Below are 54,613 nucleotides of genomic sequence, written 5' to 3'. Positions count from 1 at the left end.
GCTCACCGCGCGCCGGCCCGCGGCCGCGGGGCGGGGCCGCCCCCCCCCCCCCCCCCCTTCGTTTTTTTTGGGGGGGGGGGGGGGGCCCCCCCCCCCCGCCCCCCCCCCCCCACTATAGGGCCGGAGAGGGAGCGCCCGATGAGCGACATCCACCAGCAACGCCAGGTAGCGGAGTCCTTCGGCGCCGACGCGGAGCGCTACGACCGCACCCGGCCGGGCTACCCTGACGAGGTGATCAAGCGAATCGTCGAGGCCGCTCCCGGCCCCGCCTTCCTCGATGTCGGCACCGGCACCGGCATCGCCGCGCGCCAGCTCCAGGCGGCCGGCGCGACCGTCCTCGGCCTCGACGTCGACGACCGCATGGCCGACCGGGCCCGCCGGCGGGGCCTCGAGGTCGAGGTCGCGAAGTTCGAGGACTGGGATCCCCGTGGCCGCACCTTCGACGGCGTCGTGGCCGCAACGACCTGGCATTGGATCGATCCGGTGAAAGGGGCCGCCAAAGCGGCAGAAATTCTGAAAAAGGGGGCGTCGCTCGCGCTGCTCTGGAACGTCTTCGAACCCGACCCCGACCTCAAGCGAGCCTTCGCCGAGATCAACGCGCGGATCCTCCCCGAAATCCCCAACCCCTACGCCAGCTCCGTCCCGATGGTCCAGGCCTACCAGGCCATCCCCGACAAGGCGATCGCCGGCCTCGACGCCAACGCCTTCCGGCAGCCCGAGCAATGGCGAACCGACTGGGATCTTGTCTACACGCGGGACGACTGGCTCAGCGTGATGCAGACCCACGGCGGCCTGGCCGCCCACATCACCCCGGAGAAGCTGGCCGAGCTCCTGGCCGCCACCGGCGAGGCCATCGACATCCACGGCGGCGCCGTGACGATGCACTACAGCACCCTGACCGTGAAGGCCGAGCGGGCATAACGCAAAGCGCCCCGGCAAAAAGCCGGGGCGCAAAAGCGGAAAACCTCAGGCAGCTGCGTTCTTCAGGTCTTGAGCGCGGTCGGTGTTCTCCCACAGCAGCTCCGGCACCTCACGCCCGAAGTGCCCGTAGGCGGCGGTCTGCTGGTAGATCGGCCGCAGCAGGTCGAGGTCGCGGATGATCGCGGCCGGACGCAGGTCGAACACCTCGCCGATGGCCTTCTCGATCCGCTCGACCGGCACGTTCTCGGTGCCGAACGTCTCGACGAACAACGAGACCGGGTGCGCCTTGCCGATCGCGTACGCGACCTGCGCCTCGCACCGCTCGGCCAGGCCGGCCGCCACGACGTTCTTGGCGACCCAGCGCATCGCGTACGCCGCCGAGCGGTCCACCTTGGACGGGTCCTTGCCGGAGAACGCGCCGCCGCCGTGGCGCGCGTACCCGCCGTACGTGTCAACAATGATCTTGCGGCCGGTGAGGCCGGCGTCGCCCATCGGGCCGCCGATCTCGAAGCGGCCGGTCGGGTTGACCAGCAGGCGGTAGCCCTCGGTGTCGATGCCGAGGCCTTCCAGCTCGGGCGCGATCACGTGCTCGCGGATGTCGGGCGTGAGCAGCGACTCGAGCGAGATGTCGGCCGCGTGCTGCGACGAGACGACCACCGTGTCGAGGCGGACCGGCTTGAGGCCGTCGTACTCGATGGTGACCTGGGTCTTGCCGTCGGGACGCAGGTAGGGGATCGTGCCGTCCTTGCGCGCCGTGGACAGGCGGCGGGCCAGGCGGTGGGCGAGCGCGATCGGCAGCGGCATCAGCTCGGGGGTCTCCGAGCAGGCGAAGCCGAACATCATGCCCTGGTCGCCGGCGCCCTGCGAGTCGAGGACGTGCTCGGAGTCACCCTCACGCAGCTCGAGAGCGCTGTCGACACCCTGGGCGATGTCGGGCGACTGCGCGCCGATGGAGACGCTCACGCCGCAGGAAGCGCCGTCGAACCCCTTCTTCGACGAGTCGTACCCGATGCGCAGGATGGTCTCGCGCACGATGCTCGGGATGTCGGCGTACGCCTGGGTGGTGACCTCGCCGGCCACGTGGACCTGGCCGGTGGTGATGAGCGTTTCCACCGCCACGCGGCTGCGCGGGTCCTGGGCCAGCAGGGCGTCGAGAATGCCGTCGCTGATCTGGTCAGCGATCTTGTCCGGGTGGCCTTCCGTGACCGACTCGGAGGTGAACAGGCGGCGTGCCACGGTGCTCCTCAGCTATTCGAAGTTCAAACGTATCGCGAGAGTGTAGTCACCACGCACGACAGAAGTCGCCGGGGTGCTGTGCCGTCTCACTGCCGCCGACCTGCTGTTTCCAGGAGCGCGGCAGCGCGGTCCAAAATCCTATCGGCCACATCTTCTTTGCGGAGTTCACCGAGAGTGGCGGTAGATCCGTCCGAACCGAGGATAGTCACGTCATTGTGGTCGGCTCCGAAGACCCGATCCACACCGACCTCGTTCACCACGATCAGATCGGCGCGCTTCTTGGTCAACTTAGCCCTGGCGTGCTCCAACGCGTCGTGGGTCTCGGCCGCGAACGCGACGAGCACCTGCCCCGGCCGCTTCGCCGCGCCGAGTTCGGCGGCGATGTCGGGGTTTGTCACGAGGACGATTGCCTCAGGCGTACCCGAATCGTCCTTTTTGATTTTCTGTGCCGCAATCGTGGCCGGCCGGAAGTCGGCGGGCGCGGCGGACATGACCACGATGTCGGCGTCGGCGGCGGCCTTCACGGTCGCCACCCGCAGCTCCTCGGTGGTACCCACGCGGGTGATCTCGGCGCCCGCCGGGTCGGGCAACGTGACGTTCGCCGCGATCAGCGTGACCCGCGCGCCTCGCGCCGCGGCGGCCTTCGCGAGCGCATATCCCTGCTTTCCGGACGACCGATTTCCGAGGAATCGCACCGGATCGAGCGGTTCGCGCGTCCCACCCGCCGTCACCACGACATGCCGTCCGGCAAGATCAAGATCAAGCCCGCGATTTCGTACGCGGAGAGCAAGCTCAAAGATCGTCTCGGGGTCGGGCAACCGACCCTTGCCCGTGTCCGCACCGGTGAGCCGCCCCACGGCCGGCTCGATCACGATCGCCCCACGCTCACGCAAGGTAGCCACGTTCGCACGCGTCGCGGCGTTCTCCCACATCTCGGTGTGCATGGCCGGCGCGTAGACGATCGGACAGGTCGCCGTGAGCAGGGTATTCGTCAGAAGATCGTCGGCGATCCCGTGCGCCGCCTTGGCCAGCAGGTCGGCCGTGGCCGGCGCGACGACCACCAAGCCGGCGTTGCGGCCGATCCGCACGTGCGGCACCTCGTGTGCGTCGTCCCACACCTCGGTGGCGACGGGCTTGCCGGAGAGCGCGGCCCAGGTGGGCGCCCCCACGAACCTCAGCGCCGAGGCGGTCGGCACCACCCGCACGCTGTGCCCCGACTCGGTGAAGAGCCGCAACAGCTCACACGCCTTGTAGGCGGCGATCCCGCCGCAGACCCCCAGGACGACCTCAGTCATAAACGCAATGATCCCGCGCCCCTCAGAGGGACGCGGGATCACCCACAACACTTGTGACGCGGCTGCCCCAAATGTGGGGCGTCCGGGGGCTCGGCCCCCGGAGCAGGCATCAATTCGTAGTGCCTTCGGTTCGCGCTTTTCGCGAACAGAATGCACCCGATCACCTACGGATTGTCCGTAGCCTCGGCGGTCAGGAGGCCGGCGTTGATCTCACGCATGGCGATCGAGAGCGGCTTCTCCTGCGGCGTGGTCTCGACGAGCGGGCCCACGTACTCGAGGAGGCCCTCACCGAGCTGGCTGTAGTAGGCGTTGATCTGGCGGGCGCGCTTGGCCGCGAAGATCACCAGCGAGTACTTCGACGAGGTCTTGTCGAGCAGCTCGTCGATCGGCGGGTTGGTGATGCCTTCGGGGTTGGCTACGGTTCCCACAGTTCAGAGATCCTTACTTAGGAATTTGGCCTTAACGCTCTGGAGCTTGCGCGGGCGTCAGAAACGATGAACCGAGCAATCCTACCAGCTCGTCCGCGGCCCGTTCGACGAAGTCGTTGACCACCGTTCGGTCGAATTCCTTCTCGGCGGCCAGTTCCTCGTCGGCGTGGGCCAGGCGACGGCGGATCGTCTCCTCGTCGTCCGTGCCTCGTCCGATCAGGCGGCGCTTGAGCTCCTCGACGCTCGGCGGCGCGAGGAACACCAGCTGCGCCTCGGGCATCGCGGCCCGCACCTGGCGGGCGCCCTGGAGATCGATCTTGAGCAGGACCGGCTGGCCCTGGCTCAACCAGCCCTCGACCTGCGCCCGGGGCGTGCCGTAGAGGTTGCCGGCGAACTCGGCCCACTCGAGCAGCTGACCGCCGTCGATCAGCCGCTGGAACTCACTCCTGGTCACGAAGTGGTAGTGCTCGCCGTCGGTCTCGTAGTCGCGCTTCTTCCGGGTCGTGACCGACACGGACAGCTTGATCCAAGGCGAGCGCGCCCGGATCAGCTCGATCACACTGTCTTTCCCGACCCCGGAAGGGCCGGAGAGGACGGTGAGGCGGGCTGCCGGGCGCGCGTCGTCATCCATGCTCACAGGCTCATTCAACACGAGCCCATGAGTCAGTTGGCAGCGAACTCCCCCAGGAGGGCCTTGCGCTGCTGGTCGCCGAGACCGCGCAGCCGGCGGCTGTCAGCGATCTTCAGCTTCTCCATGATCTGGGTCGCGCGGATCTTGCCGATGCCCGGCAGCGCCTGAAGCACGGCCGAGACCTTCAGCTTGCCGACGACTTCGTCGCCTTCCGCGCGGTCAAGCACAGCGGCGAGGGTGGTCTTGCCGGACTTGAGCTGTTCCTTCAGCTCAGCCCGAGCCTTGCGAACTTCCGCGGCCTTCTCCAGCGCTGCAGCGCGCTGCTCGGGGCTCAGTGACGGGAGCGGCACCAGTTCTCCTCAGGTCCCTATCGCGGCGGTAGTCGAATACCGGCGCTTCTGTGAAACGTGGTGTGCCAGGGAACCAAAGGGGCATGTGGTTCCCGGCGCGGGGAAAACTAGCGGTCAACGGCGCTTTCGGCAACGTGGGGGTACCCCCGACCCGGGTGTCCCCCGGCCTGATAAGCAGGCCCGTTTCACCCGAGAGCGGCGCGGCATTCGGCGACGGCACGCTCCGCGGCGTCTCTCAGCGCGGATACGGAAGGTCCCGCGTTGAGAACTTCCCGTGAGTACGACGGCAGCACGTTGCGCAGGCTTTCGCCGAAGACGGAGCGCAGGTCGGAGGGGGTCGCGCCCTGTGCTCCGAGGCCCGGAGCGAGCAACGGACCGTTCACTTGGGACAGGTCGTGCCCGGTCCGTCCGATCGTGGCGCCGACCACGAGACCAAGGTTGCCGAGCGGCTGGGCACCCGTGTTGACCTGGGAAATCTCATCGATCACGGCCTGCGCGACCGTCCGGCCGTCCGAAGCGAGGGCATGCTGGACGCTCGCTCCCTCCGGGTTGGACGTCAGCGCGAGGACGAACACGCCGGCGCCGTTGGCGGCCGCGAGGTCGAATGCCGGCTGCAACGACCCGACTCCGAGGTAGGGACTCACAGTAATCGCGTCGGCACACAGCGAACTCGCAGGATCAAGGTAGGCGGAGGCGTACGCGGCCATCGTCGAGCCGATGTCGCCGCGCTTCACGTCCAGCAGGACAAGTGCTCCGGCCTCGCGCAACTGTCGGATAGTTGACTCAAGAATGCCGATGCCACGTGACCCAAATCTCTCGAAAAACGCCGACTGCGGCTTCACCACGGCCACCCGATCGGCCAGTGCTTCGACGACCGTACGGGCGAAGCGTTCCAGGCCGGCCACGTCGTCGGTGAGCCCCCAGCGGGTGAGCAGAGCGGGGTGCGGATCGATGCCGACACACAGCGGCCCCCGCTTCCCGATGGCGTCCGTGAGCCGCAGTCCGAAGGTCTCCATCGCTGCGATACCTCTTCCGTGTCAGGTAGCCGCCACCGCGGCGGCGGCTCACGCGGTAGTGCGAGTGTCAGGTCGCCGCCACCCCGGCGGCGGCGCGAGCGGTGGTGCGGTTGTCGGGCGGCCGCGACCCGCGACCACCGTTGCCGGGCGGCCGCGACCCCGCGGCCGCGGTTCTCAGGTGGCCGCGACCGCCGCGGCGATCCCCGCGGCGATCCGGGCCACGTCGTCAGTCGACGCCACGTACGGCGGCATCGTGTAGATCAGGTCCCGGAACGGCCGCAGCCACACGCCCGCCTCGACGGCCGCGGCGGTCGCCTTGGCCATGTCCACCGGACGGTCGAGCTGCACGACGCCGATCGCGCCCAGGACCCGCACGTCGTCGACTCCCGGAACCCCGCGCAAGGGCTCCAGGCCGTCTCGGAGACCGCTTTCGATCACCCGTACGTGTGATCGCCAGTCCGTGTCGCGCAGCAGCCCCAGGGACGCGCCGGCGACCGCGCAGGCGAGCGGGTTGCCCATGAAGGTCGGACCGTGCGCGAGCCCGCCGCCGTCCCCCGAGGAGATCGCCTCGGCCACCGCGGTCGTGCAGAGGGTCGCCGCAAGGGTCAGATAGCCGCCCGTGAGCGCCTTGCCCACGCACATGATGTCCGGGCTGACCCCCGCGTGGTCCGCCCCGAAGAATTCGCCCGTGCGCCCGAATCCGGTGGCGATCTCATCGAAGATCAAGAAGGTTCCGTACGCGGCGGTCGCCTCCCGCAGCACCCGCAAGTACTCCGGATGGTGGAACCGCATCCCACCGGCCCCCTGCACGACCGGCTCGACGATCACGGCCGCGACGTCGTCCGTGTGCTCCGCGATCAGCGCCCGCAACCCATCGGCGTAGCCCTGATCGAAGTCGACCGGCGGCAGGTCCGCGAAGACCTGCAGCGGCAGCACACCCGTCCACAGCGAGTGCATCCCGCCGATCGGGTCGCACACGGTCATCGGGTGAAACGTGTCCCCGTGATATCCGCCACGCCAGGTCAGCAACCGCCGTCGCCGCGGTTTCCCGAGCGCGAGCTGAGCCTGCAGCGCCATCTTGATCGCGACTTCGACGCTCACCGACCCGGAGTCGGCGAGGAAAACGTGCTCGAGTCCGTCGGGCGCGAGCTCGACCAGCGTGGTGGCGAGCTCGATGGCCGGCTTGTGGGTGAGCCCGCCGAACATGACGTGGCTCATGCGTCCCGCCTGCTCGGCGAGCGCCGCGTCGAGCACCGGGTGCCGGTACCCGTGGATGGCCGCCCACCACGAGGACATCCCGTCGACCAGCTCCCGCCCGTCCGCGAGCCGCAGCCGGACCCCGTGGGCGCTCTCGACCAGATAGGGCTCGCTCCTGCCCGGCATCGGCCCGTAGGGATGCCAGACGTGTGCCCGATCCAGCGCCAGCAACGCGCGCTCGTCTCCACTCATGCCGCCCACCCCATTTCCGACATTTCTGATTCATCGGAAGCAACGGGCGGCATGGCGATCACCGAATCTCCACCGCACCGGCCCGGGCCCGCTGCGCCGCCGCCGCCCGTGCCGCGCCGCGCACCAGGGCAGGCCCGTGGTAGATAAAGCCGCTGTAGAGCTGCACCAGCGAGGCGCCCGCATCGAGCATGCGGAAGGCATCCTCGGGGCACATCACGCCGCCGACGCCGACGATCGGGAGCCGGCCGTCGGTCTCGGTGTGCACGAAGTGGACGATCTTGCGCGCCTTCTCGGTGAGCGGCCGGCCGGAGAGCCCGCCCTGCTCGGCGGCCCTCGGCTGGTCGGCCGCGGCCAGCCCGTCGCGGGCGAGCGTCGTGTTCGTGGCGATCACACCGGCCGCGCCGTGGCTCAGGCAGACCTCGAGGAGCTCGGCGATCGCCGGCTCGGTGAGGTCGGGCGCGATCTTCACGAGCACCGGCTTCTTCCCGACCAGGGCGCCCAGCAGGTCGGCGATCGCCGTCTTGTCCTGCAGGGCGCGCAGGCCCGGCGTGTTCGGCGACGACACGTTGACCGCGATGTAGTCGGCGTAGGGATGCAGCAGCTCGTAGGAGGCCAGGTAGTCCTCGACCGCCTCCTCGAGGGGCGTCACCTTGGACTTGCCGAGCGAGATGCCGAGCGGCACTCCCAGGTTGGATGAACGCAGCGGCCCCAGCGCGGCGAGGCGGGCCGCCAGCGCGGCCGCCCCCGCGTTGTTGAAGCCCATCCGGTTGATGATCGCCTCGCTGTCGCGCAGCCGGTACAGCCGGGGCTTGTCGTTGCCCGGCTGCGCCTTGGCGGTGACGGTACCGACCTCGACGAACCCGAACCCGAGCGCGGGCCACGCGGACAGCGCCACCCCGTTCTTGTCCATCCCGGCCGCCAGCCCGACCGCGTTCGGGAACCGCACTCCGAACACGTGGACCGGGTCATCGGTCGCGTAGCGCGCCCGCAGCACCGCGCGGACGCTCCCACCGAGCCGCGCGAGCCGGCCGAGCGTGAATTCGTGCGCCCTCTCGGCGTCGCCGCCGCCGACCCGGAACAGGACGGGCCGGACGGCGGACTCGAACAGGGTCATTTGCCACCCCGGAGAGCGGCGTGCAGCTCCTGCAGGGGGCGGACCGTCATGTCGCCGCGCATCAGGGCCTCGATGCCCATCACGGCCGCGGCCGCGCCCTGGGTCGTGGTGATGCTCGGGATGTCGGCCGTGACCGCGGCGCTGCGGATCTCGTAGCCGTCGGAGCGAGCGCTCGCGCCCGAGCCCTGCGGCGTGTTGATGATCATCGCGATCTCGCCCGCCAGGATCAGCGCCACCGCGTTCTGGCCGGGGCTCTCGAAGTGCTTGGGCACGATCTCGCAGGAGATGCCGTGCCGGCGCAGCACCTCGCCGGTGCCGGCCGTCGTCACGATCGTGAAGCCGAGGTCGGCGAGCCGCTTGATCGGGAAGATCATCGTGCGCTTGTCGCGGTTCGCGACCGAGACGAAGATCTTGCCGCTGGTCGGGAGCGACCCGTACGCGGCGGCCTGCGACTTGGCGAACGCCTGCCCGAAGCCGGCGTCGATGCCCATCACCTCGCCGGTCGACTTCATCTCGGGCCCGAGCAGGCTGTCGACGCCCTTGCCCGACGGGGTGCGGAACCGCTTGAACGGCAGCACCGCCTCCTTGATCGCGATCGGCGCGTTCTCCGGGGTCGTGCCGCCGTCGCCCTCGGGCAGCAGCAGGCCCTCCTCGCGCAGGGCGGCGATCGTGGCGCCGAGCATGATGCGAGCGGCCGCCTTGGCCAGCGGGACCGCGGTCGCCTTCGACACGAAGGGGACGGTGCGGGACGCGCGCGGGTTGGCCTCGAGCACGTAGAGGGTGTCGTCCTTGAGCGCGTACTGGACGTTGAGCAGGCCGCGCACCCCGACGCCGCGGGCGATTGCCTCGGTGTAGCGCCGCACCTCGGCCAGGTGCGAGCCGGCCAGGGTGACCGGGGGCAGCGAGCAGGACGAGTCGCCGGAGTGGATGCCGGCCTCCTCGATGTGCTCCATCACGCCGCCCAGGTAGACCTCGCCGGTGGCGTCGCAGAGCGCGTCCACGTCGATCTCGATGGCGTCGTCGAGGAAGCTGTCGACCAGCACCGGGTGGTCGGGCGAGATCTGGGTGGCCCGGTCGATGTAGCCGGCCAGCGTCGGCTCGTCGTACACGATCTCCATGCCCCGGCCGCCGAGCACGTACGACGGACGCACCAGCACCGGGTAGCCGATCGCGTCGGCGATCGCCTTGGCCTCCTCGAAGCTGGTGGCGGTGCCGTGGTCGGGCGAGCGGAGGCCGGCCTTGTGCAGCACCGCGCCGAACAGGCCGCGGTCCTCGGCCAGGTCGATCGACTCGGGCGAGGTGCCGACGATCGGGATGCCGGCCTTCTTGAGCCGGTTGGCGAGGCCGAGCGGGGTCTGGCCGCCCAGCTGCACGATCACGCCGACCACCCCGGGGCCGCCGGCCGCCTTGCCGGAGGTGTCCTCGGAGTGGAAGACCTCGAGCACGTCCTCGAAGGTCAGCGGCTCGAAATAGAGCCGGTCGGCGGTGTCGTAGTCGGTCGACACGGTCTCAGGGTTGCAGTTGACCATGACGGTCTCGTAATCGACGCCCCGCAACGCCATGACGGCGTGCACGCAGGAATAGTCGAACTCGATGCCCTGGCCGATCCGGTTCGGTCCGGAGCCCAGGATCAGGACCTTGGGGCGGTCGGACGGCGCGACCTCGGTCTCCTCGTCGTAGGACGAGTAGTGGTACGGCGTGTTCGCCTCGAACTCGGCGGCGCAGGTGTCGACGGTCTTGTAGACCGGCCGGATGCCCAGCCGGTGCCGCAGTATGCGCACGCCGTCCTCCCCGGCGAGCTCGGGCCGCAGCGCAGCGAGCTGCCGGTCGGAGAGTCCGGAGCGCTTGGCCCGGCGCAGCAGCTCCTCGTCCAGCACGGCGGCGTCCGAGATGTCGCGCCGCAGCTCGATCAGGCCCTGGATCTCCTCGAGGAACCACGGGTCGATCCCGCCGCTGGCCTCGAAGACCTGCTCGATGGTGGCGCCGAGCCGCAGCGCCCGCTCGACCGTGTAGAGGCGGCCGTCGTGCGGGATGCGCAGGGCCGCCAGAACCTCGTCGAGGGACCCGGCCGGATCCGGCTGGGTCCAGAACCCGGCCGCGGTCGTTTCGAGAGACCGCATCGCCTTGTTGAGCGCCTCGGCGAAGTTGCGGCCCAGCGACATCGCCTCGCCCACCGACTTCATCGTCGTGGTGAGCTCGGGGTCGGCGCCCGGGAACTTTTCGAACGCGAACCGCGGGATCTTCACGACCACGTAGTCGAGGGCCGGCTCGAAGGCGGCCGGGGTCTTGAGCGTGATGTCGTTCGGGATCTCGTCGAGCGTGTAGCCGATGGCCAGCTTCGCCGCGATCTTCGCGATCGGGAAGCCCGTCGCCTTGGACGCCAGCGCCGACGAGCGGGAGACCCGCGGGTTCATCTCGATGACGACCAGGCGGCCGTCGCTCGGGTTGACCGCGAACTGGATGTTGCAGCCGCCGGTGTCGACGCCGACTTCGCGCAGCACGGCGATGCCGAGGTCGCGCAGGTCCTGGTACTCCCGGTCGGTCAGGGTCATGGCCGGCGCGACGGTGACCGAGTCGCCGGTGTGCACGCCCATCGGGTCGATGTTCTCGATCGAGCAGACGACCACGACGTTGTCGTGCTTGTCGCGCATCAGCTCGAGCTCGTACTCCTTCCAGCCGAGCACGCTCTCCTCGATGAGCACCTCGTGCACCGGCGAGGCGGCCAGGCCGGCCCCCGCGATGCGCGACAGGTCCTCGGGGGTGTGCGCCATGCCCGATCCGAGCCCGCCCATGGTGAAGGACGGCCGGATCACCACCGGAAGACCAAGATCTTCGACGGTGGAGAGAACCTCCTCGAGCGAGTGGCAGACGCGCGACCGGGGCGTCTGCCCACCGGCGCGAGCCACGATGTCCTTGAACAGCTGCCGGTCCTCGCCGCGGCGGATCGCGTCGATGTTGGCGCCGATCAGCTCGACGCCGTACTTCTCGAGCACGCCGCTCTCGTGCAGGGCGACCGCGGTGTTCAGCGCGGTCTGCCCGCCCAGCGTGGGCAGGATCGCGTCGGGCCGCTCCTTGGCGATGACCAGCTCGACGAATTCCGGGGTGATCGGCTCGATGTAGGTGGCGTCGGCGAACTCGGGGTCGGTCATGATCGTGGCCGGGTTGGAGTTGACCAGCGAAACGCGCAGCCCTTCGGCGCGCAGCACCCGGCAGGCCTGGGTGCCGGAGTAGTCGAACTCGCAGGCCTGCCCGATGACGATCGGCCCGGAGCCGATCACCATCACGTGCTTGAGATCTTCACGCTTCGGCATGATCAGCCCTTCTTCTCGACGAGCTCGACGAACCTGTCGAACAGGTAGTCGGCGTCGTGCGGGCCGGCGGCGGCCTCGGGGTGGTACTGAACGGTGAACGCGGGGACGTCGATCCCCCGCAGGCCCTCGACCACGTTGTCGTTGAGGCAGACGTGCGACACCTCGACGCCGCCGAACTCGGTGTCGATCACCGTGTTCAGCGGGGCGTCGACCGCGAAGCCGTGGTTGTGCGAGGTGACCTCGACCTTGCCGGTGGTCTTGTCGAGCACCGGCTGGTTGATGCCGCGGTGGCCGTACCCGAGCTTGTAGGTGCCGAAGCCGAGCGCGCGGCCGAGGATCTGGCTGCCGAAGCAGATGCCGAACAGCGGCGTACGCCGGCGCATCACCTCGCGGGCCAGCGCCACCGGCCCGTCCGCGGTGGCCGGGTCGCCGGGGCCGGGCGAGAAGAAGACCGCGTCGGGGCTGACCGCGAGCAGATCCTCGATCGTCGACGAGGCCGGGAAGATGTGGGTCGTCACCCCGCGGGCGGCGAGCCGGCGGGCGACGTTGCGCTTGATCCCGAGGTCGAGCGCCGCCACCGTGTACCGGTGTTCACCGACGGCCGGAACGGTGTATTTATCCGGCGTTGAGACCTCAGCGGACAGATCGGCGCCAACCATCTGCGGCGACGACAAAACCCGCGTCAGCAGCGAAGCGGGGTCGAGATCCACGCTGGAGACCCCCACCCGCATCGCGCCGCGAGAGCGCAGGTGCCGGGTCAGCGCCCGGGTGTCGATCCTGCTGATCCCGACGATCCCCTCGGCCGCGAGCCGATCACCGAGGTCACCGGTCGAGCGCCAGTTCGACGGACGACGGGCCGGGTCACGCACGACATAGCCGGCCACCCAGATGCGAGAAGACTCGTCGTCCTGGTCGTTGACACCCGTGTTGCCGATCATCGGGGCGGTCTGCACGACCACCTGCCGGTGATAGGACGGGTCGGTCAGCGTCTCTTGGTAGCCGGTCATGCCGGTGGTGAAGACCGCCTCGCCGAACGTCTCCCCCAGGGCGCCATAGGCATTGCCCCGGAACGTTCGCCCATCCTCGAGCACGAGGATCGCTTTGCTCATTTCACAGCCTTCCCGTCGAGGACCGTCGGCTCTCCCCGGAGGAAGGTCGCGACGATGCGACCCGGCAGGGTGGTGCCCGTGTACGGCGTGTTGCGGCTGCGGCTCGCCAGCTCGCCCGGGTCGACGACCCGGCGGGCGGACGGGTCCACCAGCGTGAGGTTGGCCGGCGAGCCGGCCGCGAGGTCGGCGCCGTGCCCGGCCAACCCGGCGATCTTGGCCGGGGTGCGCGACATCCGGTCGGCGATCAGGTCCCACCGCTCGCCGAGGACGCTGATCACGATCGAGAGCGCGGTCTCGAGCCCGAGCATGCCGGGCCGGGCGTACGCCCACTCGCATTCCTTGTCCTCGACCGCGTGCGGGGCGTGGTCGGTCGCCACCACGTCGATGACGCCCTCCACGAGCGCCGCGCGCAGGGCGGCGACGTCGGCCGCCGTACGCAACGGGGGGTTGACCTTGAAAACCGGGTCGTAGGAGGCGGCCAGCTCGTCGGTGAGCAGCAGGTGATGCGGCGTCACCTCGGCGGTTACCCGGACGCCGCGGGCCTTGGCCTGGCGCAGCACCTCGACCGAGCCGGCGGTGGAGACGTGGCACACGTGCAGGCGGCTGCCGACGTGCTCGGCCAGCAGCACGTCGCGGGCGATGATCGCCTCCTCGGCGACGGCCGGCCAGCCGGTCAGGCCCAGGCGGGTGCTGACCTCGCCCTCGTGCATCTGCGCGCCCTCGGTGAGCCGCGGCTCCTCGGCGTGCTGGGCGATGATGCCGTCGAACGCCTTCACGTACTCCAGCGCCCGGCGCATCAGGCGCGGGTCGGCGACGCAGAAGCCGTCGTCCGAGAAGATCCGCACGCCGGCGGCGGAGGTCGCCATCGCGCCGAGCTCGGCGAGCTGCTTGCCGGCCAGCCCGACGGTGACCGCGCCGATCGGCTGCACGTCGACCAGCCCGGCCTCGCGGCCCAGGCGCCAGACCTGCTCGACGACGCCGGCGGTGTCGGCGACCGGCGACGTGTTCGCCATCGCGCAGACCGCGGTGTACCCGCCCAGGGCGGCCGCCCGGGAGCCGGTCTCGACGGTCTCGGCGTCTTCCCGGCCGGGCTCGCGCAGGTGGGTGTGCAGATCTACCAGGCCGGGCAGGGCCACCAGACCGGAGGCGTCGATGACCTGCGCGCCGGAAGCAGCCTCGGACGAGATCACCCCGTCGCGCAGAACCAGGTCGGCCGGCGCGGCGCCGAGAACCGAGACATTCCTCAAGACATACGAGCTCACGCCTTGCCCCCCAGCAGCAGATAGAGAACCGCCATGCGGGCACTGACCCCGTTGGCGACCTGTTCGACAATCGTGGATCGGGACGAATCAGCGACCTCGGGCGTGATCTCCATGCCCCGGTTCATCGGGCCCGGGTGCATGACGATCGCGTGTTCCGGCATCTTGCGCATGCGCGCGAGGTCGAGGCCGTAGCGCCGGCTGTACTCCCGCGCGGACGGGAAGTACGAGTCCTGCATGCGCTCGGTCTGCACCCGCAGCATCATCACGACGTCCATGTCGGGCAGGACGCTATCGAGGTCGTACGACACTTTTGTGGCCGGCGACAAAGCCGCGGAGATGTTCACCGGGATCAGCGTGGGCGGCCCGACCAGGGTCACCTGCGCGCCCAGCGTGGTGAGCAGCAGCACATTGGATCGCGCGACCCGGCTGTGCAGGACATCCCCGACAATTGCCACCCGCAGCCCGTCGAGACGACCGAGCCGCGACCGCATCGTGTACGCGTCGAGCAGCGCCTGCGTCGGGTGCTCGTGCGTGCCGTCGCCCGCGTTGATCACCGAGCCGTCCACCCAGGAGGCGAGCCGGTGCGGCGCGCCCGACGCGGAGTGCCGGATCACCACGGCGTCCGCGCCCATCGCCTGCAATGTGAGAGCGGTGTCCTTCAGGCTCTCACCCTTCGAGACGCTCGAGCCTTTCGCGGAAAAATTGATGACATCCGCCGAAAGCCGCTTGGCCGCCGCCTCGAACGAGATCCGGGTCCGGGTCGAGTCCTCGTAGAAGAGGTTCACCACGGTCCGCCCGCGCAGCGTCGGCAGCTTCTTGACCTCGCGGCCGGCCAGCGCCGCCATCTCGCCGGCGGTGTCCAGGATCAGGGTGGCGGTGGCCGCGTCCAGATCGGCGGCCGATCGCAGATGCTTGATCACGCTTGACCTCCATAGACGCCGCCAGCCAGCTTGACCTCGTCGAGCCCGTCGGTTTCGGTCAGCGAGACGCGCACGCTCTCGCTCAGCGCGGTCGGGATGTTCTTGCCCACGTAGTCGGCGCGGATCGGCAGCTGCCGGTGCCCGCGGTCGACCAGGACGGCGAGCTGCACCGAGCTGGGACGGCCGACGTCGTTGAGAGCGTCGAGCGCGGCTCGGACCGTACGCCCGGAAAAGAGCACGTCATCGACCAGAATGACGCGACGTCCGTCGATGCCGCCGCCCGGAAGCTCGGTCTTGCCGAGCGCCCGGGTGGCGTGCAGCCGCAGATCGTCGCGGTAGAGCGTGATGTCCAGGGAGCCCACGGGCACGTCGATGCCCTCGAAGGCGTGGATGCGGGCGGCCAGCCGCTTCGCGAGCGGGACGCCGCGGGTGGGGATGCCGAGAAGCACGGTGCCGGTGGCGCCCGACGTCTTCTCGAGAATCTGATGAGCGATCCGGTCGACGACCCGATGCAGGTCGGACCCGGTCAGAATGATCTTCGTGCTCGTGTCAGCGCGCGGCGAAGCCACGGCGGACCTCCTTCCCCGCCTCACGGGACGGGTCGTTAAAGGACGTCGACGGGAACCTCCAGGGGAGGTTGCCCGATGGCTGACGCTACGTTACCAGCGGCCGCAGCGTCGACCATGGTGACCTGCCCAACCTCCGGAATCAGTGGGACGAATCCGGCATAACCCCCATGGGCCGCACGACTCATCGGTAACCAACACTTGACCGGCGGACTCACACTGCGTACCGTCACGCTGCGTAGCGATCGCGGAGGAAGAACCCTCCGGGCAAGCACATGGGAGTGTTCCGAATGCCGTCTGAGTACGCCAAGTCGCTGGGCGCCCGCCTGCGCTCCATCCGCCAGCAGCAGGGCCTGTCCCTGCAGGGTGTGGAAGAGAAGTCGAACGGCCGATGGAAGGCCGTGGTGGTGGGCTCGTACGAGCGTGGTGACCGCGCGGTCACCGTTTCCCGCCTCGCCGAGCTGGCCGACTTCTACCGCGTGCCCGTCTCGGAGCTGCTGCCCGACGGCAGCGGCGTCCGCCTCGAGGCAACCAACAAGATCGTGCTCGACCTGGAAAAGCTGTACGACACCACCGGCGAGGACCTCGCCTACGTCGCACGGTACGCCCGGGCCATCCAGCAGCAACGCGGCGACTACAACGGCCGCGTCCTCTCCATCCGAGCCGACGACCTGCGCGCGCTCGCCATCGTCTACGACATCTCCCCGAGCGGCCTCATCGAGCGCCTCACGGAGCAGGGTGTCCTGGTAGCCGACCCCCGCGCCTTCTTCGCCAGCTGACCTTCCCGGCAGCAAGTCAGTCTTACCCGAAAGGCCCGCGATCATCCCGCGGGCCTTTCGCGTATCTCTTTTTCCGTTGACGTCTCACGCGTAGGCCGGCGGCAGCCATCGTCCCCGATCGAGCCGGCGTGCACGGCCCAGCCGCCACTGCCCGTGACGCTGTCCCGCGACCCCACGGCGCTCGATATCACCGACCGTGCGGACCACCGTTCGCACCCACACACCATCGCCCGTTTTCGCACATTGAGCGAACGCGAAAACTCAAACCCTTCCTTCGCATTTCTCCGACCGCACCGTCACGGCCGCCGGGCAAGAAGCCGGAAAGCACGAAGCCGCCCCCAACCTGCGGAGCGGCTCACGTGAGGGGAATTACCGGGTGGCGAACTCCGCGATGCGGCCGAGGATGCCGTTGAGGAAGCGCGGGCTGTCGTCGGTGGACATCTGCTTCGCGAGCTCGACCGCCTCCGTGATCGCGACCGGGTCGTCGATCTCGGGGACGTAGAGCAGCTCGTACACCGCGATGCGCGCCAGGTTGCGGTCGACCACGGGCATGCGGTCGATCGTCCAGCCCTCGGCGTAGCTCGCGATCAGCTCGTCGATGCGGTCGAGGTTTTTCGCGACGCCCTCGACCAGGCTCTCCGCGTAGTCCATGTGGTCGGGGCGGGGCTTCTCGATGCGGTCGACGTAGGTCCGCAGCACCTCGCTCGGCGGCAGGTCACGCAGGTCGGCCTCGTACAGGACATCCAGCGCCCGCTTGCGCGCCTTGCGACGCGCGGGCATCTGGGTCTTGGGGGCATCCGCCATCGTCAGGAACGACCGAGGTAGCGGCCGTCGCGGGTGTCGACCTTGATCTTCTCGCCGGTGGTGATGAAGAGCGGGACGTTGACCGTGGCGCCGGTCTCGACCGTGGCCGGCTTGGTGCCGCCGGTGGAGCGGTCGCCCTGCAGGCCCGGCTCGGTGTAGGTGACCTCGAGGAAGACGCTGGTCGGGAGCTCGATGTACAGCGGGACGCCCTCGTGGGTGGCGACCGTGGCCTCGGCCTCGGGAAGCAGGTAGTTGGCGTTCTCGCCGACGGTGCCGACGGGGACGGTGATCTGGTCGAAGGTGTCCAGGTCCATGAAGACGAAGTCTTCGCCGTCGAGGTAGAGGTACTGCATCGTGCGCTTGTCGACCGTGGCGGTCTCGACCTTGGTGCCCGCGTTGAAGGTCTTGTCGACGACCTTGCCGGAGAGCACGTTCTTCAGCGTGGTGCGGACGAACGCCCCACCCTTACCGGGCTTGACGTGCTGGAACTCCACGACGGACCACAGATCGCCGTCGAGGTTGAGCACCAGGCCGTTCTTCAGGTCGTTCGTGGTAGCCATGTTTTTTGCGAGCCCTCGTCTGCCTTGATCTTGAATTTTGTCGGTGACCGAACGAGTCTACCGGCGCTTACGCCCCGTCGCCCACCTGGGCCAGGTGCTCCAGCGCCAGCCGGTAACCGTCGACGCCCAGCCCGATGATCGCTCCGGTGGCGACGCCGGTGATGACCGACTTGTGCCTGAATTCCTCGCGGCGGTGGATATTTGATATATGCACCTCTATGAGGCGTCCGCGAAGCATCGCGCACGCGTCGCGAACCGCGATGCTGTAGTGCGTCCACGCGCCCGGATTGATCACCACGTCGGCGCCCTCGTCGGCCGCGTCGTGCAGCCACCGGATCATTTCGAACTCGGCCTCGGTCTGCCGCACCTCGACCTCCAGGCCGAGTTGCTTGGCCGCGTCCTGACAGATCTGGACAAGGTCGGCATAGGTGGTCCGGCCGTAGATCTCGGGCTCCCGCGTGCCCAGCCGCCCGATGTTCGGCCCGTTCAGCACGTAGATCATCGCGCCACCTCCGCGTACGCCTCACGCAACAACCCCTCGTCGGGGCCGGTGAGAATGCCCGGCTTCGCCAGGCCGTCGAGAACAACGAACCGCAACGTGTCGGCCCGTGCCTTCTTGTCGACGCGCATCGCGCCGAGAAGATCGGTCCAGGCGTCCTTCGCGTACGCCGTGGGCAGCCCCGTCTTTTCCAGGACGGCCCGGTGCCGCGCGGCCGTCTCGTCGTCGAGCCGCCCGGACAGCCGCGACAGCGCCGCCGCGAAGATCAGCCCGACCGAGATCGCGTGCCCGTGCTTCCAGGTGTACTTCTCGCGCTTCTCGATCGCGTGCCCGAGCGTGTGCCCGTAGTTGAGGATCTCGCGCGGCCCCGACTCCTTGAGGTCGACGCTGACCACCTCGGCCTTGACCCGGATGGCCCGCTCGACGAGCTCGCGCAGGTGCTTCCCGGCGCCGTCGCTCTCGATCAGCTCGAGGATGCGTGGATCGGCGATGAAGCCGCACTTGATGACCTCGGCCAGCCCCGCGGTGAGGTCGTCGGCCGGCAGCGTGGCCAGCGCGTCGAGATCGCAGAGCACCCCGGCCGGCGGGTGGAACGCTCCGACCAGGTTCTTCCCGGCCGCGACGTTCACACCCGTCTTGCCGCCGACCGACGCATCGACCATGCCGAGCAGCGACGTCGACACCGGGACCCAGCGCACTCCGCGCAGCCAGGAGGCGGCGACGAACCCGGCGAGGTCGGTGACCGCTCCCCCGCCGACCCCGACCACCACGTCGGACCGCGTGAAGCCGGCCTCACCCAGCGCGTCCCAGCAGCGGGCCGCGACCTCGACGGTCTTGCCCTTCTCCGCGTCCGGCACCTCGATCGGCGTGACTTTGGCCTCGAGCGCGCCGCCGATCGCCGCGGCGCGTTCCCGCAAGGGCGCCGAGTAGAGCACCGCGACCCGCGCGGCGTCGCCGATCAGCCCCGGCAGCTCCCCGGCAAGGTCGTGCCCGACCAGCACGTCGTACGGCCGGTCACCACCTACGTGTATGCGTGTCACCACGGCGGCAACCCTATCCACGCCACGCTCGCCCGGTCGCCCCGCCCGGGTGGGGTTCCACCCCTCGGACGTACGCGACAGCTGCTGCGCTCCCGCGGCGCCGACGCCCGCTCCGTCCGCCGGGCCGTCGCGGCCGCGCTCGCGGGGTACGCCCATCTACGCGCCAGCGCGGGAGCGCCGGCCCTTCCCCCGGCGCTCGTGGCCGCGTTCCGGGCCGAGCTGACCCCGCTGATCCAGCGCATCGAACGGCTGGAAAGTCGGGTGAGCTGAGGTCGCGGCGAACGGGCCGCTCTGGCTCAGGCGGCCGGCTGGCGGCCCGCGTTCGACGGCAGCTCGGTCGACAGGACGATCTTGCCGCGGGTGTGGCGGGCGGACAGCTCGGTGTAGGCGTCCTTGACCGCCTCCAGCGGGTAGACCGCGGCGATCGGCAGCGAGATCCGGCCCCAGGCGATCTCGTCGGCCACGAACGCCAGCACCTCGGGGTCGCTGGCCGTGGAGCTGCCCTCGGCCTTGGCGCCGGCCTTCTGCGCGGCCGCGTAGTCGATGATCGTGTTGATCCGGGAAGGGTCCACACCCAGCTCGACGGCCAGGTCCACATAGCCATTGCCGTACGTGTCGATGAACGCGTCGATGCCGGACGGGATCACCTTGCGCAACCGCTCCGCGAGATCGTCGCCGTAGGCGACGGGGGTGACCCCCACCGAGCGCAACCAGGCCGCGTTGTTCTCGCCGGCGATGCCGATCACGGTGGCGCCGGTGTTGCGGGCCAACTGCACCGCGATCGAGCCGACGCCGCCGGCCGCGCCGCTGACGACCACCGTCTCGCCGGCCACCGGCTGCACGGCGCGCACCGACGCGTACGCGGTCACGCCCGCGACGAAAAGGCCACCGGCCCGGATCCAGTCGAGCGCCAGGGGCTTGCGGGTCAGGTGGTCGGCGGACACCAGCACGTAGTCGGCGTGCGACGACCGCGAGTCGGACCAGCCGAGCACCTCGTCACCGACCGCGAACTCGCTGACCGAACCGCCCACCTCGATGACCCGGCCCGCGAAGTCGCTGCCCTCGCCGGACGGGAACGTCGCCGGCCACTGGTCGTGCAGGAACCCGCCCCGAATGGCGATCTCCCCGGGATTGATCCCGGCCGCGACCACCTCGACGAGGACCTGGTCGGCCGCCGGCTGCGGACGCTCGACGTTCTCGATCCGGAGAACGTCGACGTCACCGTACTGATCGAATCGCACCGCTCGTGTCATGCGGTCAGTCTTAACCCGTGGGGGCGCCGGCTACCCGGTCTCGTCTGTCACACCTTCAGCAGGGCCGCGACCTCGGCCGCGATCTCCTCGGGCTCGCGCCCATCGGTGACGACCGAATGCGTGGCCACCGACGCGTACAGCGGCCGCCGCTGGTCGAGCAGGTACTTCAGCGTGGCCCGAGGGTTGATCGCCAGCAGCGGCCGCCCGCCGCCGAGACCCACCCTCTTCACCGCATCGCTCAGCTCGACCGACAGGTAGACCACCGTCTGCGAAGCGAGCAACTCGCGGGTGCGCTCATGGAGGATCGCGCCGCCGCCGAGGGCCAGGATGCCGTCGAACTCCCCCAGCGCTTCCGCGATCGTTTCCCGTTCCAGCGCGCGGAAGGCGTCCTCGCCGTCGTCGAAGAAGATCTCGGGGATCGGCTTGCCGGCCTTCTCCTCGATGATGGTGTCGACGTCGCGGAACGGCAGGCCCAGCCGGCCCGCCACCGCTTCACCGATCGTCGACTTGCCGGCGCCGGGTGCGCCCACGAACACGGCCGCCGGCGCCATCAGCGGATCACCAGCGACTCGATGTAGCTCGCGAGGTTGCGGCGAATCTCGGCGACCGAGTCGCCGCCGAACTTCTCGACCGCGGCCTCGGCCAGCACGAGCGCCACCATCGCCTCGGCGACGACCGCGCCGGCCGGGACCGCGCAGACGTCCGAGCGCTGGTTGATCGCGGTGGCCGGCTCGCCGGTGATCACGTCGATCGTCTGGAGGGCGCGGTTGAGCGACGAGATCGGCTTGAGCGCGGCGCGTACCCGCAGGGGCTCACCGTTGGTGATACCGCCCTCGAGGCCGCCGGCACGGTCGGTGACGCGCCGCACGCCGTCGGCGGTCGGGATGATCTCGTCGTGGGCGACCGAGCCGCGCGAGCGGGCCTGGGTGAAGCCGTCGCCGATCTCGACGCCCTTGACCGACTGGATCGACATCAGCGCGGCGGCCAGGCGGCCGTCGAGCTTGCGGTCCCATTGCACGTGCGAGCCGAGGCCCGGCGGCACGCCGTAGGCGAGCACCTCGACGATGCCGCCCAGCGTGTCGGCGTCCTTCTTGGCCGCGTCGACCTCGGCGACCATGCGCGCGCTCGCCTCGGGATCGAGGCAGCGCAGCGGGTCGGCGTCGATGCGCTCGGCGTCCTCGGGCGTCGGGATCAGGCCGGACTTGGCCGCCACCGAGCCGAGCTCGATCACGTGCGACACGATCTCGATGCCGAGCGCCTGCTTGATCAGCGCCTTGGCCACCACGCCGACGGCCACGCGCGCGGCGGTCTCTCGCGCGGAGGCCCGCTCGAGAATCGGCCGAGCGTCCGTATGCCCATATTTCTGCATTCCGGCGAGATCGGCATGCCCGGGCCGCGGCCGGGTCAGCGGCGCGTTCCGGGACTGCGCCGCGAGCTCAGCGGGGTCGACCGGATCGGCCGCCATCACCGTCTGCCACTTCGGCCACTCGGAGTTGCCCACCCGGATCGCCACCGGGCTACCCAGCGTCACACCGTGCCGGATACCGCCGATGATCTCGATGACGTCCTGCTCAAAGGCCATGCGCGCGCCACGGCCGTAGCCGAGCCGCCGCCGAGCCAGATCGCGGCCGATCTCCGCACTCGTCACTTCCACCCCGGCGGGAACGCCCTCGAGCATCGCGACGAGCGCCGGTCCATGGGATTCACCTGCAGTAAGCCAGCGCAACACGACGTCAGTTTCGCACGCGCCCGTATTCGCTCGCGGTGGCCCCGCCCGCGTCCCGCCCTCCGGAATTCCAACGTCAAATCCGGCTCGGGTACGCCTCGACCGGCCGGACAACCGCATCGCGTGCGAACCCCGCCTCCGGCGGCTGCCGCACGCGAGCTCTCCGGTGGGTCGCGCCCGGTGCCGCGACCGCCGGGCTGAGCTGCCGGCGGGGCGGGCGGGGTGGCCTTCAGCCGGTGGTAGCGGCCGTGCCGGCGCCACTGGCGGGGCTCGGCGCAATCGGTACGGGCCTGCCGGTGGCCGTGGTGATCCTGGCGTGCGCGGCGGCGGCGCTGCTGTCGGTCACGCTGCTGACCGGCGGCTGGCCGCCTCGAACAACGCGGCGCGCATCGCTGCCTCGGGGGCGGGCGTAACCCCGGTGAACTGCTCGAACTGGCTCAGCGCCTGCCCCAGCAACAGGTCGAGCCCGGAGACCACCGGCACCCCGGCGGCGGCAGCGGCGGCGGCCAGCGGCGTCGGCCACGGGTCGTAGATGGCGTCGAAGAGCACGGTCCCGGGCCGCCATGTGACATCGCCGGCGAGGTGGTCGGCGGCGCCCTTGGGAACGGTGGAGATCACGGCGTCGGCCTCGAAGAGCGACGCGGCCTCGGACCAGTCGGCGCCGAGCAGTTTCAGGCCCAGCGCGTCGGCGGCCGGCGCCAGCTCGTCGCGCACCGAAGGCCGGCGGGTCACCACGGTCACCTCGGTCGCGCCCAGCTCGGCCGCCGCGCCCAGCGCCGCCCGGCAGGTTCCTCCCCCGCCGAGCACGGTCACTGACGGCGACGTGCCGAGGCCTCCCCCGCCCAGCACGGTCACCGACGGCGACGTGCCGAGGCCCGCGTCGCGGAGCACCCGGACCATGCCGGCGACGTCGGTGTTGTCCGCGTGCCAGGCGCCGTGCTCATCGCGTACCAGAGTATTGGCCGCGCCGGTCGCCTGCGCGACCTTCGTCGCTGTCGCCGCAAGGCGCAGCGCCTCTTCCTTGAGCGGCATGGTCAGGGAGAGGCCCGCCCACGACGCGTCGAGACCGTCGAGCAGGCTCGCCAGATCGGGCACGCCGCACTCGATCGCCACATAGCTCCAGCCGGTGAGGCGCGCCGCGGCAAAACCCGCGTTGTGGATCACCGGGGAGAGCGAGTGTGCGATCGGCCGGCCGAGCACGGCGGCCCGGCGCAACGGTGTGTCGGCGGCGGTCACCGACACACCGTATCCGGTCGGTACGACAAGAACTTCAGCAGAGCGGCACGCCGTTCCTGCAGGCCTGGGCGATGTTCTTCTGGTGCTGCGCGTAGTCGTTCGTGAAGATCGAGTTGCCGTCCTTGTCGATCGCCACGAAGTACAGCCAGTTGCCCGCGGCCGGCTGCATGGCGCCCTGCAGCGCCGCGTGGCCGGGGTTGTCGATCGGCCCGATCGGCAGCCCGCGCTTGCTCTTGGTGTTGTACGGGTTCTTCGGGTCATCGATCTCGGCGGCGGTGAGACTGCCCGAGTGCTTGGCGCCCTTGCCGTTGAGCTCGAGCCAGTAGTTCGCGGTCACGTCGAACTCGAGCGGCATGTTCGCCTTGTACGCCCGGTTGTACGCGACCCGCGCGATCTTCGGCAGGTCCTTGGGGACGCCCGCCTCGGCCTGCGCGAGCGAGGCCACGATCAGCGCCTCGTACGGCGACACGGACAGGTTGTTCTGCACGTTGTCGACGAAGCCCAGCTCCTCGGCGACCGAGTTGAACCGCTGCACCATGACCTCGAGGATCTGCGCGGCGTTCAGTTTCGGGTCGAACTCGTACGTGTCGGGGAACAGGAATCCCTCGATGCTGCCGGTGGCCGCGGGCTTGTTGTCGCGCCGCTTGAACCAGAAGTCGGCCACGCCGAGCTCGGTGGGCTTCTTCGCGGCTTCCTGGAAGTCCTTGACCGGAATGTTCGTCGCCTTCGACAGCGTCGCGAAGATCTGCATCGAGGTCTGGCCCTCGGTGATCGTCACACCCGAGGTGATCCGCGACTTCGGGTCGAGCAGCAGAGTGACCGCGCTCTTCGCCGACATCTGCTTGCGCATCTTGTACGTCCCGGACTGAATGTTCTTTCCGCGTGGGTTCTCGCCCGCGGCATTCACGAACGCCTTGGTGCTTTTCACCACGTCGGAATCGACCAGGGTGTTGCCGATCTCGGTGAGGGTCGAGTTCTTGGCAATGGTCACCTGAACCGGATCAGTTCCCTCGCCGCTGTAGTCGGCCGCGACGAAGAAGTCTTTCACCTTGCTGTAGCCGAAGTAGACTCCGCCGCCCAGAAGGGCCAACAGGATGAAAGCCATCAAAAACGCGACGCCGGACTTACCCGAGCCCTTCTTTCCACCGCGGCTTCCCCGCCGGTGGCGGGGCCGTCCGCGTTCGGCGTGCTCGTCGAACGCCAGGTCCAGCTCGTCGATCATCTCTGCCTCCGCTGCGCGTCCAGCCAGCTCTGCAGGATCTCCACCGCGGCCGCCTGGTCGACGACCGCCCGCTGCCGTTTGCCCCGGACGCCGCGCTCGGCGAGCCGTCGGGTTGCGACCACGGTTGACATCCTTTCGTCCGCCATGACGACCGGGAGGCCGACCACCTCCGCCAGTCGCCCAGCGTACGCACGAATGTCGATGGCGGCAGGACCCTCGAGCCCGTTGAGGCGCACGGGAAGCCCTACCACGATCCCGACCGCCTCGTGTTCCCCCACGAGACGAACGAGCTCGGCTATGTCGCTAGGCACGGCGTTGGGTGCCGCGCCCATGTCACGGGGCACCGTGACCAGGGGGGTGGCCAGGATCCCGTCAGGGTCGCTTATGGCGACCCCGACGCGCACCTTACCGACATCGACGCCCAGCCGCCTACCCCGCGACAGCGCGCTCATCCGGTTACCCTCCGTAGTCCCCGTCATGCGGCGGCGTCGATCACCGCCTTCTCCACCGCTGCGAGCAGCGCCGGAACCTGGTCGGCCGGGATGCCGCCACCCTGCGCAAGCTCCTTGTTTCCGCCACCTCGACCGGAAAGAGCTCCCTTGACCAGGTCGGCCGCGGAGAGGCCCTTGCCGAGAGCGGCAGCGTTGATCGCCACGATCAGCGACGCCTTGCCGTTGGCCCGGGACGCGACCGCGACCACCGCCGGTCGAGCGGAGTCGATCTTGCCCCGGATCTCCTGGGCAAGGGTACGCACATCGTTGCCGGCCGCGCCCTCGGGCGCCTCGGTCCCGACGTACGCGACGCCGTGCAGATCGCGGGCCTGGCCGGCGAGCGCGCCCGCGCCGCCGAGCACCATCTGTGCCCGCATCTTGTCGAGCTCCTTCTCGGCGTCGCGCAGCGCCGTGACGGTCTGCTCGACCCGGTCGGCGACCTGGTCGCCGGGCACCCGGAACAGCTCGGCCAGGCGCGAGACCAGCAGGTGTTCCTTGGCGAGGAAGCCGAACGCGTCGATGCCGACGAGCGCCTCGACCCGGCGCACGCCGGAGCCGATCGACGACTCGTTGAGGATCTTCACGAGGCCCAGCTGGCCGGAGCGGGCCACGTGCGTGCCGCCGCAAAGCTCACGCGCGTAGTCGCCGACTTCAACCACTCGGACCTCATCGCCGTACTTCTCCCCGAAGAGAGCCATCGCGCCGAGCCGGCGCGCTTCCTCCTGGGAGGTGATGAACGCGTGCACCTCGAGGTCGCGCAGGAGCACCTCGTTCACCTGCTGCTCGACGTCGTGCAGCACGGTCGGCGAGACGGCCCCCGGCGTGTTGAAGTCGAACCGCAGGCGGCCCGGCGCGTTGAGCGAGCCCGCCTGGGTCGCCGACTCGCCGAGGAAGTGCCGCATGGTCTGGTGGATCAGGTGGGTCGCGGTGTGCGAGCGCGAGATCGCCCGGCGCCGGGTCACGTCGATCTCGGCTTCCGCCGACTCGCCCACCCGCACCTCGCCGCGGATCACCCGGGCCTTGTGCACGATCAGGCCGGGCAGCGGCTGCTGGACGTCGACGATCTCGAGCTGACCCGCGCCCACGTTGATCACGCCGGTGTCGGCCTGCTGGCCACCGCCCTCGGCGTAGAACGGGGTGGTGTCGAGCACGATCTCGACGAAGTCGCCCTCGCCGGCGGCTTGCAGACGCCCGCCGTCGCCGAGCAGCGCGCGCACCCGCGACTCGCGGGTGACCTCCTGGTAGCCGGTGAACTCGACCGGGCCGCCCTCGTCCAGCGCGCCGCGGTAGGCGCTGAGGTCGGCGTGGCCGGTCTTGCGCGCGGCGGCGTCCGCCTTCGCGCGGGCCCGCTGGTCGGCCATCAGCCGCCGGAAGCCGTCCTCGTCAACGGAAAGGCCCTGCTCGCCGGCGATCTCGAGGGTCAGATCGATCGGGAAGCCATAGGTGTCGTGCAGCTGGAAAGCCTGCGATCCGGACAAAGCCGGCGTGCCCGACTTCTTGGCATCCGTGATCGCCGTGTCCAGGATCGTCGTGCCGGCCCGCAACGTGGAAAGGAACGAATCTTCCTCCGCGTACGCGTATTCGGAGATCCGCTGGAACTCGGTGGCCAGCTCGGGGTACGACGGTGCCATGCAGTCGCGCGCCACCGGCAGCAGCTCGGGCAGCGCCGGGGCCTGCCAGCCGAGCAGCCGGATCGCCCGGATCGCGCGGCGCATGATCCGCCGCAGCACGTAGCCGCGACCCTCGTTGGAGGGGATCACGCCGTCGCCGATGAGCATCAGCGCGGTGCGGACGTGGTCGGCGATCACCCGCAGGCGTACGTCGTCGGGGTGTGACTGGTTTGCCGCATGCCCCGAATGGGCGCCGTACTGCTTGCCGGTCATCTCGGCGGCGCGGGCCAGGATCGGGCGCACCTCGTCGATCTCGTACAGGTTGTCGACGCCCTGCAGGATCGAGGCGATGCGCTCGAGACCCATGCCGGTGTCGATGTTCTGCTTCGGCAGATCGCCGACGATCGTGAAGTCCTCCTTCGACTTCACGTTCGTGATCTCGTGCTGCATGAAGACCAGGTTCCAGAACTCCAGGTACCGGTCCTCGTCGACCTCGGGGCCGCCCTCGGGGCCATAGGACGGGCCGCGGTCGTAGTACAGCTCGGAGCACGGGCCGGCCGGGCCGGGGATGCCCATCGACCAGAAGTTGTCCTTCTTGCCGCGGCGCACGATCCGCTCGGCCGGCATGCCGGTCTGCTTCCAGATCTCGATGGCCTCGTCGTCGTCGAGGTAGACGGTCGCCCAGATCTTCTCCGGGTCGAGGCCGAAGCCGCCCTGCTCGACCGGCTTCGTGGACAGCTCCCAGGCGAGCGGGATCGCGCCCGCCTTGAAGTAGTCACCGAACGAGAAGTTGCCGTTCATCTGGAAGAACGTGCCGTGCCGGCTGGTCTTGCCGACCTCGTCGATGTCCGGCGTCCGGATGCACTTCTGCACGCTGGCCGCGCGCGAATACGGTGGGGTGCGCTGCCCCAGGAAGAACGGCACGAACTGCACCATGCCGGCGTTGATGAACAGCAGGTTCGGGTCGTCGATGGCCGGCAGCGGGGCACTCGGGACCACCGTGTGCCCGTTGGCCTCGAAATGCGCGAGAAAGCGCCGCTTGACTTCCGCCGTCTTCATCGGTTCCCCTCCTGGCCATCCTGATCGAACTCAGTCAGCCCGTCCTCGAACAGCTCACCCTCGGCGAACGCCTGGGAGATCTGCTCCTGCCGCTCGGTCATCCCGTCGCGGACGTCGTCAACGAAGCTACGCATCGACTCGACCAGACCGCCGGCGGATTGCGACAGGGACGTCGCGATGCCCGACGGGGTGAATTCGTTCGCCTTCTTGGTGAGCTTGCGAACGACGAGGGCGCCGACGGCCAGGCCGACGCCCAGCCACAGCAGGCGCTTCATTTTCTTTCCCTTCGGTTTTAACGGCGAGCCTTGCGGCGCTGCTTGACGGTCTCGCGGACCTCGCGGTCCTCCTCGGCGCGGCGCCGGTTGTTCACGGCCTTGCGCAGCCCGTAGCCGAACGAGGCCACCTTGACCAGCGGGCTGGCGGCGGCCGCGGCGACGACCGTGGACAGGTTGGCCACATTGGCGGTGACGTGCGCGACGCCCTCGGTGATCGTGTCGACCTTGGCGAGCTGGACGTTGACACCGTCCAAAGAGACCTGCACCTGGCCGAGGGCGGTGTTCACATTCTCCACCGTCTCGTTGACGTTGCCGAGCAGCGGGCCGGTGCGGTCGGTCAGGTCGTTGATCGCCCGGGTCGCGGCGTCGACCGTGCGGCCGAGCTTGAGGATCGGCACGGCCAGCACGATGACGAGCATCAGGAAGGCGCCCGCCGCGATCAGTCCAGCGATTTCTCCGGCGTCCATCTGGCGCAACTCCTCTACGGGTGGCGGGTCAACGTGCAGACCCTACCGTCCGTGACCTCGCCCCGCTTCACGACGCCGCGGGTGTCGGCTCCAAGAGCGGATCGTTGGAGAGCCCCGGCTCCGGCGTCTCGCCGACCAGCGGCTTGTCCTGCTTCGGCTCCGGTTTGCCACGGGTGTCGGCGATCGCGTTCGTCACCTTGATGCTGATCGTCGACCCCACGCATTTCTTCGGCTCCGGAGTGACCGCCGAGGAAGGCAGCACCACCGTCGGATCCTGCGCGGCCACCTGGTCCACGGCGCATTCCGGCAGCCGCACCCACAGGTCCAGAGTGAACTCGTCCCGCTTGAAGCAGGTGTAGGTGCCCTGATCGGCCGCGATCGCGGTCTCCGGGCACTCGCTCACCCTCCAGGGCGTCCAGCCGGCCTTCTCCAGCGCCGTCGTGTAGGCCGCGGCGGTCTCCTTGAACGGCTTCGAGGACTGCGCGATCCGCTCCCGGAACCGGCAGTCGAGGAAGCACCACAGGCTCCCGCTGCCGTTGTCCCGCACGTCCTGCTCGGCCCACGAGGGCACGCCGAGCGAGTCCAGCGAGCCGAACACCGGGTCCTTGCCGAGCGACCGGAGCCCGAAGAACGCCGGCATCACCATGAGCACGACGACCGCGAGGGAGAGCAGCGTCACCACCCGGAGCCGCCGCTGGGTCCGCATCTTGTTACGAAGCTCGTTGCCGGCTCCGCGAAGCCCCGCCGCGCTCTCCGGCGAGCCGGCGGCGGCTTTCGCCGCACCGGCCTTGGCGCCGACAACAGGCGCTGCCCCACGTTCTTCACCCCTTGGGGGTACGCCCGGAGCACTCGTACGCGGGTTCGCCGAGCGTTCACCCACGCCCGCCGCGCCGTTGAGCCGGCCCGGCCCGGCCCCCACGGACGCCGCGCCCACCTTCGCAGCCCCCGACGCAACGCCCACGCTCGCAGACCCCACGCCCGCCGCACCCAGCCCGGCGGAGCCCACCTTGGCGGCCCCCACGCTCGCAGCACCCACGCTCGCAGAACCCACGGACGCAGCGCCCACGCCTGCAGCACCAACGCTCGCGGCACCCACGCTCGCGGCACCCAGCGCGGCGGAGCCCGCCTTCGCGGCCCCCACGCTCGCAGCACCCACGGATGCGGAACCCGGGCCTGCCCCGACGGCGCCGGCGCCCGCGCCCGCACCCACCGATGCGGCACCCGACGGGGTACCCACGGACGCAGCGCCCACGGAGGCCGACCCGACCGGGGCGGCGCCGGCGGACGCGGCCCCCATCGAGCCCGATCCGCCACCCGGCCCGCCGTTACGCCCGGAGGCCTGTCCGCGCCCACCCGGGCCCGGCCCGGCCTGCGACGCTCCGACACGCCCCGGCAACGGCTGCCCCTGCGGCCCCGAAACCGGCCGAGCCGGCAAAGCCTGACTGTGCTGTGGCGAGCCCGGCATCGGCGGCCGCCCCGGCGAAACCGGCCCCGCCGGCCCCGAGCGCACGCCAACAGGCCCCGACGGCAAATCATCAACGTCGGGACGCATTCCACCCGGCCCCGGCCGGCCGATCGGCCCCGAGGGCATCTCGTCCGACTCCGGACGCATCCCCCCAGGACCACGCCGGACCGGACCGGAAGGCATCTCATCCGACTCCGGCCGCAACCCCGCAGGACCGCGCCGAACCGGACCGGAAGGCATCTCATCCGACTCCGGACGCACCCCCCCAGGACCACGCCGGATCGGGCCGGAGGGCACGTCATCCGAGTCCGGGCGCATCGCCCCGGGACCCCGCCGGATCGGGCCGGAGGGCATCTCGTCGGAGCCCGGCCGTCCGATCGGGCCGGACGGCATGCCGTCGACCCCGGGGCCCTGCATCGCGCCCGTCGCCGGGCCGTTGCGCGGGCCGCGGCCGCCGCGCGGCGGGTTGATCGGGCCGGAAGTCTCGCCGGGGCGTTGCGCGGCCCCGCCTGCCATGGCACCCGCACGTCCGGGCACCGCCGGGGTGCGGGCGCCCTGACGCCCGGGCACCACAACGACCTTGGCCGCCGCCCGCACGGGCTGACCGCCCGCGGGCCCACCCGAACTGGGCGCCGAGCCCATGCCCGGACCGCCGCCCGCGCCACCCACGCCCGGACCACCGGGCCCGCCAACGCCTGCACCGCCAGGTCCACCCGCGCCCGGACCGCCAGGTCCAACCGCGCGCGAACCACCGGGGCCTCCCGCGCCCGGGCCGCCAGGTCCACCCACGCGCGAACCATCGGGGCCACCCGCGCCCGGGCCACCGGGTCGGAAGCCGCCCGTGTCGCCGCCGTCATCGGGTCCGCCCCGTCCGGGCGCCGGGCGGCCACCGCGACCACGCGGGCCGGGGCCTTGCGCGCCGGCTAGATCCTGGGGACGCCTGCGGCCGCCCTCAAGACCGTCTGCTGCGGGCGTGCCGTGCCGGCCTGTGCCTTCGCCGCGACGACCGGCCGTGCCGTGCCGCCCGGTCGATTCGTTCTGGTAACCCGGCTCGCCGGGGAAGTCATCCGCGTCGCCGCCATGCCGTCCGGTGGACTCGCCACCCCGGGAAAAACCCGGCCCACCGCCTTGGCCGTCGGCGCCGCGCCGTCCAACAGGGTCATCGTTCGAGTAGGGGTCGCCGCCACCGGGGAAGCCGGCACCGTCACCGCCGTGGCGGCCGGTCGAATTGCCGCCGGCATAGTCGCCGCCGCGCCGCCGCGCCGGGTCGCCACCGGGATGGCCGTCGCCACCCCGCCGACCAGTCGACTCGCCGAAACCGGCACCGTCGCCACCCCGCCGACCAGTCGACTCGCCGAAACCGGCACCGTCGCCACCGCGCCGGCCGGTCGAGTCGCCGAAGCCTGCGCCGTCGGCGCCGTGGCGGCCGGTCGACTCGCCGAAACCGGGGCCATCACCACCGTGGCGGCCTGTCGTGTCGCCGCCCGGATAGGACGGGCCGTCAGCGCCGTGGCGACCGGTGAAGCCGCTGCCGCCCGAGGGGTCACCCGGGTAACCGGGGCCACCGCCCGGGAACGCCGGGCCGGAGCGGGGGGACGCCGGGCCCGCGCCGCCGGAACGGGCCGGACCCGAGCCGGGGAACACCGGGCCCGCGCCGCCGGAACGGGCCGCGCCCGAGCCGGGGAACGCCGGGCCGGAGCTGGGAGACGCCGGGCCCGCGCCGCCGGAACGGGCCGCGCCCGAGCCGGGGAACGCCGGGCCGGAGCTGGGAGACGCCGGGCCCGCGCCGCCAGGACGGGCCGGACCCGAGCCGGGGAACACCGGGCCGGAGCTAGGGGATGCCGGGCCCGCGCCGCCAGGACGCGCCGGACCCGAGCCGGGGAACGCCGGGCCGGTGTCGCCGGGAGAGCGGCCGGAAGGCGGACCGGCGGGCGACGAGGGCATCGGGGTGCCCGGCGCCTGGGCACGGCCGCCGGATGGGCTGTCGGTGCGGAAGCGGTCGCGCGGGCCCGCCGAGGAAGTGGGCCGCGAAGCCGGGGAGACCGGGCGGGAGGCCGGAGAGACCGGGCGCGACGCCGGGGAGACCGGCCGCGGCGTCGGCACCTCGGGCGCGTTGCCGGAGAGCGGGACGCCGGGGATCGGGCCGGAGGTCGACGGGTCGAGTGGGCGACGACCCTCCTCCGCGGCGGCGCCGTGCCGGGTCGCGTAGGCGGCCTGGTCGACGCGGCCACGGCCCTGGCCGGGTACCGGCGGGCCGCCGGGTCCGCCCCGGCGCGAGCCGGCCGGCGACACGGGGGCGGCGCCCGGCGGATACTGCCCGGGCCCCATCGGGTCGCCGGGCGCGTATTGCCCGGGCTCCATCGAGTCGCCGGGCGCGTGCTGCCCAGGCCTCATCGGGTTGCTGGGCGCATACTGCCCGGGTCTCGCGGGACCACCAGGAGGAGGCTGCCCGGGCCCCATCGGGCCCGACGTCTGACCCGGCACGATCGGGCCGGAGCGTTGTCCCGGCGTCATCCGGCCGGGCTGGTTCTGCTGCGCCGGCGACACCGGCGAAGAGGTCGCCTGCCGCGGCACCGCAGGGGACCGGCCTGCGCGACCGCCCGCGGGGCTCACCGGGCCGGGAGCGGGCGGAGCATCGTCACGCCAACCGCCGGCGGGGTGGGCGCCGCTGGCGTCCTGCCAGCCGGGCGCCGCCCGACCGGCGGGCGGCTGTATGGGACCGGAATGGGCCGCGGGGTGCGTGCCACTCGGCGACTGCCAGCCGGGCTGCGGGGGAGGAACCGCGCGGCCGGGCTGGCCCTGCGGCGGGACGGCGCGGCCAGGCTGGGCGGGACCACCGGCGAGACGACCGGGCTGGGCGGAACCACCAGCGGGACCACCAGGCTGGGCGGGACCACCGGCGAGACGGCCGGGCTGGGCCGGATCACCGGCGAGACGGCCGGGCTGGGCCGGATCACCAGCGGGACGGCCGGGCTGGGCCGGATCACCAGCGGGACGGCCGGGCTGGGCCGGATCACCAGCGGGACGGCCGGGCTGGGCCGGAGACGTGGGGGCCACGCCGGACGGGAAAGAGCCACTGGGCGACTGCCAGCCGGAGGCGGCGCCGCCGAAGGGGAGATCTTGGTCGTCGGGGTGGTCGTCGGGGCCGGGCGCCATGCGGCCGCTCTTGCTGGGGCGCGTCTCGCCGGCCAGGGTGCCGGGGCCGATCGCGCCGCGCTGCTGCTTGGCGGTGCGGAGGTCGTCGAGCCAGCCGGTCTCCTCCTGGGGCACCGCCTCGGGCACCTCCGGCTCGGGACGGCCTCGACCGAACCGGCGTCCCTTCCGGGAACCGGTGTCTTTGCGCAGGTCGGCCTCGTCGTCGGGCCGTTCGGCACCGCGCGAATTCACGGCTGTTCCTCTCCGGCGGTCTCGCCGCTGTCGTCTGCCCTGCCTGCGGCCTCGCCGGCCGCCTCTGTCCCATCCCCCGCCGGCGGCGTCGCCGACGGCTCGTCCTCGCTCGCCGTCGCTGCCAACGACGGCTTCCCCTCGCCCACCGTCGCTACCGGCGACGGCTTCCCCTCGCCCACCGTCGCTGCCGGCGACGGCTTCCCCTTGCCCACCGTCGCTGCCGGCGACGGCTCGTGCTCACCCACCGTCGCTGCCGGCGACGGCTCGTTCTCGCCCGCTGTCGCTACCGACGACGGCTTCCTGCTCGCCGCGGCCCGGGACCGCGACGCCTTCCTCCCCGCCGAAGTCTGCGGCTTCGACGGCGACCTGCCACCCGCCGCCACGGACGGCGACGACTCTTCACCAACCGTCACCGGCGAAACCGGTGACGACTCGTTCCCGGCCGGCGCCGGCAAGGCCGGCGACGGCTGCTCATCGGCCGCCACCGCGGCGGGCGATGACGGCTGACCTGCGGAAACCGCTGGCTGCGGCTCGGCGTCAGCACCGAACTCGGCCGCGGGAGGCGGCGTTGGCTCGGTGCTAACCGAAGAGCGTGACGCATCTGCGGCCGATCCACCACCCGCCGCGCGGTCGGGTGTGGGTGGCCCGGCGGTCGCGTCGGACCCCGCGGATGCGGGTGGCCGCGGCGGCGCGGCGAGCCCCCGGACGATGCGGCGCAGGCGTGGGACACGCTCGCTGACTGCGCGTTCGGCGCCGTGGTCGGTCGGCCGGTAGTACTCGGCGGTCGTCAGGTCGTCGGGGATGTACTGCTGGGTGACTACTCCGCGTGGATCGTCGTGCGGGTATCGGTAACCGCGACCGTGACCAAGACCACGTGCGCCGGGATAGTGGGCGTCGCGCAGCGGAGCGGGGACCGCGCCGCCCCGGCCGGCCCGCACGTCGGCCATCGCGGCGCCGAGGGCCGTGGTGACCGCGTTCGACTTGGGGGCGGTGGCCATGTGCACAACCGCCTGGGCCAGGTTGAGCTGGCACTCGGGCAGCCCGATGAGCTGCACGGCCTGGGCCGCCGCGCTGGCGACGACCAGGGCCTGCGGGTCGGCCATGCCCACGTCTTCGCTGGCGAAGATGACGATGCGCCGGGCGATGAAGCGCGGGTCTTCCCCGGCGACCAGCATGCGGGCCAGCCAGTGCAGCGCGGCGTCGGGGTCGCTGCCGCGCATGCTCTTGATGAAGGCGCTGATCACGTCGTAGTGGGCGTCGCCGTCGCGGTCGTAGCGCACGGCCGCGACGTCGACGGCCTTCTCGGCGGTCGCCAGGTCGATCTCGACGCTGCCCTGGGCCTGTGCCGTGGAGGCCGCGGCCTCGAGGGCGGTCAGCGCTTTGCGGACGTCGCCGGACGCCAGGCGTACGAGATGGTCTTCTGCTTCGGCGGAAAGCGTGACGGCGCCGCTCAGGCCGCGGGGATCGGTGAGCGCGCGGCGCACCAACTGGCGCACGTCGTCGTCGCCCAGCGCCTGCAGGGTCAGCAGCACGCAGCGGGAGAGCAAGGGCGAAATGATCGAGAAGTACGGGTTCTCGGTGGTCGCCGCGAGGAGCGTGACCGTGCGGTCCTCGACGGCGGCGAGCAGCGAGTCTTGCTGGGTCTTGCTGAAGCGGTGGACCTCGTCGATGAACAGGACCGTGGGCGGGCCGCCGCGGCGCCGCTCCTGGCGGGCCGTTTCGATCACCGCGCGCACGTCCTTGACGCCGGCCGAGAGCGCCGACATCGCGACGAACTTGCGGTCGGTGGCGGCGGCGACCAGGTGGGCGATGGTGGTCTTGCCGGTGCCGGGCGGGCCCCACAGGATCACCGACATCGGGCTGGAGCTGGTGACCAGCTGGCGCAGCGGGCTGCCGGGCGCGAGCAGATGCCCCTGGCCGACCAGCTCGTCGAGGCCGGCGGGGCGCATGCGGACGGGCAGCGGCGAATCGGCGGACGGTGGGGTGAAGGCGGCAGCCGACGACGCGACCTGAACGCCACCCGGCTGAGCCAGCGAGAAGAGCCCGTCCATTTCCATCGGCACCGACAGTACCGGCCCGCCCGGCGATGCCGGAAATGCACCAAGAGGGCGGGCCGGTGCGGAATCAGCCGCGGCCGGGGCGACGGCCGTAGAAGCGGCGGCCGGAGCCCGAGCCGGTGCGCGGGCCGCTGCCGATGCCGGCCAGGTAGAGCGAGATCAGCAGGAAGCCGATCGAGGCCATCGTCGGGAAGTTGAACAGGTCGGGAGCGCCGAGGTTCGTGTCGAGCAGGTCGAGCACGAGCCAGATACCGAAAACGATCGCAGCGGCGATAGCAAGCATGGGGATCCTCCGGGGGTAAGAGCCTTCTGGCCTGCGTTTACCCACCAGTGCGTGTTCGCCAAACTCCACCTTGGATCTATCCGAGCGCATTGACCGCCTTCGCGACCACCAGCGCGGCGGTGACGAGCGCTATCGCGGACTCGAGGGCCATGCCCGCCTTCGCGCCCCGGGTCATCGGCAGGGTGTCGGTCGGGCTGAACGCGGTCGCGTTGGTGAACGCGACATAGAGATAGTCGGCGAACTTCGGCTCCCAGTCCTTGTGCGCCATGTCAGGCGAGGTCATGGGAGGGAACAAGAAGTCCGGGTACGGGTCGGAGCCGGCCGCCCGTGCGACCGGGCCACCGCGGTCGAGCTCCCAGAACCAGACGGCGAACGTCAGCACGTTCATGAGGTAGATCCCGGCGCCGGTCGCCAGCAACTGGGCGGCGCTGCCGGTGTCGTAGCCGGTGGTGATGTCGCGGATCAGCATCGCCACCGAGTAGGCCGTGCCCAGGCTGGCCACGGCGATCAGCCCGAGCGCGAACATGCGCAGCGCCGGGGTGTCCTTCTTCATCCGGCCCGGGTCGGCCGCGACCAGGACGGCGACCAGCAGGACCTGGGCGCCGGGCAGCAGCCAGCGCGGGCCGGGGGTGAGACGGTCGGGCAGGAACCATTGCAGCGCGATCAGCGCCGCGATGGCCAGCGCGGCCGGCCAGCGGTGCTCGGCATCGGTGTGCCGTCGCCAGGCCGGCCGCGTGTCGTCCAAGAAACTAGTTGGAGTGCTCGACCGGGGCGGCCTGGCCGCCGGTGCCGGGCGCGCCGGCCGCGGCCTTGGGCTTGGCGTCGATGCCGGCCTCGAGGCGCTGCTGCGCGGTGATCGGCGTCGGGGCGTTGGTCAGCGGGTCGTAGCCGCCGCGGGTCTTCGGGAACGCGATGACCTCGCGGATCGACTCGTTGCCGGACAGCAGCATGCAGGTGCGGTCCCAGCCCAGGGCGATGCCGGCGTGCGGCGGCGGGCCGTACTTGAACGCCTCGAGCAGGAAGCCGAACTTGTCCTGCGCCTCCTCGGGTGTGATGCCGAGCAGGTCGAAGACCCGGCTCTGCACGTCGGCCCGATGGATACGGACGCTGCCGCCGCCGATCTCGTTGCCGTTCACGACGATGTCGTACGCGTAGGCCAGGGCCTGGTCGGGGGCTTCCTCGAACCGGTCGAGCCACTCGTTGTTGGGCGAGGTGAACGGGTGGTGGACCGCGGTCCAGCCGCCCTCCTCGGTCTTCTCGAACATCGGCGCGTCGACGACCCAGCAGAACGCCCAAGCGCTCTCGTCGATCAGGCCGGATCGCTTGGCGATCTCGATGCGGGCCGCGCCGAGCAGTTCCTGCGCCTCGCGCCGCTCGGAAGCCGCCGCGAAGAAGATCGCGTCACCCGGCTTCGCGCCGACCACGTCCGCCAACCCGGACAAGTGCTCATTCGACAGGTTTTTCGCAACGGGCCCTCGCGGCTCGCCCGTCTCGGCGTCCAGCACCACATAGGCGAGACCCCGGGCACCCCGGGCCTTGGCCCAGTCCTGCCACCCGTCCAGCTCCTTGCGCGTCTGGGCGGCCCCGCCCGGCATGACCACCGCGCCGACGTAGCCACCGGCCGCGATCGCGCCCGAGAAGACGCGGAACTCGGTGCCCGCGAGGTACGAGGTCAGTTCCACCAGCTCCACGCCGTAGCGCAGGTCGGGCTTGTCGGAGCCGTACCGGTTCATCGCGTCGGTCCAGGTGATCCGCGGGATCGGCAGCTGCACCTGGTAGTCGGCGAGCTCGCCCCACAGCCGGGAGACGATCTCTTCACCCAGCGCGATGATGTCGTCCTGCGTGACGAAGGACATCTCGATGTCGAGCTGGGTGAACTCGGGCTGCCGGTCGGCGCGGAAGTCCTCGTCGCGGTAGCAGCGGGCGATCTGGTAGTACCGCTCCATGCCGGCCACCATCAGCAGCTGCTTGAACAGCTGCGGGGACTGCGGCAGCGCGTACCAGGTGCCGGGCTGCAGGCGGACCGGAACCAGGAAGTCGCGGGCGCCCTCGGGGGTCGACCGGGTCAGCGTCGGCGTCTCGATCTCGTTGAAGTCGCGGGCGTGCAGCACCTCGCGGGCGATCTGGTTGGCGCGGCTGCGCAGGCGCAGCGCGTTCGCCGGGCCGGAGCGGCGCAGGTCGAGGTAGCGGTACTTGAGCCGGAGGTCGTCGGACGCGGTGATCGTGTCGTCGACCGGCAGCGGCAGCGGCGCCGCCTCGCTCAGCACGGTCAGCTCGCGGGCGACCACCTCGACGGCGCCGGTGACGAGCTCGGGGTTCTCGTTGCCCTCGGGGCGCGCCGCGACCTCGCCGGTGACGAGCACGCAGAACTCGTTGCGCAGCGCGTGCGCGTCTTCCTCGCGGAAGACGACCTGGACCACACCGGAGGCGTCACGGAGATCGACGAAGATGACCCCGCCGTGGTCGCGCCGGCGGGCCACCCACCCGGCGAGCGTCACCGTCGTGCCGGCGTCGCTCGCGCGCAGGCTGCCGGCGTCATGGGTACGGATCACGGGAACTCGTCTCCTCAACAAATGGACCAGGGGCGCAAGGGCCATTCTGTCAGGAGTCAACCCGTCACTTTCCAGGAGGTGGCCCGCATGCCGGCGGTGCCGGTGGTGCCCACGTCGGTGATCTCCACCAGCGACATCGAGGGCGGAATCGCGGCGGTCAGCACGCACAGCACCGCGCCCTTGCGCACCTGCACGCCACCGCCGGGACCGATCGGGGTGGTCCGGATCGCCCGCTGGCAGCCGTCCGCATCGGTGTCCGAGTCCTTCACCTGCGCGCCGGCCGCCGCGCCCGGCCCGAGCGTCAGCCGCGGCACGTCCTGCCCGCAACGGCTGTCGTAGCGCAGGTCGCTGACCTGCTCGTCGGCGTTGGCCCGCGGCTCGTCGAGGTCGACGAAGAGCACCGCCGAGCAGCCGACCTGCACGCGCAGCGGCTCCCGGGCGTAGGTGACGGAGAAGCCGGCGCTCCCCGGGGGCGCGGTGGCCCCGGCCGCGGCCGGCATGCTCATCGCGACCAGCCGGGCCAGGCTCACGGCCCGCCAGGCGGCGAGCACCGCGATCGACGAGGTGATCAGCGCGAAGACCGCGAAGACCACGCCGAGCGAAGCGATCCGGTCCCGGCGGACCCGGGATTTCCGGTCGTCGATACGCTCGGTGGGTCCGTCCGGGATGGCCTCGTCCCGAGGCCGCTGATTGATCGGGTACGGGCGGTCGGCCGGCACCTTGTTGACGTTGTTCGCGGCGCGGAAGACGGACATGGGGCGGCTCCGAATTTTGAGTTTTGTCCGGCAAAGGCGTAAACGGGACCATATATAGGTTCATCGCTCGATCCCATCCCCCGCCGAGGGGACTCACCTCTCCGGGGCACTCCGCCGTAGACTGCTCGGATGGCGTCGGAATCCCGCACGCTCGACCTGGTCGACCGTCAGATCCTCCACGCGCTCGGCATCGGCCCGCGTGCGCCGTTCGCCCGCCTCGCCGCCGTGCTCGGCATCTCGGAGCAGACCGTGGCCCGCCGCTATCAGCGGATGCGCGGGAGCGGCATCGTGCGGGTGACGGCCCGCCCCCAGGCGATCCGCCGGCCCAACGCGTCGTACTGGTCGCTGCGCATCGGCTGCCGGCCGGGCACCGCCACCACGCTCGCCGAGGCCCTCGCCCGGCGCCCCGACACCTCGTGGATCAGCATCGGCGGGGGCGGCGCCGAGATCACCTGCCAGATCGAGGTCGAGGGCGACCAGGCCGGGCTGCTGCACCACGTGCCCCGCGCGTCGAACGTGCTGACCTTCAACGCCCACCAGATGCTGCACCACTTCCCCGGCCGCGGCGAGTTCGACTGGATCCTCCCCGACAACGACGTCACGGCCGAGCAGCGGCAGTTCCTCGCCGAGCCGGCGGCGGCCCGGGGCGGCGACGCCCGGATCGAACGGGCCGACCTGCCGCTGGTGGAGGCGCTCGAGCGCGACGGCCGGGCCGGCTGGGCGGCGCTGGCCGAGGCGACCGGCTGGAGCCAGCGACAGGTCGCGCATCGGGTCGGCGAGTTGGTCGGCAGCGGCGCGATCTACTACCACCTCGACATCGCCGACACGCTGGTCGGGATGGCCTCGGCGGCCAGCCTGTGGTTCACCGTGGCGCCCGCGCACCTGGCATCGGTGGGCGCGCGGCTGGCCGACCACGCCGAGCTGGCCTTCGTGGCCGCGATGACCGGCAGCGCCAACCTGATGGGCGCTGCCCGGGCCGTCGACGCCGAGGCGCTGTACCGCTACATCACCACGAAGGTCGCGGCGATCGAGGGCATCCAGAACGTCGAGATCGTCCCGCACGTGACCCGCCTGAAGCAGTCCCACTCGCTCATCGTGGGGGGCCTGGTCAGAGAGCCACCCCGCTAACCGGCGCGGCGGGCGTACACCTCGATCTCGATCTTCATGCGGGGATCGGCAAGGCCGCACACCATCATGGTCGCGGCCGGGCGGACCTCGCCGAAGGTGCGGCGCAGCGCCGGCCAGCACGGCTCGAAATCGTCGCGGTCCGGGAGCAGATAACGCACGCGTACGACGTCGGCGAAGCCGCAACCCGCCTCCGCGAGCGCCGCGCCCACATTGCGCAGGCACTGCTCCGCCTGCTCGACCACGCCGTCGGCGATGGTCATCGCCGAGTAGTCGAAGCCGGTCGTGCCCGACACGTGCACCCAGTCGCCGTCGACCACGGCCCGGGCATAGCCGATCTGCTCTTCGAACGTCGAGCCACTCAGAATCGCGCGTCGCTCCGTCACGGCTCGAACCTAAGGGTTGGGCGCGCTACGTACATTCGAATTCGTGGACATCCGAGCGAGGGTCATCACTCTCTACCCGGTTTCTCCCCGGTCGGCGGGCTCTTCCGGCGTCGACCAGTCCGCGCTGCTCTTCGGGATCACGCCGCGCGACGGGCAGTCCGAGTTCGCTCCGTCGCCCTGGCGTCCGGTGATCACCGGGGTGCGGTCGTGGGATCCGGCCGACTACGGCGCGCCGCAAGCCGGCAGCGCCTACCGGGTGACCGGGGTGACCACGGCGGCGGCGCGGATGACCGGCGGCTTCGAGGTCGTGCTGCTGGACATCGCGGTGACCGGCGCGCTCGACGGCATCATCCAGGCCGAGCGGGACGCGTACGACCCGGCCGTCGAGATCAAACTCGGGCCGTCGCCCCTGGCGGCGGCGGTGCTCGGCGACTCCGCCTCCCTCGAGTACGCGGCGGACCGCCAGCAGATCCTGCTACTGCCCGGTGGGCCGGACGCCCTGTTCGCGCACGGCGATCCGGACGACCTGCCCGTGTCCCGGGCCGGCACGCTGCGCAAGCTGCTCATCAAGGACACCGACATCGGATACCGGCCGGGACAGATGGCGGTGCGCGTGCCGGCCGACATCAACGGGCCCGACCGGCAGGCCGTCTACGTCTGGGCGACGAACACCGTCGCCGAGGGCCTCGACCAGTACGGCGAGCTGGGCCGGCTGCGGGCGCTCGGCCTGGCGCTGTCGAACTGCCAGACGATCGCGGCGTCGATGGCGGCCCGCATCATCCGGGCCGCGGCGCTCACCGAGCTCGACACGCCCGCCCCCGCCTCCGACGAGCCCGCGGAGACCTTGCGGGACCGGGCCGAGCAGCGGATCCGGCGGGTGGCCCGGCTGCGGCACGAGCTCAATCGCGACGCCGAGACGCACGCCATCGGCGCGGCCGTCCTCGGTGGACGGCCGATGGTCAGCTACCACCGGGCGGTCGTCGCCGAATCGGAGCTGCCTACCCTGCTCGCCGCCACCCAGCACCTCCTCGAGCAGCTGGGCGCCTCGCTCGCGGTCGAGCAGCAGCTGCGCAGCGTGCAGGAGGCACGGGAGACGGCGGAACAGCAGCTGTCGGTGGCGCGCTCCACGCAGGGGCTGCTCAACCAGAGCGAGGCGCTCAAGTCGGCCAGCGTCATCTTCGCCTCGGTGGCGGCGGTGCTCGGCCTGGCCGGGCTGTTCGCCCAGACGGCGGCGATCCCGGGCGCGCAGGATGGCACGTACTTCGGGTCGCTGCCGGGCAGCGTGATCTTCGTCCTGGCCGTAGCGTTGTTCGCGGTGGTCGTCGGGATCGCCGTGCGGGTGGCGTCGCGGGTATCGGTGCCGGCCCGCTGGCGGCCGGCGGTCCGGGCGGCGCGGTGGACGCTGATCGCGGTGACGTCGCTGGGGATCCTCGCTGCGGCGTTCGGGGCTCTGGTGCCGGCCGGCGTGGTGGTCGCCGGCGTCGGGGCGGTGGCGCTGATCCTTCTGGTGGCGGCGGAGTTCGAGTTCGATCGGGGGTAGATCGTGCGGTTTCTCGGGGTGACGGTGGCCGTTGTTCTCATCGCCTTCGCGGGGGTCGCGCCCGCGCAGGCCCGCCCGCGCGACGCCATCCCGGTGATCTACGACAGCGACATGGACTTCGACGACGCGTCGACGCTCGCCTACCTCTGCGAGGAGGACAAGCTCGGGCGGATCGACCTGCGGGCGGTGACCGTGGCCGAGGACGGCTTCGGGGTGCCGTCGCGGACGCTGCGGCACGCGCACAGCGTGCTCACCCAGTGCGGGCTGCCGCAGGTGCCGATCGCGGCGGGCGCGGCGGGCGAGGGCGTGCATCCGGCGCCGGCCGAGCTGGTGGCGACGATCGAGACCGTGCTGAGCGGGGCGCTGGGCGACGGGGATCTGCCGCCGGTGGTCTCGCGGCTGACGGCGAGTGAGCTGATCGCACGCACGGCCCTGCGGTCGCCGCGGCCGGTCACGATCCTCGCCACCGGGCCGCTGACCAACGTGGCCGACGCGCTCGCCTCGCCGCGGGTGGCCGCACGGGTCGGACGCATCCAGCTGATGGGCGGCGCGCTGCACGTGCCGGGCAACCTGTACGGGTCGGCGCTGCCGGGCTACGACAACTCGCAGGAGTTCAACATGTGGATGGACCCGGTGTCGGCGCGGGACATGCTGCGACGCGCCCGGCCCGGGACGGTGCGGCTGGTGCCGCTGGACGCGACCGCGGCAGTGCCGATCACGCAGGAGTACGTCGCCCGGATCGGCGCGGACCAGCAGGGGGCGGGGGCGCGGCTGGTGTACCGGATCGCCACGCAGCCCGACCTCGCGGCGCTGATCGACCTCGGGATCATGTACTGGTGGGACGCCCTCGCGGCGGTATCGCTGGCCCACGACGACGGGTCGATCGCGACGTTCGGCCCCACGAGCATCGACATCGTGCTCGACGGCGTGCAGTCGGGCCGCACGGTCGTGACGCCGGCGGGCCACCGGGTGCGGGCTGCCGCCGGCGCGGACCGGGCGGCCTTCGAGCAACGCTTCCTGAATTCACTCAACGGCCGGCGGTGACCCCTGGCGCGATGGTCGCGCTATGGCCTCGAGTGGCAGGTGGCCGCGTGGTGCGGCGGGAACGGCCGCCGCGTGTTTCGGTAAGGCGCTGCCGCGTACGGAAAAATGGGCGTGGGAAAGCCGCCGCGGGTGACCAAGCGGCGGCTTTCCCGGTGATGCCCTACTTGAGGATGCGCTTGTCGGGGTGGAGCGAATTCGGCAGATCGATGGTGATCCACTCGTTGTTGTCGGCGACGCCGGCGGTGCGGCCGCTCGAGAACGGGAAGTTGTTGTCGTTCAGGACGGCGATGGTGTTCTCGTCGAGGATCACGACGTCCTCGATGGTCGGGAACGGGAAGGTGAACGTCGTGCCGAAACCGCCGAGGCGGCGCGGGTTCGCGATGTTCATGAGGTCGACCACGAGGGTCTTGTCCAAGAGACCGTCGCGGTTGCGGTCACGCTTGTCGGCCAGGTAGATGCGCTTGATGACGGCCGTGCTGCCCTGGCCGCCGTCCCGCTCGATCACCAGGAAACGATTCTCGTCGACGGCGATGGCGTCACCGATCGCCAGGCTGGGGTCGCCGAGCTGGTAGACGTAGCGCTTGCCGGTGTACGCCTTCTTGCGCTTGTCGAACTCGTTGAAGCGCAACTGTCCGGGGATGTCGCCGTTGACGGTGCCCTCGAGCAGGCCGTACAGGTAGCGGCCGTCCGGGGTGGCGGCGAGACCCTCGAAGCCCTTGCTGCTGTTGGTGGTGGCCGGGACGCCGAGGCGGGCGGCCGACTCGGGGGCGATCACGCCGTCGAGCGGGATCGGCGCGTCGAGGAGCCGGCCGCCGCGGTCGAAGTGCAGCAGGTACGGGCCGAACTCGTCACCGATCCAGTAGGTGCCGTCCCAGCCGCGGGTGATCGACTCGACGTCGAAGTCGCTGCCGGTGAGGACGCGGTCGGCGCGGGTCAGCGGCCAGGAGACCTTGCTGTCCGGGTCGCTGAGCGTGATGCCGCCGACGACGTCGACCGTGCCGGTGGCGAACGCGGGGGCGAGGCGCTGGATGCGCAGGAGGAAGTCGCCGGAGTTCGCCTGGTTGCCGTAGCCGTTGTCGGAGAGGACGTCGTAGCTGCCGTCGCCGTTGTCGAGGATGCCGGAGAAGCCCTGGATCGGCTGGTCGGCGAACGGAACGGCGTGGCCGTTGGTGTTGCCGGTGGCCTTGGCGCCGGAGGGCTCGCTGCCGAGGACGAACGTGGCGGCCGGTAGGGACGCGAAGGCTGTCAAGGTCGGGGTTTTGACCTTGTCATGGGTGGTGGCCGTGGAGGGGGTGCCGGCCAGCGTGAGGGTCAGCGTGACGGCGCCGGCCATCGCAAGGCCGGATTTGATCTTTGCCATGGGACGGGACGGTAGGCAGGGCGGGTGAACCTGGATCGACTGCGGCCGAAACAAGGCTTGTCTATTGCGGACTGGTCTTTTAGGACCTTGGGGCGCTGCCCCAAACCCCGGCCATCGCTCGGAGACCCGCCTCGCGGTATTGGTTGCGGTGGTGGGTGGCTTTGCAAGCCGAAAGGCACGCCACTCGGCGGGCCGGGGCCGGTCTTAAACCCCCACGGCTTCACGAACAGACGGCTCCGGCGCGGAAACCGGCCGGACCAGAACGAAGACCGCCAGCGCACAAATCAGCCCGATCACCCCGCTGATGACGAACCCGGCGTCCAGACCGGCCGCTGCCGCCCCGTGGATCGCCGACGACGGCACCGAGCCGGCCAGCCGACCGGCCTGACCAGCAGCCAGCGCGTGCGCAGCCGACGACGAGCCGAGATGGTCGGCGGCGCGGGAGGCGAAGACCGTGCCCAACACCGCGATGCCGATCGCGAAGCCCAGCTGGCGGGCGGTGCTCAGCGCCCCGGCCGCCATGCCGCCGCGCTGGTGGGGCACCGCGGCCATCGCCGACGACGCCAGGGCGGGCATGACCAGGCCGACGCCGAGGCCGATCACGGCGTAGCCGGGTAGCAGCGCGGGCCACTCGGACGCCGGGCCGACCAGCAGGGCCAGCAGCAGGCTGCCGGCGCCGATCAGCACCATGCCGCCGGTGATGATCAGGCGCGGGGACTTGCCGTGCAGGCGGGCGCCGGCGAAGCCGGAGGCCAGCATCGCGGCGACCGACATGGGAAGGCCGACCAGGCCGGCTCGCAGTGGGGACAGGCCGGTCACCGACTGCAGCCAGATCGACGTGTACGTGAAGGCCGCGAACGCCGCGAAGTTGACCAGCAGGCCGGCGGTGAGGATGCCGGTGAACGAGCGGTTGCGCAGCAGGCGCAGGTCGAACATCGGGTCGGCGGAGCGCCATTCGATCAGGCCGAAGGCGGCGAGGGAAACGGCGGAGACGGCGAGCAGGCCCCAGGTCTTGATCGAGGACCAGCCCTCGTCGTTGGCGCGGATCACGGCGAAGGTGAGCGTGCCGGCGGCGAGCGTGAAGGTCGCCGTGCCCCACAGGTCGAAGCGGCCCGGGAGACGGGCGCCGTCGCGGCGGAGCGTGGTGAAGCACATGATCACGGCGGCGACGCAGATCGGCAGGTTGACCAGGAAGATCCAGCGCCAGCTGAACGCCTCGGTGAGCAGTCCGCCCAGGATCGGGCCGACCGCGGTGGCGGCGCCGGAGACGCCACCCCACACGCCGTACGCGACGCCGCGGTCGCGCCCCTGGTACGAGCTGTTGAGAAGGGCGAACGTGGTGGTGAACATGGCGGCGGCGCCGGCGCCCTGCACGACCCGGGCGGTTACCAGCAGCGCCGGGTTGGCGGCGAGGCCGCAGGCCAGTGAGGCGAGCGCGAACACGATCAGGCCGCCGACGTAGAAGCGGCGGTGCCCGTGCGTGTCGCTGAGGGCGCCCGCGCCGAGCAGGAGCACGCCGAGCGCGAGGGCGTAGCCGTCGACCACCCACTGCAGCGAGCTGAACGAGGTGCTCAGGTCGGTGGCCATCTGCGGCAGCGCCACGTTCACGATGGTCACGTCGATGAGCAGCATGAAGGTGCCGAGACACACGGTCACCAACGGCCACCATTTGCGCATGGTCTTACTTCCTTCGCGGCTCCGGAGCTGTTTGCGGCTCCCACGATCGGCCCGCACCGGCCCGTTCACCCAGCCGGCGGCGAGAATCGAGCGGTTTCCGCCGCCCGTCATGAAGGGACGACGGAATCTGCCATGCCGTCAGGCCTGACGGTCAGGATCCGCCATCGACGAACCAGCCGTCCCGCAGCACCGGGACGACCTTGCTGACGCCGATCGCCGAGGCCACCGCCACGTCGCCGGCGAAGCCGAAACCGCGCAGCTCACGGCCGCTGACCGACTCGCGCAGGGCATCGCCGGCGCCCTCGGCGACGCCGCGCCACGCCCACAACGCCGCGCCCGCCTCGGGCGAGAAGCCCTCGGCCGGGAAAGAGCCCTCGGCGAGCCCGTCGAGGAACGCTCCGGCCCCGAGCAGGTCTTCGATCGCGGGCCGCAGCGAGCCGTCGGGCCACCGCTCCCCCGACGCGACCACGCCGATCGGCCGGTCGCCGGCCCGCTCGCGCACCCACGCCGCCGCGGCCGCCGCGTTGCGCAGCGACACCCCGATCACGGTCACCCCGGCGTCGGCGAGCCGCACCGAGATGGCCGAGCCGTTCGGTGACGGCAGCACGAGCCGGTCGATGCCGTCGGCCCGCAGGTTGGCGTGCAGGATGCTCTCGGGCGAAAGGGTGACCTGGCCGGGGCCGGCCTCCTTGCGCAGGACCGCGAGCATCGCGCCGTGCCGGTGGGCCACGGCGACCGCCGAGTCGTCGCGCCAGCGGTAGGGCAGCACGTGCAGGCCCTGCTCGACCGCCACGGTCAGCGTCGTGGTGAAGGAGAGGACGTCGACGACGGCGACGAACGCCGCTCCGGGCGAGACCGCGTCGGCGCCGACCGGACCCCAGTCGAAACGCACGCGGTACCCGCCCTGCCCGTCAGCGAGGCTCATGTTCCTCACTCTAGGTGAAGACATCGTCACGGATGAATCTCAGGGTGGGCCGCCGACCTCTTTCAGATCGAAGCGCCAGTCGTTGCAGCGGATCGGATGGCCCTTCGGGTACTCGAAATCGCACTCGCCGAGCAGCTCGAAGCCGGCCTTGCGGCAGATGGCGTTGGAGGCGGCGTTGTCGACCTTGGGGTACGCGTGCGCGAACCGCCGGCGGCCCTCGGCGGCGGCCAGGCCGATCGCCGCGATGGTGGCGCCCACCGCGAGGCCGCGGCCCTGGAAGCCGGGCAGCACCTTCCAGCCCATCTCGAAGACGGTCTGGCCGAGCCACTCCTTCTCCCAGTACCCCACCGAGCCGACCGGATCTTCACAGTCGTCGACCATGATGAGGTAGAAACCGGTCGTGCCGTCGCGAACCCCGTCGAGGATGCGTTTGTGGCGCGACATGATCGATTCCTCCGACTCGACACCGCCGAGGAAGGCCTGCATCTCGGGGGTGTTGGCGCGGCGTTCCAACGCCGGGCCTCGCTTGTCCCACGGCTCGAGCCAGAAGTTCGTCATGGGGTCATGCTCTCGCAGGGGTACGACAAGTTCCCAGTCGTCAGAAGAACGTCTGGAGCACGTCGACCACGCGATGGTCATCGTCCATCACCGGGAGGTGCCGCCACTTGTCGAAGGCGGTGCACGGGTGCGAGATCCCGAAGCGGACCAGGTCGCCGGGGACCAGGCCGTCGGCCGCCAGATAGGTGTGGTGATCGTTCAACTTGGTCACCGAGGCGGTCACCGCGAGCGGCTTGCCGTCCCGGTGGACCTCCATGGGCACCGGGAGGCCCTCGTCGAACGGCGCGTCGCGCTTGCCCATCCCGGCGATCGCCAGCCCCGGTTCCGGTGTGGACAGAACCTGCGCCCAGATCTCCAGCGCGGCGGTCAGTGGCCCCTCCGCGGGAACGCGGCGGAACGGCGTACGCAATCGGTAGAAACCGTCGTCGTGCGTGACCGACGCGCCGCTCCTCAAGATCAGGCGCACGTCGCGCGGCAGCGCGGCGAGCCGAGCCACCACCCGGTCGAACCAGGCACTGCCACCCGCCGACACCAGCGAGAACGCGATCCCCCCGGCCCGCAGCCGGGAAACCCCGGCCACGAGCAGGTCGAGGAATTCGTCCACCTCGTGCTGGGTGGTCAATTGACCCTCGTACGCGGTCACGCCGACGAGTTCCAGCCGTTGCGCGTCCCGCGCCGCGCGCGCCACCACTTCAAGATCCTCAAGGGTACGGGCGCCGGTGCGCCCACCAGCATGGCCGAGCTCGACGAACACGCGCAGACGGCCCTCGGGCACCGCCGCCGCGGCCGCCACGCCGGCCGGCGAATCGACCTGGAAGTAGATGTCCTCCTGGGTGGCGAGCCAGCGCAGCGCCGTCGGGTCGAGCACCTCGTTGGCGATGAAGATGCGGCCCACGCCGAGGCGGCGCAGCACGAGCGCCTGGCTGGGGGTGGCGACCGTCATCCCCCACGCGCCGGCGTCGAGCTGCGCCGCGATCAGGCCCGGCGCCATCGTGGTCTTGGCGTGCGGGGCGAAGTCGAGATCGTGCCGCTCGGCGTACGCGGCCATGGTTGCGATGTTCGCCATCACGGCCTCGCGGCGCACCGCCATGACCGGCCAGGTGAAGCCGCCGCCGAACAGGCTCGGCTTCTCCTTGGCGTAGTCGGATGCGGTCCGTTCCCCGTCCGGGACGAAGAATCCCTTGCTGCGCCAGTCGACCCGCGGCTCCGGCACGTCCACGTCTGCCCCCTCGTTCGGCCTCTACCGCCTCAGGGTTCCACGACCAGCCGCGTGCCGCGAAGGTCCGTACGCTGCCACGCCGCCTCGATGTCGCGCAGCGGTACCCGCTCGAGCCCGAAAGTGAGCTTGCCGGCCTGCGCCCACTCGACGACCTGGCCGTACGCCGCGCCCATCGTCTCGGGGCCGAGCCCCTTGGCGGCGCCGTAGATCTCGACGCCCGAGGTGCGCAGGCTCTCGGCCGGCAGGCGCAGGTCGGCGCCCGCGACCTCACCGATCTGCACGAGGCGCAGGGGCTTCGGGAAGGCGAACGTGTCGGGAACCATCGCGCGCAGCAGGATCTCGGTGGGGCGGCCCCAGAGGAAGTCGACGACCACGTCGGTGCGGGCGGCCTTGAAGGCTTGCAGCAGGTCTTCGTCGCTCAGCGTGGTGTTGATCACCTCGTCGGCGCCGAGCCCGCGAAGCTGCTCGTCGTCCCGGCCCGTCGCGACGACCTTGCCCGCGCCGAGCAGCCGGGCGACCTGGACGGCGAGGCGGCCCGCGACGCCGGTGGCGCCCTGGATCAGCACCGACTCGCCCGGGGCCAGGCCGGCCGCGATCTTCATGGACATGCCGGTGATCGCGCTGGGCAGCACGGTGGCGGCGGCCGGGTCGAGTCCCTCCGGGATCGGGGCGTACGCGCCCTCGGCCACCACAGTGCGCTCGGCGAGGGCGCCGTACGGCGGGCGGGGGTTGCCGAAGCCGACCAGCCGCCCGTCGGGCAGCGTGCCGATCCCGTCGAAGCAGGGGATCGCCGGGAGCTCCGGCATCATCGCCCGCCCCGCGAAATGCGTTCCGGCCGCGACGGCGCGGTCGACGTTCTCGACCGCGACCGCCACCACCTCGACGACCACTTCGCCCTCGCCGGCCACCGGGTCGGGAAAGTCTTCGTAACGGGGGACACCGTCGCGCTCGTGCAGAACTGCGGCCTTCATCGCGTTCTCCTCTCTTACAGTGTTAGAGAACTCTAACACTGATAGAGTCGATCGTCATGGCGTTGGATCGGCGGCAGATCGTCGACGAGGCGGTGGCGCTGCTCGACGCCGAGGGCCTCGACAACGTCACGCTGCGCAAACTCGCGGCACGGCTCGGGGTGCAGGCGCCCACCCTCTACTGGCACATCCCGAACAAGGCCGCCCTGATCACGGCGATCGCCGACGAGATCTTGACTTCGTTGCCCGCCCGCGCCGCGGCTCCCGAGGAGCGCTGGCAGGAGTGGCTCATCGGCGTAGCGCTCGGCCTGCGGCGGGCCCTGCTGGCCCACCCCGACGGAGCCCGCATCATCTCGATGGCCCAGCTGTCCCGAAATATGGTGGCATTGTCGGAGTCGGCGATGAGCACGCTGGTGGCGAAGGGCATGTCGCTGCACCAGGCCCGGGTGATGGTGCTGACGGTCGAGCGGATGACGATCGGTTTCGTTCTGGAGGAGCAGGGCCCCCGCCCCGACGAGGAGACCGCCAAGTCCTTCGACCTGACCCCCTACCCCACGGTGATCGCCGGCATCACGGAGTACTTCCGGCCGGGCCGCACCGTCGACGATCTCTTCCTCGACTGCGTGACGCTGGTCGTCGAGGGCCCGCCCGCTACATCGTGAAGGTGATCCGGCCGGAGGGTCTTAGACCAGGCCGGCCTTGCGCAGGTCGGCCGTCATCTCGTGCAGCTCCTCGAGGCGGTCGTCGAGGTCGCGCGGTTGCCGGGGGGCGCCGGGGCGGGCGTCGGCCGGGCGCGGCCCGGTGAGCGGGCGGAAGTTGACGCCCATCGCCGCGAGCCGGGACAGGTGGCTTTCCAGGCGGGCGCGAAACGACTCGGGTTGCCGCGTTCCCCAGACCACCTCGGCGAACGCGCACAGCCTCGGGTAGGTCATGTAGTCGACCCGCCGGGCCGACTCCATGTGCTCGGTCCAGACGTTGACCTGGGCGCCGATGACCCGCCCGGCCTCCTCGCCGGTCAGGCCCGGCGGGATCGGGTCGAAGGCGTAGACGTCGTCGAGGGTGAGCAGCGTGCCGACCGGGGTGGGCTCGCCGGGGTCGTCCGACTGCCGGTAGTCGAGATAGCACGAGATGTCGGGGCAGGAGACCACGCTGAAGCCGGCGCGCGCGGCGGCGACCGTCGGCGCCGGTCCCCGCCAGGCGGCGATCACGGCGTCCCGGGGGGCGCCTCGGCTCAGCAGCTCGTCCCAGCCGTAGACGCGGCGGCCCAGCGAGGCGAGATGCTCGGCCATCAGTGCGGTGAACCAAGGCTGCACCGCCGCCGGATCGGGCGCGCCGGCCCATTCGTCGACCGGGCACTCGTCGCCGCCGATGCCGATCAACTCGGTGGGGAAGATGGAGCAGACGTGGGTGAGCACGTCGCGGCAGAAATCCAGGGCCCGGTCGGTCACGTTCAGCACGTGGGTGGAGATCCCCCAGGATTCGCGTACGCCTCCGGCAAAGCCGTTCCCGAGCTCGGGATACGCCGCGATCGCCGCCTGCATGTGCCCCGGCATGTCCACCTCGGGGACGACCGTCACGAAGCGCTCGGCCGCGTAGGCCACGATCTGTCGCAGGTCGTCGGCGGTGTAGAACCCTCCGTGCGGGCGGTCGTCATACCGTGCGTGCTGGCGGGCGCCCTGCATCGTCGAGCTCCGCCGGGCGCCGACGGAGGTGAGCCGCGGCCATCCGGGTACCTCGAAGCGCCAGCCCTGGTCGTCGGTCAGGTGCAGGTGCAGCACGTTGAGCTTGTGATAGGCGGCGAGGTCGACGAAGCGGAGCACGTCGGCGACGGGCATGAAGTGGCGCGCGACGTCGAGCATGACGCCCCGCCACCGGAAGCGGGGCGCGTCGGCGATCCGGGCGCGCGGGAGCCGCCCGTTCTCGAGCAGCTGGCGGAGCGTCTGCGCGCCGTGGAAGACGCCCGCCGCCGAGCCGCCGGAGATCTCGATTCCGGCGGGCGCGGTGCTCAGGGCGTACCCGTCAGGCGGTTGACTTCGATCGATCGCCAGGCGCAGGCCGCCCTCGCCCGGCGTCAGCGGCAACGAGATCGCGTCGCGGAGCCAGGCGGCGACGCCGGCGAGACGAGGATCGGCGGACAGGCGGATTTCCGGGTCGAGGGCGAAAGTCTCCTCGTCGAGGTGGACGGACGACGGCCGCGGAATCACGCACACCTCCATGGCGGACAGGGCTCGGATATAGTTCGCTGACCTGGCAATTTCTGTCAACGGGGAGGCATGGCGGCCGGATGAGCTGGGATCTCCTTCTGACCGGCGGCGAGCCCTTCGACGTGGCGGTCGCCGGCGGGGTGATCGCCGCGACCGGCAAGGGCCTGCCTCGCGACGCGGGCACGATCGTCGACGTGCCGGGGCTGCTCGTCACGCCGGGGCTGATCGACCTGCACACCCACGTGGGGCCGGGCTACTGGGGAATCGCGCCCGACCCGATCGCCTGGTACACGGGCGTGACCACCTGGGTCGACGCGGGCACGACCGGCGCCTACACGCTGCGTTTCCCGCCGGCCGGCGTACGGGTGGCGGCGCTGCTGAACATCTCGGCGGTCGGGCTGGCCGGGCGCACCGGGGAGAACCGCGACCTCGCCCACTGCGACGTGCCGCTGGCGGTCGACACCATCCAGCAGCATCGGGATCTGTTGCACGGCATCAAGGTGCGTATCGACCGGGAGGCGGTCGGCGACAACGGCGTCGAACCGCTGCGGCGCGCGCTGCGGGCGGCCGAAGCGTGCGGGGTGCCGGTGATGGTCCACGTCGGGGTGGCGCCGCCGGCGGTGGACGACGTGCTCGACCTGCTGCGGCCGGGCGACATCGTCACGCACTGCTCCAGCGGCCTCGCGTCGCCGCTCGGGCGGGCGCTGGTCGAGGCGGTCGGGCGGGGCGTGCTCCTGGACATCGGGCACGGCTCGGGCGGGTTCGCCTTCGACATCCTCGAACGGCAGCTCGACCTGGGGATCCGGCCGCACACGATCTCGACCGACCTGCACGCCCGGTCGCTGCACGGGCCCGCGTTCGACCTGCCCACCACGATGGCGAAGCTGCTCGCGGCCGGCCTGCCGCTCGACGAGGTGCTCGAGGCCGTCACGGTCCGGCCCGCGCGGGCGCTCGGCCTCCCCGGGGGCACGCTCGAGGTGGGCGCCCCCGCCGACCTGGCCGTCTTCGAGGTCCGGGCCGACGACTTCGAGGTGACCGACGCCCACCTCCGGACGCGGCGGTCGCCCCTGCGGTTGATCAACCATTACACGTACGCGAAAGGCAGGCTCCTGCCCCCGCAGCTGCCGCCGCCCGTGCCACCCTGGATCCCGCTCACCGACGCCCAGCGCGCGGCGCTGGCCCGCCGCGACCGTGACATCCGCGCCCTGCTCAGCACCCCGCTGGTCGGCGCCGACGCCCTGGAAGACCAGTTCCCACGAGACCACAGGAGCTCCTGACATGCCCAAGCGCGCCATCATGACCGACAAGGCGGCCCCGGCCGGCGGCCCGTACTCCCACGCGGTGGTGGCCGGCGACACCATCTACCTGGCCGGCGCGATCCCCGCCCTGCCCGACGGCACCCGCGTGACCGGTAGTTTCGGCGAGCAGGCCCACGCCGCCTTCCGCAATCTGGCCGCCTGCGCGGCCGCCGCGGGCGCTTCGCTCGACGACGCCGTGCGGGTGGGTGTCCACCTGCGCGACTTCGGCGACTTCGGCGAGCTCAACGAGATCTACCAGCAGTACATCAAGGGCGACAATCTCCCGGTCCGGACCACGTTGCCGATCGCGTTCGAGGAGTTCGACATCGAGATCGACGCCATCCTCTACGTGGGATAGCCCGGGTCGCGGGGCCGCGGCGGCGCGGTTAGCGTCGGGTCATGTTGCAGGTGACGCCCAACGGGCCTTGGGGCAAAGACGTTCATGCGAACATGCCGGTCACGCTCGACGAGGTGCTCGCCGATCTCCGGGAGTGCTTCCGGGCCGGCGCCACCGGCGTGCACCTGCATGTGCGCGACGAGAACGGCGCCGAGACGCTGCGGCCGGAGGTCGTCAACGAGAGCTGCCGGCGGGTGCGGGAGCTGGCGGCCGAGGAGGGCATCGCGGTCGAGGTCGGGCTGACCACCGGAGCGTGGATCGTGCCCGGTCTGGGCGAGCGCATCGCGATGATCCGGGAGTGGGAAGGGGTCGACTGCGCGACGGTCAACCTTTCCGAGAACGGGTTCGAGGGCGTCATGCGGGCGATGCTCGAGGCCGGCATCGGCATCGACGTGGGGCTGTGGGCGCCCGTCGAGATGGACCTTCTGATCGCGTCCGGGTTCCTGCCGGACGCGCAGCGGGTCAGCATCGAGCTCGGCCCGGGCGAGCCCTACTTCCTGACCGGCGACCCGGCGGCGGTGGCGCGGCGGGTCAACGACGCGCTCGACGCCGCCGGGTCGGCGTGCCCGCGGCTCACGCACGGCATGAACGACTGGACCTGGCCGCTGGTCGCCGACGCGTTCCGCCGGGGGCACGACACCAGGGTCGGCTTCGAGGACTCGATCTACCTTCCGGACGGCTCCCCGGCCCAGAGCAACGCCGAGCTGGTCCGCGCCGCCGTGGCCCTCAAGGAACAGGCCGTCACGGAACAGCGACCCGTACGCGGCGCTCGATGGCCAGCGTG

Annotated in this window: 52 protein-coding genes and 1 pseudogene (2 of these 53 only partly in view); 11 read left to right on the top strand and 42 right to left on the bottom strand. The window is 71.2% G+C overall.

Annotated features, from left to right (window positions below):
* Window positions 1-138: 138 nt before the first annotated feature.
* On the top strand, window positions 139-921 hold the full coding sequence (locus ACIA5D_RS22415) for a class I SAM-dependent methyltransferase (protein ID WP_396032080.1): 783 nt from the start codon (window positions 139-141) through the stop codon (window positions 919-921).
* Window positions 922-966: 45 nt separating this feature from the next.
* Here the strand turns inward: ACIA5D_RS22415 and metK are convergent, their stop codons facing one another.
* From metK to pyrR, 13 genes are all read right to left on the bottom strand, one after another.
* Window positions 967-2,157 carry a methionine adenosyltransferase gene (gene metK, locus ACIA5D_RS22410; protein WP_396032079.1) on the bottom strand — a complete coding sequence of 397 codons (1,191 nt, stop codon included), beginning with the start codon at window positions 2,155-2,157 and terminating at the stop codon, window positions 967-969.
* A gap of 86 nt (window positions 2,158-2,243) precedes the next feature.
* Window positions 2,244-3,452 carry a bifunctional phosphopantothenoylcysteine decarboxylase/phosphopantothenate--cysteine ligase CoaBC gene (gene coaBC / locus ACIA5D_RS22405; protein ID WP_396032197.1) on the bottom strand — a complete coding sequence of 403 codons (1,209 nt, stop codon included), beginning with the start codon at window positions 3,450-3,452 and terminating at the stop codon, window positions 2,244-2,246.
* A gap of 164 nt (window positions 3,453-3,616) precedes the next feature.
* Window positions 3,617-3,880, bottom strand: coding sequence for a DNA-directed RNA polymerase subunit omega (gene rpoZ, locus ACIA5D_RS22400; protein ID WP_396032078.1), 264 nt, complete (start codon window positions 3,878-3,880; stop codon window positions 3,617-3,619).
* A gap of 31 nt (window positions 3,881-3,911) precedes the next feature.
* Window positions 3,912-4,511, bottom strand: a complete 600-nt coding sequence (gmk, locus tag ACIA5D_RS22395; RefSeq protein WP_396032077.1) for a guanylate kinase — start codon at window positions 4,509-4,511, stop codon at window positions 3,912-3,914.
* A 32-nt stretch (window positions 4,512-4,543) separates the two neighbouring features.
* Window positions 4,544-4,861 (bottom strand): integration host factor, actinobacterial type, encoded by a 318-nt coding sequence (mihF, locus tag ACIA5D_RS22390; RefSeq protein WP_203797403.1) that lies wholly within the window; start codon window positions 4,859-4,861, stop codon window positions 4,544-4,546.
* A gap of 185 nt (window positions 4,862-5,046) precedes the next feature.
* Entirely contained in the window at window positions 5,047-5,877 is an 831-nt protein-coding gene (gene pyrF / locus ACIA5D_RS22385) for an orotidine-5'-phosphate decarboxylase (protein ID WP_396032076.1), read from the bottom strand.
* Window positions 5,878-6,051: 174 nt separating this feature from the next.
* On the bottom strand, window positions 6,052-7,326 hold the full coding sequence (locus tag ACIA5D_RS22380) for an adenosylmethionine--8-amino-7-oxononanoate transaminase (protein WP_396032075.1): 1,275 nt from the start codon (window positions 7,324-7,326) through the stop codon (window positions 6,052-6,054).
* Between the two features lie 58 nt (window positions 7,327-7,384).
* Window positions 7,385-8,440, bottom strand: coding sequence for a quinone-dependent dihydroorotate dehydrogenase (locus tag ACIA5D_RS22375; RefSeq protein WP_396032074.1), 1,056 nt, complete (start codon window positions 8,438-8,440; stop codon window positions 7,385-7,387).
* The gene (gene carB, locus ACIA5D_RS22370; RefSeq protein ID WP_396032073.1) at window positions 8,437-11,751 is read right to left on the bottom strand and encodes a carbamoyl-phosphate synthase large subunit; all 3,315 of its coding nucleotides are present in this window, start codon (window positions 11,749-11,751) and stop codon (window positions 8,437-8,439) included. Before carB ends, ACIA5D_RS22375 begins: the two co-directional genes overlap by 4 nt.
* Before the next feature lie 2 nt (window positions 11,752-11,753).
* Window positions 11,754-12,860, bottom strand: a complete 1,107-nt coding sequence (gene carA / locus ACIA5D_RS22365) for a glutamine-hydrolyzing carbamoyl-phosphate synthase small subunit (protein WP_396032072.1) — start codon at window positions 12,858-12,860, stop codon at window positions 11,754-11,756.
* A complete protein-coding gene (locus ACIA5D_RS22360) occupies window positions 12,857-14,122 on the bottom strand; it encodes a dihydroorotase (protein WP_396032071.1) in 1,266 nt (421 codons plus the stop codon). Before ACIA5D_RS22360 ends, carA begins: the two co-directional genes overlap by 4 nt.
* On the bottom strand, window positions 14,119-15,042 hold the full coding sequence (locus ACIA5D_RS22355) for an aspartate carbamoyltransferase catalytic subunit (RefSeq protein WP_396032070.1): 924 nt from the start codon (window positions 15,040-15,042) through the stop codon (window positions 14,119-14,121). The genes ACIA5D_RS22360 and ACIA5D_RS22355 overlap by 4 nt, the downstream gene beginning before the upstream one ends.
* Window positions 15,039-15,611, bottom strand: a complete 573-nt coding sequence (gene pyrR / locus ACIA5D_RS22350) for a bifunctional pyr operon transcriptional regulator/uracil phosphoribosyltransferase PyrR (protein WP_396032069.1) — start codon at window positions 15,609-15,611, stop codon at window positions 15,039-15,041. The genes ACIA5D_RS22355 and pyrR overlap by 4 nt, the downstream gene beginning before the upstream one ends.
* 287 nt (window positions 15,612-15,898) lie before the next feature.
* Here pyrR and ACIA5D_RS22345 point away from each other — a divergent pair, with 287 nt between their 5' ends.
* A complete protein-coding gene (locus ACIA5D_RS22345) occupies window positions 15,899-16,387 on the top strand; it encodes a transcriptional regulator (protein WP_020517563.1) in 489 nt (162 codons plus the stop codon).
* A gap of 369 nt (window positions 16,388-16,756) precedes the next feature.
* On the opposite strand, the gene nusB is transcribed toward ACIA5D_RS22345, so the two are convergent.
* The 4 genes from nusB to aroB form a co-directional block, all read right to left on the bottom strand.
* Window positions 16,757-17,167 (bottom strand): transcription antitermination factor NusB, encoded by a 411-nt coding sequence (gene nusB, locus ACIA5D_RS22340; RefSeq protein ID WP_396032196.1) that lies wholly within the window; start codon window positions 17,165-17,167, stop codon window positions 16,757-16,759.
* Window positions 17,168-17,193: 26 nt separating this feature from the next.
* Complete coding sequence (gene efp / locus ACIA5D_RS22335) at window positions 17,194-17,751, bottom strand: elongation factor P (RefSeq protein WP_396032068.1); 558 nt, start codon at window positions 17,749-17,751, stop codon at window positions 17,194-17,196.
* A gap of 67 nt (window positions 17,752-17,818) precedes the next feature.
* Window positions 17,819-18,253 (bottom strand): type II 3-dehydroquinate dehydratase, encoded by a 435-nt coding sequence (aroQ, locus tag ACIA5D_RS22330; protein ID WP_396032067.1) that lies wholly within the window; start codon window positions 18,251-18,253, stop codon window positions 17,819-17,821.
* Window positions 18,250-19,251 carry a 3-dehydroquinate synthase gene (gene aroB / locus ACIA5D_RS22325; RefSeq protein WP_396032066.1) on the bottom strand — a complete coding sequence of 334 codons (1,002 nt, stop codon included), beginning with the start codon at window positions 19,249-19,251 and terminating at the stop codon, window positions 18,250-18,252. Before aroB ends, aroQ begins: the two co-directional genes overlap by 4 nt.
* Here aroB and ACIA5D_RS22320 point away from each other — a divergent pair.
* Window positions 19,237-19,560 carry a hypothetical protein gene (locus tag ACIA5D_RS22320; RefSeq protein WP_396032065.1) on the top strand — a complete coding sequence of 108 codons (324 nt, stop codon included), beginning with the start codon at window positions 19,237-19,239 and terminating at the stop codon, window positions 19,558-19,560. The genes aroB and ACIA5D_RS22320 overlap by 15 nt on opposite strands.
* A 26-nt stretch (window positions 19,561-19,586) precedes the next feature.
* Here ACIA5D_RS22320 and ACIA5D_RS22315 read toward each other — a convergent pair whose 3' ends face one another.
* The 10 genes from ACIA5D_RS22315 to ACIA5D_RS22270 all read right to left on the bottom strand — a co-directional run bounded on the left by ACIA5D_RS22315 (window position 19,587) and on the right by ACIA5D_RS22270 (window position 29,335).
* Window positions 19,587-20,543: an NADP-dependent oxidoreductase gene (locus ACIA5D_RS22315; protein ID WP_396032064.1), complete on the bottom strand. Its 957-nt coding sequence runs from the start codon at window positions 20,541-20,543 to the stop codon at window positions 19,587-19,589.
* 47 nt (window positions 20,544-20,590) lie between these two features.
* A complete protein-coding gene (locus tag ACIA5D_RS22310) occupies window positions 20,591-21,094 on the bottom strand; it encodes a shikimate kinase (RefSeq protein ID WP_396032063.1) in 504 nt (167 codons plus the stop codon).
* Window positions 21,094-22,272, bottom strand: a complete 1,179-nt coding sequence (gene aroC / locus ACIA5D_RS22305) for a chorismate synthase (protein WP_396032062.1) — start codon at window positions 22,270-22,272, stop codon at window positions 21,094-21,096. Before aroC ends, ACIA5D_RS22310 begins: the two co-directional genes overlap by 1 nt.
* Window positions 22,273-22,611: 339 nt before the next feature.
* Complete coding sequence (locus tag ACIA5D_RS22300; RefSeq protein WP_396032061.1) at window positions 22,612-23,511, bottom strand: shikimate dehydrogenase; 900 nt, start codon at window positions 23,509-23,511, stop codon at window positions 22,612-22,614.
* A gap of 28 nt (window positions 23,512-23,539) precedes the next feature.
* Window positions 23,540-24,727 carry an endolytic transglycosylase MltG gene (mltG, locus tag ACIA5D_RS22295; protein WP_396032060.1) on the bottom strand — a complete coding sequence of 396 codons (1,188 nt, stop codon included), beginning with the start codon at window positions 24,725-24,727 and terminating at the stop codon, window positions 23,540-23,542.
* The gene (gene ruvX / locus ACIA5D_RS22290) at window positions 24,724-25,179 is read right to left on the bottom strand and encodes a Holliday junction resolvase RuvX (protein WP_396032059.1); all 456 of its coding nucleotides are present in this window, start codon (window positions 25,177-25,179) and stop codon (window positions 24,724-24,726) included. Before ruvX ends, mltG begins: the two co-directional genes overlap by 4 nt.
* A 23-nt stretch (window positions 25,180-25,202) precedes the next feature.
* On the bottom strand, window positions 25,203-27,887 hold the full coding sequence (alaS, locus tag ACIA5D_RS22285) for an alanine--tRNA ligase (protein ID WP_396032058.1): 2,685 nt from the start codon (window positions 27,885-27,887) through the stop codon (window positions 25,203-25,205).
* Complete coding sequence (locus ACIA5D_RS22280; protein WP_396032057.1) at window positions 27,884-28,162, bottom strand: hypothetical protein; 279 nt, start codon at window positions 28,160-28,162, stop codon at window positions 27,884-27,886. The genes alaS and ACIA5D_RS22280 overlap by 4 nt, the downstream gene beginning before the upstream one ends.
* Before the next feature lie 17 nt (window positions 28,163-28,179).
* Window positions 28,180-28,629: a DUF948 domain-containing protein gene (locus ACIA5D_RS22275; protein ID WP_396032056.1), complete on the bottom strand. Its 450-nt coding sequence runs from the start codon at window positions 28,627-28,629 to the stop codon at window positions 28,180-28,182.
* Between the two features lie 67 nt (window positions 28,630-28,696).
* Window positions 28,697-29,335, bottom strand: coding sequence for a hypothetical protein (locus tag ACIA5D_RS22270; RefSeq protein ID WP_396032055.1), 639 nt, complete (start codon window positions 29,333-29,335; stop codon window positions 28,697-28,699).
* Between the two features lie 2,653 nt (window positions 29,336-31,988).
* On the opposite strand from ACIA5D_RS22270, the gene ACIA5D_RS22265 reads away from it, so the two are divergent.
* Window positions 31,989-32,303 carry a hypothetical protein gene (locus ACIA5D_RS22265; RefSeq protein WP_396032054.1) on the top strand — a complete coding sequence of 105 codons (315 nt, stop codon included), beginning with the start codon at window positions 31,989-31,991 and terminating at the stop codon, window positions 32,301-32,303.
* 400 nt (window positions 32,304-32,703) lie between these two features.
* Here the strand turns inward: ACIA5D_RS22265 and ACIA5D_RS22260 are convergent, their stop codons facing one another.
* The 6 genes and pseudogenes from ACIA5D_RS22260 to ACIA5D_RS22235 all read right to left on the bottom strand — a co-directional run bounded on the left by ACIA5D_RS22260 (window position 32,704) and on the right by ACIA5D_RS22235 (window position 39,128).
* Window positions 32,704-33,111 carry a hypothetical protein gene (locus ACIA5D_RS22260; RefSeq protein ID WP_396032053.1) on the bottom strand — a complete coding sequence of 136 codons (408 nt, stop codon included), beginning with the start codon at window positions 33,109-33,111 and terminating at the stop codon, window positions 32,704-32,706.
* Between the two features lie 963 nt (window positions 33,112-34,074).
* Window positions 34,075-35,538, bottom strand: a pseudogene (locus tag ACIA5D_RS22255) (replication-associated recombination protein A); the annotation flags it as partial.
* Window positions 35,539-35,605: 67 nt separating this feature from the next.
* Entirely contained in the window at window positions 35,606-35,821 is a 216-nt protein-coding gene (locus ACIA5D_RS22250; protein ID WP_396032052.1) for a hypothetical protein, read from the bottom strand.
* Window positions 35,822-35,897: 76 nt separating this feature from the next.
* A complete protein-coding gene (locus tag ACIA5D_RS22245; RefSeq protein ID WP_396032051.1) occupies window positions 35,898-36,566 on the bottom strand; it encodes a hypothetical protein in 669 nt (222 codons plus the stop codon).
* 4 nt (window positions 36,567-36,570) lie between these two features.
* Entirely contained in the window at window positions 36,571-38,373 is a 1,803-nt protein-coding gene (aspS, locus tag ACIA5D_RS22240) for an aspartate--tRNA ligase (RefSeq protein WP_396032050.1), read from the bottom strand.
* Between the two features lie 56 nt (window positions 38,374-38,429).
* Window positions 38,430-39,128, bottom strand: a complete 699-nt coding sequence (locus tag ACIA5D_RS22235) for a hypothetical protein (protein WP_396032049.1) — start codon at window positions 39,126-39,128, stop codon at window positions 38,430-38,432.
* Between the two features lie 129 nt (window positions 39,129-39,257).
* Between ACIA5D_RS22235 and ACIA5D_RS22230 the strand changes: the two genes are divergently transcribed.
* A complete protein-coding gene (locus ACIA5D_RS22230) occupies window positions 39,258-40,256 on the top strand; it encodes an Lrp/AsnC family transcriptional regulator (RefSeq protein WP_396032048.1) in 999 nt (332 codons plus the stop codon).
* Here the strand turns inward: ACIA5D_RS22230 and ACIA5D_RS22225 are convergent.
* Window positions 40,253-40,639: a RidA family protein gene (locus ACIA5D_RS22225; protein WP_396032047.1), complete on the bottom strand. Its 387-nt coding sequence runs from the start codon at window positions 40,637-40,639 to the stop codon at window positions 40,253-40,255. The genes ACIA5D_RS22230 and ACIA5D_RS22225 overlap by 4 nt on opposite strands.
* A gap of 43 nt (window positions 40,640-40,682) precedes the next feature.
* On the opposite strand from ACIA5D_RS22225, the gene ACIA5D_RS22220 reads away from it, so the two are divergent.
* Both ACIA5D_RS22220 and ACIA5D_RS22215 read left to right on the top strand, forming a co-directional pair.
* Complete coding sequence (locus tag ACIA5D_RS22220; RefSeq protein WP_396032046.1) at window positions 40,683-42,179, top strand: hypothetical protein; 1,497 nt, start codon at window positions 40,683-40,685, stop codon at window positions 42,177-42,179.
* A 3-nt stretch (window positions 42,180-42,182) separates the two neighbouring features.
* Entirely contained in the window at window positions 42,183-43,223 is a 1,041-nt protein-coding gene (locus ACIA5D_RS22215) for a nucleoside hydrolase (protein WP_396032045.1), read from the top strand.
* 160 nt (window positions 43,224-43,383) lie between these two features.
* On the opposite strand, the gene ACIA5D_RS22210 is transcribed toward ACIA5D_RS22215, so the two are convergent.
* The 6 genes from ACIA5D_RS22210 to ACIA5D_RS22185 all read right to left on the bottom strand — a co-directional run bounded on the left by ACIA5D_RS22210 (window position 43,384) and on the right by ACIA5D_RS22185 (window position 49,933).
* A complete protein-coding gene (locus tag ACIA5D_RS22210; protein WP_396032044.1) occupies window positions 43,384-44,583 on the bottom strand; it encodes an esterase-like activity of phytase family protein in 1,200 nt (399 codons plus the stop codon).
* Between the two features lie 204 nt (window positions 44,584-44,787).
* Window positions 44,788-46,260 (bottom strand): DHA2 family efflux MFS transporter permease subunit, encoded by a 1,473-nt coding sequence (locus ACIA5D_RS22205; protein WP_396032043.1) that lies wholly within the window; start codon window positions 46,258-46,260, stop codon window positions 44,788-44,790.
* Between the two features lie 151 nt (window positions 46,261-46,411).
* The gene (locus tag ACIA5D_RS22200) at window positions 46,412-47,185 is read right to left on the bottom strand and encodes a 2-phosphosulfolactate phosphatase (protein WP_396032042.1); all 774 of its coding nucleotides are present in this window, start codon (window positions 47,183-47,185) and stop codon (window positions 46,412-46,414) included.
* Window positions 47,186-47,224: 39 nt separating this feature from the next.
* Window positions 47,225-47,743, bottom strand: coding sequence for a GNAT family N-acetyltransferase (locus tag ACIA5D_RS22195; RefSeq protein WP_396032041.1), 519 nt, complete (start codon window positions 47,741-47,743; stop codon window positions 47,225-47,227).
* 40 nt (window positions 47,744-47,783) lie between these two features.
* Window positions 47,784-48,962, bottom strand: coding sequence for an alanine racemase (locus tag ACIA5D_RS22190; protein WP_396032040.1), 1,179 nt, complete (start codon window positions 48,960-48,962; stop codon window positions 47,784-47,786).
* A 29-nt stretch (window positions 48,963-48,991) separates the two neighbouring features.
* Window positions 48,992-49,933, bottom strand: a complete 942-nt coding sequence (locus ACIA5D_RS22185; RefSeq protein WP_396032039.1) for a zinc-binding alcohol dehydrogenase family protein — start codon at window positions 49,931-49,933, stop codon at window positions 48,992-48,994.
* Between the two features lie 56 nt (window positions 49,934-49,989).
* On the opposite strand from ACIA5D_RS22185, the gene ACIA5D_RS22180 reads away from it, so the two are divergent.
* Complete coding sequence (locus ACIA5D_RS22180) at window positions 49,990-50,592, top strand: TetR/AcrR family transcriptional regulator C-terminal domain-containing protein (RefSeq protein ID WP_396032038.1); 603 nt, start codon at window positions 49,990-49,992, stop codon at window positions 50,590-50,592.
* Window positions 50,593-50,613: 21 nt separating this feature from the next.
* Here ACIA5D_RS22180 and ACIA5D_RS22175 read toward each other — a convergent pair whose 3' ends face one another.
* Window positions 50,614-52,134: a beta-N-acetylhexosaminidase gene (locus tag ACIA5D_RS22175; protein WP_396032037.1), complete on the bottom strand. Its 1,521-nt coding sequence runs from the start codon at window positions 52,132-52,134 to the stop codon at window positions 50,614-50,616.
* Between the two features lie 80 nt (window positions 52,135-52,214).
* On the opposite strand from ACIA5D_RS22175, the gene ACIA5D_RS22170 reads away from it, so the two are divergent.
* The 3 genes in view from ACIA5D_RS22170 to ACIA5D_RS22160 are tightly spaced (at most 41 nt apart) and all read left to right on the top strand, a layout consistent with a single transcriptional unit that may run on beyond the window.
* Entirely contained in the window at window positions 52,215-53,411 is a 1,197-nt protein-coding gene (locus ACIA5D_RS22170) for an amidohydrolase family protein (RefSeq protein WP_396032036.1), read from the top strand.
* Window position 53,412: 1 nt separating this feature from the next.
* Entirely contained in the window at window positions 53,413-53,790 is a 378-nt protein-coding gene (locus tag ACIA5D_RS22165) for a RidA family protein (protein ID WP_396032035.1), read from the top strand.
* Window positions 53,791-53,831: 41 nt separating this feature from the next.
* Window positions 53,832-54,613 carry the 5' portion of a 3-keto-5-aminohexanoate cleavage protein gene (locus ACIA5D_RS22160; RefSeq protein WP_396032034.1) on the top strand. It continues 1 nt past the right edge of the window, so the window shows 782 of its 783 coding nt (coding positions 1-782); it begins with the start codon at window positions 53,832-53,834; the stop codon is cut by the window's right edge — 2 of its three bases fall inside, at window positions 54,612-54,613.
* Window positions 54,571-54,613: the 3' end of an MFS transporter gene (locus ACIA5D_RS22155; RefSeq protein ID WP_396032033.1), read on the bottom strand. It continues 1,121 nt past the right edge of the window; 43 of the gene's 1,164 nt are visible here — the last part of the coding sequence; its start codon lies off the right edge, out of view; the stop codon is at window positions 54,571-54,573. The two genes, ACIA5D_RS22160 and ACIA5D_RS22155, sit on opposite strands and share 44 nt — an antisense overlap.

It is taken from the genome of Actinoplanes sp. NPDC051513 (assembly GCF_044454685.1).
GTDB lineage: Bacteria > Actinomycetota > Actinomycetes > Mycobacteriales > Micromonosporaceae > Actinoplanes.
Note: the sequence above shows the minus strand (reverse complement) of the source record. Positions and strands in the feature narration are given on the sequence as shown.

Coding starts and splice junctions, on each gene's coding strand:
- ACIA5D_RS22195 (WP_396032041.1), bottom strand. CDS start 47,743: ATGACGAACTTCTGGCTCGAGCCGTGGGACAAGCGAGGCCCGGCGTTG.
- ACIA5D_RS22315 (WP_396032064.1), bottom strand. CDS start 20,543: ATGACACGAGCGGTGCGATTCGATCAGTACGGTGACGTCGACGTTCTC.
- carA (WP_396032072.1), bottom strand. CDS start 12,860: ATGAGCAAAGCGATCCTCGTGCTCGAGGATGGGCGAACGTTCCGGGGC.
- ruvX (WP_396032059.1), bottom strand. CDS start 25,179: ATGAGCGCGCTGTCGCGGGGTAGGCGGCTGGGCGTCGATGTCGGTAAG.
- gmk (WP_396032077.1), bottom strand. CDS start 4,511: ATGGATGACGACGCGCGCCCGGCAGCCCGCCTCACCGTCCTCTCCGGC.
- ACIA5D_RS22200 (WP_396032042.1), bottom strand. CDS start 47,185: ATGAGCCTCGCTGACGGGCAGGGCGGGTACCGCGTGCGTTTCGACTGG.
- mltG (WP_396032060.1), bottom strand. CDS start 24,727: ATGATCGACGAGCTGGACCTGGCGTTCGACGAGCACGCCGAACGCGGA.
- ACIA5D_RS22230 (WP_396032048.1), top strand. CDS start 39,258: ATGGCGTCGGAATCCCGCACGCTCGACCTGGTCGACCGTCAGATCCTC.
- ACIA5D_RS22380 (WP_396032075.1), bottom strand. CDS start 7,326: ATGAGTGGAGACGAGCGCGCGTTGCTGGCGCTGGATCGGGCACACGTC.
- ACIA5D_RS22345 (WP_020517563.1), top strand. CDS start 15,899: ATGCCGTCTGAGTACGCCAAGTCGCTGGGCGCCCGCCTGCGCTCCATC.
- ACIA5D_RS22280 (WP_396032057.1), bottom strand. CDS start 28,162: ATGAAGCGCCTGCTGTGGCTGGGCGTCGGCCTGGCCGTCGGCGCCCTC.
- ACIA5D_RS22270 (WP_396032055.1), bottom strand. CDS start 29,335: ATGCGGACCCAGCGGCGGCTCCGGGTGGTGACGCTGCTCTCCCTCGCG.
- ACIA5D_RS22235 (WP_396032049.1), bottom strand. CDS start 39,128: ATGTCCGTCTTCCGCGCCGCGAACAACGTCAACAAGGTGCCGGCCGAC.
- ACIA5D_RS22210 (WP_396032044.1), bottom strand. CDS start 44,583: ATGGCAAAGATCAAATCCGGCCTTGCGATGGCCGGCGCCGTCACGCTG.
- aroQ (WP_396032067.1), bottom strand. CDS start 18,253: ATGATCTACGTGCTGAACGGGCCGAACATCGGGCGGCTGGGCACGCGG.
- carB (WP_396032073.1), bottom strand. CDS start 11,751: ATGCCGAAGCGTGAAGATCTCAAGCACGTGATGGTGATCGGCTCCGGG.
- ACIA5D_RS22185 (WP_396032039.1), bottom strand. CDS start 49,933: ATGAAGGCCGCAGTTCTGCACGAGCGCGACGGTGTCCCCCGTTACGAA.
- ACIA5D_RS22250 (WP_396032052.1), bottom strand. CDS start 35,821: ATGCTTGCTATCGCCGCTGCGATCGTTTTCGGTATCTGGCTCGTGCTC.
- alaS (WP_396032058.1), bottom strand. CDS start 27,887: ATGAAGACGGCGGAAGTCAAGCGGCGCTTTCTCGCGCATTTCGAGGCC.
- ACIA5D_RS22205 (WP_396032043.1), bottom strand. CDS start 46,260: ATGCGCAAATGGTGGCCGTTGGTGACCGTGTGTCTCGGCACCTTCATG.
- efp (WP_396032068.1), bottom strand. CDS start 17,751: ATGGCTACCACGAACGACCTGAAGAACGGCCTGGTGCTCAACCTCGAC.
- pyrF (WP_396032076.1), bottom strand. CDS start 5,877: ATGGAGACCTTCGGACTGCGGCTCACGGACGCCATCGGGAAGCGGGGG.
- ACIA5D_RS22375 (WP_396032074.1), bottom strand. CDS start 8,440: ATGACCCTGTTCGAGTCCGCCGTCCGGCCCGTCCTGTTCCGGGTCGGC.
- ACIA5D_RS22310 (WP_396032063.1), bottom strand. CDS start 21,094: ATGGCGCCGGCGGCCGTGTTCGTGGGCGCACCCGGCGCCGGCAAGTCG.
- ACIA5D_RS22170 (WP_396032036.1), top strand. CDS start 52,215: ATGAGCTGGGATCTCCTTCTGACCGGCGGCGAGCCCTTCGACGTGGCG.
- nusB (WP_396032196.1), bottom strand. CDS start 17,167: ATGCCCGCGCGTCGCAAGGCGCGCAAGCGGGCGCTGGATGTCCTGTAC.
- ACIA5D_RS22415 (WP_396032080.1), top strand. CDS start 139: ATGAGCGACATCCACCAGCAACGCCAGGTAGCGGAGTCCTTCGGCGCC.
- ACIA5D_RS22275 (WP_396032056.1), bottom strand. CDS start 28,629: ATGGACGCCGGAGAAATCGCTGGACTGATCGCGGCGGGCGCCTTCCTG.
- ACIA5D_RS22165 (WP_396032035.1), top strand. CDS start 53,413: ATGCCCAAGCGCGCCATCATGACCGACAAGGCGGCCCCGGCCGGCGGC.
- ACIA5D_RS22180 (WP_396032038.1), top strand. CDS start 49,990: ATGGCGTTGGATCGGCGGCAGATCGTCGACGAGGCGGTGGCGCTGCTC.
- coaBC (WP_396032197.1), bottom strand. CDS start 3,452: ATGACTGAGGTCGTCCTGGGGGTCTGCGGCGGGATCGCCGCCTACAAG.